This window comes from Phyllobacterium calauticae (assembly GCF_019991125.1).
GTDB lineage: Bacteria > Pseudomonadota > Alphaproteobacteria > Rhizobiales > Rhizobiaceae > Phyllobacterium > Phyllobacterium calauticae.
Window position 1 is genome coordinate 285,872 of record NZ_JAGENB010000005.1, and the last position, 57,108, is coordinate 342,979.

The window sequence follows — 57,108 nt, forward strand, 5'->3', positions numbered from 1 at the left end:
CGAGGGTCTGCTTGACGCCGTTGAAGGGCGAGGTGATCCAGAAACCGCGTATGATCGCTTCGTAGCTGTCGTAGTAGTTGGATAACTCATGGCGGATGCGCGTGCCGACCACGTGGTCGATGATGAGCAGCGGGATCACCAGCCCCAGAATGATCTGCAGCGCTTCACCCACCGGCATGTAGAACGTCCGTCGCAGGTAGAGTGCCCGCATCGCGAGCATGACATGCGTGACCGCAGCGCCGTAGAAAAGGGTGGTGCCGACGGGATTGCGCCAAATGGCGAGAAACCATCGGCGTCCTTCCTCGGCGGCGGCAAGCGAGATGAGGTTGAGCGCGTGATTGGTCAGATGCAAGGTCAGGAATGTGAGCATGATCAAGCCCGATGCCAGCCGCGCCCTGCGCAGGGACCGCTCGGAAAGCATGGGTGCTATCGTTGTTATCGTCATGAATACCGCATCAATTCCCGTATCTTGTCAGCCATATGGTTTCCCCTGTCCTCCGTCGCCGTGCAAAGCTTATGCGAGCCCATCTGATTTGGCGAGCGGGAGGCGAGCGATCAAGCGCAATGATGGCTTTTTGACAAACAATCATGGCGGTGCAGATCAAAAGATTGTTAGTGTCAGACGCCCCGAACCGGCTATAGATTTGCCGGAATCGGCAAGCGTTCGCCGAAATGGTTGAAACGATTGTGAAATACTGGATTGCGTGCGCATGCAGGTTGCCTTTTACGCGCCCTTGAAATCACCCAATCACGCGACGCCGTCGGGCGATCGTGAGATGGCTCGGCTGCTCATGTCAGCGCTGCGCAGAGCCGGACACCAGGTCGAAGTCGTGTCGGAGCTGCGCAGCTTCAGCGCATCGCCGGCAATCGAAGAGCGCGAACCCATCGCCGCGGCGGCGCGCGCCGAGGTCGAGCGCCTCACAGGCCTCTGGCAGACCGGACGAAAACCTGATCTCTGGTTCTGTTATCACCCCTATTACAAGGCGCCGGACCTGATCGGCCCCGTCATGGCAGCGGCGATGGATATTCCCTACATCACCGCGGAAGCATCCTATTCGCCGCGCCGCAATGCGCTTGGCTGGGCCGGGACGCAGATTCTCGTGGCCGAAGCGGTGCGCGCAGCAGCAGTCAACCTGTGTTTTACGCAACGCGACATGGATGGGCTCGCAAGCAGTATTCCCGGCGCGCGCCTTGCCCGGTTGCAACCGTTTATCGATACCGCGCCTTTTCGTGAAAGCAGCGTCGGGCATAATCCGCATCGGCTGGTCACCGTGGCGATGATGCGGCCGGGTGACAAGTTTCGCAGCTATGAAATGCTGGCCAAGGCTCTGTCACGGATTGTCGAACGGCCCTGGACCCTGGTGATTGTCGGCGACGGTCCGGCCCGCAATGACGTGCAGGCGCTGTTTGCCGCTTTCGGTGATCGCATCCAGTGGCTCGGACAGCGGAACGCCGGTGACATTGCCGCGTTATTGCGTCAGGGTGGTGCCTATGTCTGGCCCGGTTGCGGCGAAGCCTACGGTATCGCCTATCTTGAGGCACAGGCAGCGGGTTTGCCGGTTGTTGCGCAGGCAACGGCTGGCGTTCCCGAAGTAGTCGAGGATGGTGTGACCGGTTTCCTGACGCGGGACGATGATGTGCCGGCTTACGCCGCCGCCATCGCCAGCCTTTTGGATGACAATGATCTGCGGCAGTCCATGGGCGCGCGGGCGCGGCGGTTTGTTCTGGAGGAGCGATCGCTGGAGAATGCGGTACGACAACTGGATGCTGTGCTGACACAATTCATGGGACGGAGCCGATGACGGAAGACCCAATCTGGCAGCTTCTGCAGGCGGAACTCGCGCGCTGGATCCATGCCAGCCGCAGTGCAAAATTCTGGTTGCGCGATGACGATGCGGTCGAGCCGACCGCCGCGCTGGACCGCCTCATCGGCCTGGCCAACGATTTTGACGTGCCGGTGACGCTCGCGGTGATACCAGCCCATACGGGCGAGGCGCTGGCGGAACGCCTCGCGGCGGAGCGCCGGATCTGCGTGGCGGTTCACGGTTGGTCGCATGAAAACCATGCGCCGAAGGACCGGAAGAAGCAGGAGCTCGGCCCTGACCGGCCTCACGAGTTGGTGCTGCGGCAATTGCGCGAGGGGTGCGTGCTGCTCGCCAGGCTGTATCCTGATCGGTTTGTGCCCGTTCTTGTGCCGCCCTGGAACCGGATTGATGCGGCACTCCTGCCCTATCTCAAAGCTTGCGGGTTCAAGGCGCTCTCCGTGTTTGGCCCGGCCAAGCCGGTGGAAACCTCGGTGCCGCAGATCAACACCCATGTCGATCTGATGGACTGGCACGGCACGCGCGGCTGCCGCGACCACGCGGAACTGGTCGGCGCCATCGTGGAGCAGCTGCGGCTGCGGTTTGACGGAAGCGGTGAGCCAATCGGGATTCTGACCCATCATCTTGTTCACGACGAGTCGGCATGGGTATTCCTGACCAAACTCTTTCAGGTCGTTGCGCTAACTTCGGGCGGGCGCTGGCTCTCTATTGCTGATCTGATGAAGAGCCAGAAGCCAGCGGGTTAAAGATCGATGACCTGGCCGTCGCGGGCGGCAAATGTCCCGCTGAAGCGCTCTCGGGCCAATGTCTCGAATGCGTCGATCTCGTCATCGGTGCGCGAGGGCGCGTGATGGAAGAGCGCCAGTTTGCCGATCTTGCCGGCCGCCGCCAGCTTGACACCGTGCTGCCATGTGGAATGGCCATAGCCGAAGCGCCGCGGCATCTCGTCTTCCGTGTAAGTACAGTCGTAGACGACGAGATCGGCACCATCGATCAGGCGCAGCACGGCCGGGTCGAGGATACCGGCTTCGTGTTCCGTGTCGTAAATGAGCGCGAGCACCTTGCCCGCCCATTCGATGCGGTAGCCGATACAGCCGCCGGGATGGTTCAGGCTGTCGGTCCGGATGGTGACGCCCTCGCGCGGTGTCAACACATCGCCGGAGCGGAAATCGCGAAAGCCGAGGCTTGCCTTGCAAATATCCGGCTCGACGGGAAACCAGGGCGGCCGCATGAACTGGCGGACCATTTCCCGGGTGGTCATGATCCCCGCGAGGTGGCCGGACCAGAGCCGTACATTCATCATCGGATTGTAGAGGGGGGCAAAATACGGCAGGCCGATAATGTGATCATAATGGCTGTGGGTGAAAATAATATCGATCTGGTCCACGCCTTCCACCGACAGGGCATCACCCGCCTGACGCAGGCCGGAGCCCCCGTCAAAGATCATTCTATGTTCACCGCAACGCACTTCGATACATGACGTGTTTCCGCCATAGCGTTCAAATTCGGGGCCGGAAACTGGTACGCTGCCACGCGTTCCCCAGAATTTCACCCGAAATATCTCTTCACTCATACGTTTCTCACACCCAATTCCCCGTTTTTTTGGTCATCGTAACCAAACTGCAGACGTTATGCGAGGCTTGGATTTTGTTTTATTGGCTAAGTGCGCAATAAAAGTCTGCCATTCAGCATATGTAGGCGATAGCGATTTGTTTTTTAAGCTTTATGACAATCGCTGATACAAATGTATAAAATCATCGGAACATCTGATTCATGTCCTCATCCGCATTTCCGCCTGTCGCCATCATCGCAGATGCCCATTTTCACGATCTTTACGGCGATTATGATTTTGCCGGGGTAGAGGCCGGCGGCCGGCGCATGACAGCGCGGCGCCTGACGGATACGGTGCGCTCCACCCGGGTTTTCAACGAAAGCTATTTTGCCCTGCGCACGGCCCTGGACGAGGTCGTGCAACGGGGAATCAAGCAGGTCGTCCTGCTCGGGGACTATTCCGATGACGGGCAGGTTGCGACGCTGAACGCACTTCGGCTTTTGCTGGATGGCTACACCAAAGCGCATGGGCTGGTCTTTACCGCCACTCCGGGAAACCACGACATATTCGGCCCCGAAGGGCGGCATCATGCCAAGCGCCTGCTCAACCCCGACGGCACATACACCATCGTTGCCAGTGACAGCGCATTCATTGACGAGGATGCGGACGGGATGGTCGTAACGGACAAGATGTTCTGCGCAGGCTATCCCGAGGGATTGCGGGCTCTGCCGGATCTCGGGTTCTTTCGCCGCGCGGGCGATCTGCACTGGGAAACGCCCTTCGGGCCGGACGATGCGCCGGAACAGCGGCTCTATCCGGTGCGCTCAGCCGACGGCACAAATGAGTACCGCCTGATGGATGCATCCTATCTTGTCGAGCCGGTGGCGGGCCTCTGGCTGTTGATGATCGACGCCAATGTTTTCGAACCGCGTGACGGCGATTTCGAGCGCGGCAGTTCCGGCGCATTCATCGACAGCACCAATGCCGGCTGGAATGCCATGCTGCGGCACAAGCGGTTTGTCATCGAATGGATCAAGGACGTCACGAGGCGGGCGGAGCTTGAAGGTAAGAAGCTGCTTACATTCTCGCACTACCCGATGCTGGATATCCTCGATGGCACGCATGACGATGAAAGGCAGGTCATCGGCAACACGGGCTCGGTCAAGCGCATGCCGCTGCCGGATGTTGCCGCCGCGATGATGGATGCCGGGATGAGGATACATTTTAGCGGCCATCTGCATGTCAATGATACCGCGAGGGTTGCGCAGGATGCGTCCTGGCTGATCAATATCGGTGTGCCGTCACTGGTGGCATTTCCGCCCGCGTTCAAGGTCGTCACCTTCGAGGCGCAGACCCTTAAAGTTGAAACCGTCGGGATTGACCGACAGGCGATCGATCCGCGCCTGAACGCCCTGTACCGGACCGAAATCGATCTGACCGGCAAGAAGATCGGAAAGATGCTCGATGCCGCGGATTACGGAGCCTTCATCTCCGAGCACGTCGATCAGCTGGTCGTGCACCGGTACCTGCGGCGCGAATGGCCCAGGGACATGGCGCGGGCTCTACCGTTGCTCACCCTCGGTGACCTGCTCACACTCAGCCTGTTCGATCAGCCCGTGGATATGGATGCGACCATCATCCTTGTCCATGCCGAGCGCGGGCGTGCCGAGACCAAAGCCAGGCTGGATGCCTTGCTGGCGGGCAGGGAGGTTGCCCTCGAGTCTTTCGACGGGATCACGGTGCAGGAATTTCTGGGCGACTGGTACCGCCTCAGAATGGGCAGCGAAATGGCGCTCGATCGCATACCAGCGGGAAGACTGGCCATCTATCACATCCTGATCGATGTTTTTGCCGTGTCCGATGCATTGGAAACGGGCGGCGCGCAGGAGCGGTTTGCCCGGATTGTGCGTATGATGGGCTGCTATCTCTCAGGATTGCCGTCGCGCCATTTCAGGATCGATCTTGCCACCGGCAGCGTCGAAAAAGTCTGATAATTTGAAAAATGCCGGTCAGTGCTTGCTGCGCTCTTCCGAGAGCTCCGCTGTCGTATGGCTCAGCCGGCTGGCGAGAACCCGCATGATTTCGATGGTCATCTCGGGATAGTCGCTCAGCAGCTTGAGAAAATGCTCCTTGCTGATGCGCAGGGCCTCAAGCGGGGTTGAGGCCGTAACCGTGGCCGTGCGCAGGACATCGCAAAGGATCGCGATCTCGCCGACGATGGAATCGTGCTCGACTTCAGCGACCTTGATCTGTCCGTTGGGCGTATCGACGCTGACCTCGGCCGTACCCGACAGAATAACGTAGGCGGCATCGCCCATATCGCCTTGACGGAACAAAGCCTGATCGGCGCGATAGCTGACACGATCCGACGTAAAGGCCAGAAGCTTGAGCTTCGCTGGCGCCACACCAGAAAACAGCGGAATCCGCCGCAACATTTCGACTTCGTCTTTCAGAAGCATGAACGTCCAATACCCCCAAGTGCCACTCTACCCAGACATAGAGTATTACGATACCAGTTCTTTGAATATACCGTTTTTCTCCAAAAGAGTCGCGTGTGTTCCATCTTCGACCAAAGTCCCGCGATCGAATACAAGGACGCGATCGAACAGGTTTGCCAGTGAAGAATTAGCCAGCACCCAGATAATCGCGGGTGCGTGACCTTCCTCATGCAGATCCTGCATGATATTGCGCGTGATCTGATCCTGAACACGCTGGTCGAGTGCAGGCAGCGGCCGATTGAAAATCACATAATCGGACCGCTTGAGCAGAGCCCTGGCGACATTCAGCTTCTGTCTTTGCACATTGGTGATGCGTTTGCCGCCCGATCCGACGTCGAAATCAAGGCCGATAGACAAGACGCTGTCATAAAGCCCGAGTTCGTCAAAGAGATTGCGCAGGATGACGCGAATCCGATCCGGCCCATCGGCCTGCGCGTATCCGATCCTTCCGAACAGAACATTGTCCATCAGGTTAGCCGAAGTAATGAATTTCTTGGGATCGTAGCGTTCAATGACGGCCTTGAGATCATCCGGCAAATTCTTGTGGAAGCGAAGCCGTGCCTCGACAATTTTTGCCATGAGTTCATCGGTCAACAGACCGAAGCGGTGCCGCGGCTCGATGTAAGCAAAACTCAGGCGGATGATATTCGATCGTTCGTCGGGCGAGGCGGCGTCAAAATCGCGTCCCTGCAGCTTCTGCAACAGCAATTGATAGGCCGGAATATCGTCCGCCGTCATGAAGGTGAGCTGCTGGAAGAACGGATGGTCCGGCGGCAGGTCCTCGAACAGTTCGATGGCGTTGGCCGCAATTTCCAGACCCATCTTGTAAAGATCGACATTGAGGCCGCTCTCGCGCAGGATCGAGCGGAAATAGGGATGGGCGGCAAGTCGAAGATTGGTCATCATCGGCCGCTTCACCGTGCCGAAGAGGAGATTTTCACCGATGGTTGCCTGCGGATTATAGACCTTCGGTTCAAACGGGACGACGAGCCCGTCAAGGTTTTCATCCTGGAGGGTTTTGCGAAGCGCCTGCCGCAGTTCGACGATGCGGCCCGTCAGGTCGGAATGGGTTGCGGTGTCCACCTGCGAGCGAAGCGCCAGATCGACGATGTCCTGCGAGATCATGACCGCTTCGAGCACCGGCCGCACGACGCTGAAAAGATCCTGGGGTCCCGTGACGCCGGCAGATTGGTAGTCGACCCAATCACTGTTGAGATCAAGGTCCGGATTGCCGGCAAGCCGCGCTTCGTTGATGTTCCATTTGTATTTGGCGGCCTTGGTCCCGTCATATTCGACCTTGGTCAGGGGCGCATGCTTGAGGCCATAGAGAAGGTTGTCGCGCAGCGTTCCGTGGAAGAAATAGGCATCGGAGGCGGCATAGGCGATGCGCCGCCCGGTGATCGATTCCGGCAGCTCGAGAATATCCGTGCCGTCAATGGTGATGCGGCCGGAATCAGGCCAGATCAGGCGGCCGAAGGCTTCCGCCATCGCCTCGCCGCCGCCGCCGCTTGCGCCGACGATGGCCACCGTCTCGCCCAGTTTGATCTCGAGCGAGACGTGCTCGACAAGGCGCGCACCGCTATCGTCTGAGAGGGTAAGGTTCACCGCATTCAGCGAATGTTCCAGTTTTCCCACCGGTTCGCGCACAACCGCCTGGATATGCGGATCGACCAGCATATCGACATTGAACTGCTCGACGACCTGCGCATATTTCACCTGCACATCCTGGCGCGACTGATCCCAGTCGATCAGTTCCTTCAGCGGTCCGGGCAAATCCTTGTAGGCATTGATGACCGCAACCAGCTGGCCGATATCCAGCCGGCCCTGCAGGGCGAGAACGCCGCCAATGGAATAGAAGAGGAAGGGCGTGATCTGTGCGAGGAAGTTGTTGATGAATTTGACCAGGAATTTCCACTGGTAAAGATCGTAGCGGATGGAGAAGATCAGCCCCAGACGCGCCGCAATATCCGCGCGTTCATAATTGGACGTGTCGTTGCCGTGAATGGTGCCGATACCATCGACGATCTCACCGACGCGGCCCGAAAGCTCGCGTGCCGTCAACTGACGCTGCCGCCCGAGCTCCAGCAATCGTTTGCGCATGCGCGGAATGACGACGCCCTGCACGGCAACAATCCCGGCGGCAATCATGCCAAGCCAGAAATTCTGCAGAATGATGAAGACAAGCGCCGTGATGGCCTGTCCGCCGAGGAGGGCTGGCTGAACGAACGCATCGCCGGTGAAACCGCCCATCGGCTCCACCTCATCCTTGATCATCGTTGCAATTTCGGCCGATTTTACCCTTTTGAACTGGCTCGGGGGAAACCGCAGAACGCGATCGATCAATTCAAAGCGGATGCGGCGCAACATGCGCTCGCCCAGCCGGCCCTTATAGGTGTTGATGTAGAGCTTGAAGAGGCCGTTGATCACCACAAGCAGCAGAAACACAAGGCTCAGCGCCATCAGCATTTCGAAGCGCGTCAGCTGGAGCCCTTTGAAGAACATCACCTTGCCGAAATAGGGCAGCGTATACTGGATGCGCATGAAGGTCTGCGTTGCGCCTTCCACTTCGAATCCCGTGCCCTGTATGGGGCCGTTGACAATCTGTTTCGGCAAATCGAACGACAGGAAATACGGGATCATCGAGGCCGCAACGACCATCAATATCCATATTTGCTGGAACCGCGTGTTCGACCAGATATAGCGCGTTAAACTTTTTTCCATGGGTAACCGTAAGCTGTCAAATAAGCTGAATTCTGAACAATTCGAATAGGTTGTATTCCGGTGAGAGCCTCCTTTTGAAACCGTTCGGTGCAATGACGTGGAGGGCAAAAATGGATGGTAATGTCTATATCTTCCAGGATTGGCAGGAATCCCCCGAACCTTTCAACTGTTCAGTTTACAACACAGGGTAGCCGAACGCTATATGGTCACACCCAATTGTATGGATATCCGGGGGCTGGGGCACGGACGTTTTTCAGTCCCCGCTCAGCACGCGGAAATGTCTTCGTTTACGGCTCGTCCCGCGATGCCCGATAAGCGGCCATGAAACGCGGAGCCGCTTCGGCAACGGCGCTCAGCGAATAGCCGCCCTCCTGCACGATAACCGCAGGCAGATTGACAGCCCCCCACAGAGCGCCGATTTCCGCATAGGCGTCCGTGGTCACCTTCAGGCGTGAGAGCGGGTCGTCGTGGTGGGCGTCCCAACCCGCCGATATCACCAGCGCCGTCGATCCATGCGCGGCCACGGCGGCGGCAAGCCGACGGTTGGCGTCGATAAATGCGGCATCGCCGCTGCCTTCGGACAGAGGCAGGTTGAGATTGGTACCCTGGCCTGCGCCTGCTCCCGTTTCGTCGGCATAGCCGCTGTAGTGCGGATAGTAGTTGGATGGGTCGGTGTGGGTGGAGCCGAAGAACACGTCGTCACGGGTGTAGAAAATGGCCTGGGTGCCATCGCCGTGATGGGTGTCGAAATCGATGATGGCAACGCGATCATGGCGCTTGCGCAGATGCTGGGCGACAATGGCTGCATTGTTGAAATAGCAGAAACCCGCGGCGCGGTCCGCATAGGCGTGATGGCCGGGCGGGCGGCAAAGGGCGAATGACTGGCGCGCGCCATTCAGGACGGCATCGGCAGCGGCAATGGCCGTCTGGGCCGAGGCATAGGCAGCCGCGTAGGTGTGCTCCATCATCGCGCAGGACAGGCCGTTGATGTACCAGCCCGCCTGACCCAGAATGCCTGTCGGGCGCGGACGTGCGCGCACGCCGAAATCCCGGCCGGCGCCCTGATAGGAATTCACATTGGGCAAAACCTCCGGCCCGTGGTTGGGCAGTTGCATGAACCTGTCATAGGCGGTTTGCAGGAATGCGACGTAGTGATCGGCATGCACGGCAAGGATGGGATCGAGCCCGGCATCGCCCGGCTCTTCCTGCGCCAATCCAAGTTCGGCGAGAGCATCGATCAGGGTATGGGCGCGTGCCGGGTTCTCAAGCGGGTCGGTGATCCTGCCATTGATCATGTATTGCTTGGGTTGATGGGCCATCTGCCGGCTGTCAAAGAACAGTTTCATGCGTTCCGTCGCTTTGTCACGGTGAGTCGTAGCGAAAGCTTATTCGCTGCCGCAGGCAATGCAATCCGGGAAGTCTTGCTGCAACCGAACCAGCCCGCCCTGATTGGTATTTCACGGGGCTTTGCTTTTACTGATCATGCTTAACCGGAACTTAACGGGCTCATCCTAATGTAGAGATAAGGGGCGGGGTCCCCAGAGTTAATCACCTTGGGGATTGATAATGCGTTATACGAAAACGTTCCTTTCTGCTGCCTCCTTCTTCTCTCTGCTTGGCAGCCATGTTCTTGCGGCTGATCTTGGTCCGGCGACTTTTCCGGAACGGGCGCCGTATATGCCGGTTGAGACAGCATCGGGCTGGTATCTGCGCGGCGACGTTGCCTACAATTTTTCGTCAACGGTCAAGGCTCATGTTGATTATCCCGGCGGCAGTACGCCAAGCGAATATGAGTTGAAGCGGGGCTTCTCGCCCTTCATCGGCGTGGGCTATCAGTTCAATAACTACCTGCGTGCGGACGCAACCGTCGGTTACAGTCAGCGCGACAGCAACTACTATGAAACGACGACGGATCTGTGGGAAGCCATGGCGAACGCCTATGTTGACCTTGGCAATTACTACGGAATTACACCCTATGTGGGCGGCGGCATCGGCTTTGCCAATGTCAATTACGACTATCAGGGTCCCGTCGATGCACGGCTTAAATCCGGCGGCACAAACCGCTTTGAATGGGCGCTCATGGCCGGTATTGCGGTTGATATAACCCCGCGCCTCAAGCTGGATCTGGGCTATCGCTATGCGGATATCGGCGGCAAGGACCTGTATCAGAATGGCGATGTGACCATCCGCGACGATGGCATCAAAACCCATCAGATCCGGGCGGGTGTTCGCTTCAACACCTGGTGATCCGCACTGGCATGCCGGTTTGCCACCGCTTTCCGGGACAGCAGATAGGAAACCAATGTTCTCGCGCTTTCATCACGTTGCCGTCATTTGCAGTGACTACGACCGCTCGAAGCAGTTTTATACCGAGAAGCTCGGCTACGGGATCATTGCTGAAAACTGGCGCCCGGACAGCCAGTCATGGAAGTGCGATCTGAGATCCGGCGATACCCAGATCGAACTGTTTCACTTTCCGCATTCTCCCGCACGTCCGTCGCGCCCCGAAGCCTGCGGGCTGCGGCACCTGGCTTTTGCCGTCGCGTCCGTAGAGGACACGCTGGCCTGGCTGCACGCGCGGGGCGTTGCAACCGAACCGGTGCGGATTGATCCCTATACCAAGCGCGCATTCGCCTTCTTCGCCGATCCGGATGGACTTCCCATAGAAGTTTATGAGGTTGGTCAGGGGCAGGACCCGGAAGTCAAGGAAGGTGCGTAAACCTCTGTGATATCCAGTCAATGAACACGCGCACCCTTGGCGAAAGCTGGCGGTTGCGCGGATAGAGCAGGGAAACCGGGGTCGGTGAGATCGGGAAATCAGGCAGAACGTGGACAAGCGTGCCTGCGGCCAGGTCGGCTTCGGCGTGATAGCGCGGGATCTGGATCAGTCCGAGCCCCAGTCTTGCGGTCGTCACGTAGCTCTCAGCCGCATTGACCCAGACAGGTGCCGGCAGGGTGATGGTGCGAATGGTGCCTTCCACGAGGAACTCGAGTGGCAGGATCGTGCCTGTCGCGGTTGAACGAAAGCCAACCATCTGATGCCCTGCAAGGTTGTCCGGATGCTGCGGCATGCCGAACCGCTCGATGTAGCCGGGTGAGGCCAGCGTGATCTCGTCGAGCATGCCCACGCGCTTGGCGATCATATCGCTGTCGGCGAGATCGCCGACGCGCAGCACGCAATCGACACCCTCACGCACGAGATCAACGAGACGATCCCCTTCACTCATATAAAACTGTATCCCGGGATAGGTCTGCAGGAATGCCGGCAGTCCGGGCAGAAGGAAGTGCCGGGCCAGCGTTCCATGCACATCCACCCGCAGCGGCCCTTTCGGTTTTGCCCCGGCAAACGCACCTTCGGCGTCCTCGATGTCAGCCAGAATGGCAAGACACCGCTGGTAATAGGCCTCGCCATCCAGCGTCGGGCTGACATGCCGGGTGGTCCGTTGCAACAGGCCGGTGCCCAGCCGCGCTTCCAGCTGTTGCACCGCATTGGTCACGGTCGAACGCGGCAAGCCGATATCTTCCGCCGCCAGCGTGAAACTGCGGCGCTCGACGACGCGGGCAAAAACCCGCATGGCATCCAATGTGTCCATTGTTCTCAAATCTCGAATAGTGATGCCAGTTATCGCATGATTATCCCGAAAAAGAAATGATGCATGGTGCCTTCATCAACAGCGCTGCGGCGCAGACATGAAGGAGAAAGACCATGACACAAGCCAAAAAGAAGATCGCAATCGTCACTGGCGCATCGCGCGGTATCGGTGCAGCCATCGCCCGGCGCCTGGCGTCGGATGATTTCACAGTCGTCATCAATTATTCCGGCGATGCTGCGCCAGCTGAAGAACTGGCTCGCCGGATCGAAGCGAGCGGCGGCAGGGCTTTGACCGCCAAGGCCGACGTCAGTGATGCGCAGGCGGTTGCGCGCATGTTCGATGCGGCCGAAGCCGCGTTCGGCGGTGTCGATGTGCTCGTCAACAATGCCGGTATTCTCAAGACGCTTCCCCTCGCCGAAACCAGCGATGCGGAGTTTGACCGCCATTTCGGCATCAACGTCAAGGGAACGTTCAATACCCTGCGCGAAGCCGCCAGGCGGTTGAATGATGGCGGCCGGATCGTCAATTTCTCCAGCACCACCCTCGCGCTGAACATGCCAGGTTATGCCGTTTACAACGGCACCAAGGCTGCCGTCGAAGCGTTCACCCGCGTCTTTGCCAAGGAACTGCGCGGCCGCAACATCACTGTCAATGCCGTGGCTCCCGGACCGATCGCCACCGACCTGTTCCTGAACGGCAAGAGCGACGAGCTTGTCGCGCAGTTTGCCAAGATGCCGCCGCTCGAGCGGTTGGGCCAGCCGGACGATATCGCCAGCGTCGTTGCCTTCCTTGCTGGCCCCGATGCCGGCTGGATCAATGGCCAGATCCTGCGTGCCAATGGCGGCGTCGCCTGACCTGTATCTCCTGCAGACAACCATCACGAAACAGGAAGGACTATGATCATGAACAAGCAAGTTATCGTCGTCACCGGCGCGTCCAGCGGTTTTGGTGCGCTCACGGCCCGTGCCCTGGCAAAGGCAGGCCATACGGTTTACGCCGGAATGCGGGCGACTGAGGGGCGCAACGCGCCGCAGGTCGCCGAGGCAGCCGCCTTCGCCGCTGAACATGGCGTTGATCTGCGTTCGGTGGAACTCGACGTTGCTTCCGACGTATCCGTGGAAGCCGGTATAGCCAAAATCATCGCCGAGGCGGGCCGTCTCGATGTGGTCATGCACAATGCCGGTCATATGTCTTTCGGTCCCGCTGAGGCATTCACACCGGAACAGTTCGCCGAACTCTATGACATCAACGTGCTGTCGACGCAGCGGGTCAACCGCGCGGCACTCCCGCATCTGCGCAGGCAGGAAAAGGGGTTGGTTGTCTGGGTTTCCTCCTCCAGCACCCGCGGCGGCACGCCGCCATACCTGTCGCCCTATTTCGCTGCCAAGGCGGCAATGGATTCGCTCGCCGTATCCTATGCAGCGGAACTCACCCGCTGGGGTATTGAAACTGCAATCATCGTTCCCGGCGCCTTCACCAAGGGCACCAATCACTTTGCCCATTCCGGTTCGCCCGCCGACAAGGAACGGGCGGCGGAGTACAATGAAGGGCCCTATGCTGGTGTTTCGGAACAGGCCCTGAAAGGCCTCGCTGCGCTGGAGCCAGCCGACGCGGATGCCGGTGCCGTCGCCACGGCGATTGTCGATGTGATTGGCATGCCGTTCGGAACCCGCCCGTTCCGCACGCATATCGATCCGTCGCAGGATGGCGCCGAGATCGTCAACGGCGTCGCGGACCGCGTCCGCGCCGAGATGTTCCGGCGCATTGGTCTTGAAGATCTGCTGAAGCCGAAGGGCGCGCAGGGCCGTCCGCCCCGGTCGATCCGGTAGGCATCCTTTCGCCGCGGCCCGGCCGGACACCTCGCGGATGTTACCAGACGATTCCAGCTTGCCCGAACCGCCGATCTTTGGTTTGTCCAGCGCGAAATTGGGCTATGTTCGGAGCAATCTAGCTTGTATGGGTTGGAGCCGGGCCAGCGGTGCCTGGACGGAGCGGGAATTCATAAAAACCGAAGGGCGGACGTGCATCATGAAGTTTCCTTAATTGCCACTGTGGCGGTCAGTTTTGTTTTTGCGGCGGTGTGCGGCTATCTCGCGGATCGTCTGCGTCTGCCGCCACTGGTCGGTTATCTCGTCGCCGGGATTCTGATGGGGCCCTTTACCCCGGGCTTCATCGCCGACGCTGCGCTTGCATCGCAGCTTGCCGAGATGGGTGTCATCCTTCTGATGTTCGGTGTCGGCCTGCATTTCTCCGCCTCCGAATTGCTGGCTGTCCGCGGTATTGCCGTGCCCGGTGCGGTTGCGCAGATCGTGCTGGCGACCGTACTTGGTGTCGGCCTGGCCTCGCTGTGGGGATGGGGGATCGGTGCCGGACTGGTGTTGGGCCTGAGCCTTTCGGTCGCCAGCACGGTCGTGCTCCTGAAGGCGCTGGAAGAGCGCAATCTCGTCAACTCCGCCAACGGGCGCGTTGCCGTCGGCTGGCTCATCGTGGAAGATCTGGCGATGGTGCTGGCGCTGGTGCTCCTGCCGGCCCTCGCAGAAATTCTGGGTGCGCATGCCGGCGGTGCGGCCGGACAGGCCGCTGCGGGCGGAATGCCGCTGGTGCTGACCATTGCGATCACCCTGCTCAAGGTCGGGGCCTTCGCCGTCATGGCGATCTTCCTGGGCCCGAAGGTTGTGCCGTGGCTGCTGACCCTGGTGGCGCGGACGGGATCGCAGGAGTTGTTCACCCTCTCGGTTCTTGCCATTGCCCTCGGTATCGCGTTCGGAGCGACGGAGATCTTTGGCGTGTCCTTTGCGCTTGGAGCATTCTTCGCCGGCGTCGTGATGAGTGAATCGAACCTCAGTCACAGGGCGGCGGCCGACTCGCTGCCGCTGCAGAATGCATTCTCGGTGCTGTTTTTCATTTCCGTGGGCATGCTGTTCGACCCGTCCATCCTGCTGCGCGAACCCATGGCCGTGCTGGGCGCGCTCGCGCTGATTATTTTCGGCAAGTCGCTGATTGCCTTCTGCATCGTGCTTTTGCTGCGTTTCCCTGTGGGCATGGGCCTGACGGTCGCGGCCAGCCTGGCGCAGATCGGCGAATTCTCGTTCATTCTCGCCGGTCTCGGTGTGACGCTCGGCCTGCTGCCACGGGAAGGCCAGGACATTATCCTGGCCGGGGCAATCCTCTCGATCACCATCAATCCGCTGGTGTTTCTGGCCGCCGAGGGGGTGGAGAACAGCATCCATCGCCGGTGGCCGGTGTTTTTTGCCGGCTACGGCAAAAGGCGGGAGGAAGCGCTGGCGCGTGAACTCGGCGATATCCGGGCGATCAATGAGGAGCGCAACCGGCAGCACCAGCTCAAGATGCAGCAGCTGATCGACACTTTCCCGTTGTTTGCGCAAGTGGATGAGCACGCGCAGGAGGAACTCCTGCTGCTGTTCAAACCCAAATCCGCATCGCCCGGCGAACGGATCATCCGGATCGGCGATCGCGGTGATGGGATGTATTTCATTGCTTCGGGCGCGGTGGAGGTCCAGCTCGACAGCGAACCGGTGCGGCTTGAGCCCGGAGCATTCTTCGGGGAAATGGCGCTGCTGAGCGGCGGACGGCGCACGGCGGATGTCGTCGCCATCGATTTCTGCGAGTTTCTTGTGCTTGATCGCCGTGATTTCAACGTCTTCATGTCGCGGCATCCGACCCTGCGGGCGGCGGTCAGCAACATGGCGCGGGAAAGAGCGGAAATGAACACCTTGCGGCGCAATCCGGACCGGACCTCCGGCGCTGCCTGAGCTGGGTTTCCGTTCGCGCTATTGCTTCATCAGGCCGGCGCGCCAGGCGAGGGCGACCGCCTGGGTGCGGTCGGTCAGGTCCAGCTTTGACATGATGCTTCCCAGATGGGCTTTCACTGTCTTTTCCGTAATGTTGAGTTCGGCGGCGATCTTCGCATTGCTGCCGCCTTCGGCCAGGCAGCGCAGAACTTCAAGCTCGCGGGCCGTGAGATCCTCGAACTGGCGCGGCTGCGGGTTGCGGATGGAATTGAGAAGGCGCTGCGCCACGAGGGGGTGCAGTGTCGGCGTCCCCTTGCTGGCCGCATGAATCGCATTCATCAAATGTTCGCCGCGCATGGATTTCAGCAGGAACGAATGGGCCCCGGCCTCAATGGCCTTGAAAGCCAGCCGGTCGTCGTCACTGGATGTCAAAATCATGATATGGGTTTCGGGGCTCGCCTTGCGGATGAGGCCGATCATGGCTTCCGCAGCATCGCCCATTCCCGGCATCATCAGATCCAGCAGGAGAACGTCGGGGCGGTGTTCGCGCACCATCGATATGGCGGTCTCGCCGTTTTCGGCCTCCGCAAGGACAGTGAAACCGGGATCGATGCGCAGCAGCCCGCGAATGCCTTCGCGTACCACGGCATGATCATCGGCAATGACTATTGTTGTGCTCATGATTGCCCTGCCACGGGTAGCTTGAACGACACATCGACGGATGTGCCGGTTGCTTCCGATTGGATTGTTATGATGCCGCCGGGCAATGTGTTCGCACGCCAGCGCATGTTCGACAATCCCATGCCAAAGGGAGCCTTGCCGATATCGAAACCCTGGCCGTCATCGGTAATGCTCCAGTGCCAGCGGGCGCCGGGCTTGCAGTCGATGCGAATGTTGCGGCACTGCGCATGGCGCAGGGCGTTTGCCAGGGCTTCGTGGGTGACCATGAGCAATTCCTGGGCTATTTCCGGGACGCCGTCAAAAGCGGAGCGGGCATTTTCAGGCCAATTGATCGACCATTGCACGCCTGATCCCGCCAGCAGATCGCGGACACTGCGCAGCAATGTTTCATACAGGCCGTAATCGGCAATCGCGGGCAGGTTGAAGCCGGAAACCACGTTCTCCAGGTCCTGCTGCAAATGATCGGCCAGGCGCCGGGCCGATTCCACCGTCGGCAGCAGCGGCGCGTGCCCCTGCGCCTCATATTCCAGTTCGGTGAGCTTCAGACCAAGCACAAAACTGCGCTGTTTGGCGGTATCATGCAGGTCGCGCGCGATGCGGTTGCGTTCCACCGATATGGCCAGCGCCTTCTGCGTATCGAAGCTCTTGGATATTGCATCCGCCATGCTGTTGAAGCGTTGCATCAGCCGCCCGAATTCATCCCTTGAACCGTCCATGATGCGGGCCCGCAGATCGCCTGCGGCCCATTGGTCCGCGGCGTTTGTCGCCCGTTTTATTCGCCGGAACAGCCGCCAGACAAACAACGCCGCAACACTCGCCCCCATCGAATTGATCAGGATGAATGTGCGGATATAGTCATAAACGGTGGCATCGAGCACTTCGTCGTAAAGCTCCCATTGCGACCAGTAATGAAGCCCGATCAATGCCTGGGTGTTGTTGGCCAGCGGCAGTGCTACCCGCTTGACCATGGCCCAGTCGTCATTGTCCCTTTGAATGAAATTCGGCTGTTCGTCATGCGCCGCCTCGCTCAGCGCCTTGCCGAGCAGGGGCGTCGCGTCCGGCTGGGTGGCACACACCATGCCGTTATCATCAATGATCCGGACCTGCATCCGGCCGCTGTGAAAAAACGAAAACATGATGCCGAAATCGGATACCCGCGTGACGCCGGATCGAACCACATTCCAGAATATCTTGCTGGCCAGTACGGTGCAGGCTTCCTTGTCGCGCGGATCGGTGCCCGATGCCAGAGCGGTCAGTTGTTGCTGATCGAGGCCATTGAAGAAGTTCCGGATGCTGCTCTCGTAGCGGCCGGAGGAAAACTGGCTCATGAGGATACTGACGAGGAAAAGCGCGCCAAAGCCGACGATCATGAACATCAGCACCAGTTTGACGAACAGACCACGCAAACGAAGAGCATGCAAAAAACTCACGTTTTCATTCCTCGCCGGTTATTTAAGCCGACGTCTCACTGGCCGGTTCCTTGTTCCATACCACTCGGCGGAGCGAATGCCACCCTTGCTCTTGTAACGGGGCTTCGGCGTTGTGCGATGGCCCTCAGGCAATCGATAGGACGGATGGGTGCGCATTGACGCCGATTCCGTCAGATTGGCGGATTCATCCTGTCGCGCGGTTGTCCCTTTTCTCCATCCGCCTGCAAAATTCAACAGGATCATCACTTTATCGCGCAAGGCGTTCCAGAAATCAGACGAGAGAAGGGGTATCAGCACAAGGCCAAGCAGAAGCGAAAGGGCAAAATATTCAATGGAAAGCAACTGTATCTGATAACGCATGATCATGCGGCCGTCGTGGATGCGTGGCCAGGAACAGCGGGTTTAACCTGCGGTGCGAGCCACGTCTGGTTTGGTCTGAACATAGCTGTCTCTTCCAGTTATCACGCTTTCGTGAAGCGTTGGACCGGAAAGTAACCCTGTTCCGTCGTTCGTGCATCGGGCGAAGGTCAGGCTCGCACGTACGACCAAAGTCGTAGATGGTTAACCCGCCATGCGCGAAGAACACGCATGGCGGGCATTGTCGGGGAAATGGCCGGCGCAGATGCTATCAGGCGCCGCCGAGACCCAAGGCAGCGCGCAGCTCTGCCTTCGCAGGCTCGTATTCGGCCTTGAAGTCGTCATGCTTCATAATTGTCGCGGCAATGACGCTGCCGGAAATGCGGCCCATTTCCACGTCCGAACGGTAGTGAATGCCGCCAACGATGCGGTTGTTGCCGTATTCCCAGGCGCGGGCCATGATTTCCGCCTTCTTTTCCGGAACCATGTTGGACAGAACAATGCCCATCAGCGTGCCAACGGTCGTGTGACCGGAGGGCCATGCACCGGAATTGGAAGGCTTGACGGCAGGCTTCACGAGATCGTTCAGCTGATGCGGACGCGGACGCTTGAACACATCCTTTGCCGGATCAACGACGGCGCCTTCGGTTTCAACAACCCGGTCGAAAAAAGCAGCAAGCTTCGGCAATTTGTCCTTGTTGAAATCCGGCCCCAGAACGTCGGCGAAACGCCAGACATTTTCCTCGGCATCGGCCTGGGCGCGGGCAACCATTTCCGGTGTCCGCGTCACTTGCAAGGTAAGAACTTCGCCGATTTCTGCCTTGGTCTGTGCCGAATCATTGGCGGGAGGCGGGGGCAAAATGGTCAGGAGGTCGATTTCCTTACTATCGCTGAAAGGTTTGACCTCGCCGGCATAGGCGGCGGTAAGGCCAACAAAAGCAAACGCTGTCAGCAGACTGAGCAATCTACGCATAAAATGGTCCTCGTTAGGGTGATGGTCGCCATGCAATCATGCGCCCGTTGGATGTCACGTTTGTGACACAATGGGACCATTGAAGGCGTTGTTGCCCGGCAAGAGTTGGGATGAAGCCGAGGTGGCAAGAAGACGCACGGCCATGCAGCGTCTTTCCGTTGTGCCGCCTGTCTGTGAAATATATTGAGGGCGGGGAGCTGCCAGATCGGACGCCATGTTTCAATCCATCCACACCATCATGCAACATCCCGCATGGCCCGGCCGGACGGCCTGGGTATTTGCGCTGAGAACGAATGTCGCGGCGCTTTTTGCCCTCACGGCAGCCTTTGCGTTGAACCTGCAGCAGCCGCAATGGGCAATGATGACTGTCTTTATCGTGTCGCAACCGATAGCCGGCATGGTCATCAGCAAGGGATTGTTTCGTCTGGCTGGAACACTGATCGGGGCTTTGGCGGCGATGGCCATCACCGCCGCGACAGGTGATATGCGATGGCTGTTTGTGGCATCGATCGCCCTTTGGGTGGCATTGTGCACCTACGCGGCCTCGATGTTGCGGAACCCGGAATCCTACGGTGCGGCTCTTGCGGGCTATACCGCCGTCATTATCGCACTCCCGGCGTTTGGCCATCCGCACCTCTTGACCGAATTTGCCTATGCGCGCTGCACCGAGATTATGCTCGGCATCGTCTGTGCCGGTGTCGCCAGCCGTTTTTTTCAACCGCAGCTTGCGCGAACGGCGCTGGTGGAAGGCCTGGAAAACTGCATCGCCGATCTGGCGCGCTATACCAGCGATGCGATTGCTGGGCGCGATGCCGGGCACCTGAAGGTGGCGCACAGGAAGCTGATAGCGGACACGCAGGCGCTGGCCGCCATGCGGGCTCACGCACGGCTGGAAGCCCCCAGCCTTGTCACGCATGGCCGCCATTCCCGCCATACGGTGGGGCATCTCATGTCATGCCTGTCGATTGTGAACATCCTTGTCGCGCATCGGGCCTCGTCCGACGGGACATGGAGCAGCCTGCGTGACAAACTCGGGGTATTGCTGGATGACATGGCGCGTGACTTCAAGGTTGACGCCGTTGAGCCGTGGCTCAGCCGGCTGGATATCATCGCAGCCGAAATTGCGGAGCTGAAAGGCAGACCGTGGGGCGATGACAGCATCGGCATGATGGCCCGTTTGACGCTGCTGGGTGAGTTTCTCGACGGGCTCAAGGCGACGTTGAACGGTCTTTCGGCGCTGCGCAGCCGCTCGCAATATATGGCTGGCAGCAGGAAGCCGCCGGCATTGCCGGTCTACCGGGATCACAGCACGGCCCTGGTGAATGCGGTTCGCGCTGTTGTCGCGACAGCCCTGATGACGGCCTACTGGATGGAAAGCCGGCATGCGGATGCGGCGGCGGCGGCGATTATCGTCGCAGTGGTGTGCAGCCTGTTCGCGTCCATGCCCAACCCGCTGCAGACGAGCTGGGGATTTTTCAAGGGCACGTTGTACGCCGTTCCGTTTGCCTTTGTTCTGGGACAGTTGATCCTGCCGTCTTTCCCTGGTCTGTTCTGGTTTGCCCTATTCATCGTTCCCATCCTCGTACCGGCGGCGCTGCTGATGGCAGATCCGCGCCATGTCGGGCCGGCAACCGCTTTCGCCATCAATTTCATCGTCTTCCTCAAGCCGCATGAGGCGATGGTGTTTGAACCGCAGGTTTTCATGGAAACCTCACTGTCGGTTCTGGTCGGCATCCTCATCGGACTTCTCGTCTTCATTGTTGTTCTGCCGAAGCGGCCGCAGGTGACGGTGAACCGGATGATGGGCGCGTTGCGAACGGATATTGTCCGGCTCTGTCTGCGTGACCGGGTTCCGAGCCCGTCCGCATTCAACAGCCTTGCCTATGACCGCATCAACCAGTTGATGCCGATTCTCAGGACCATGCGGGAGGCGGGGGAAACCCTGCTGGACGACGCCCTGTCATCGGTCACCCTCGGGGCGGAAATCATCCGGTTGCGGCGGCTGTTGTCATGGGGGCGACTGGAGCACGATATTGCCGATCGCGTTTCGGAAAACCTGGCGCAATTGGCGAGAATGATAAGCCTGCAGACGCAGGACACCGGAGCCGTCGCAGGCTATGTCGCATCCGCCCGGTCAATGGCAGCGGACATTCCCGGGATGTCGGCGCGCCCGCTGGCCCTGCAGGCCGCAGCGTCGCTGCGGCTCATCGCCGTCATGATCGAGGACCATCCCTCTCTGGTTCTCGGCGCCCGCGCCCGGTCGAGCGGGGATAAAAAGGGCGCCTTCCGCTTCGGCATTCTTTGATATCCGGATGGATGGACGCCGTTTTCCATCTTGGGCAATAGCTTCACTTTCACTATTCCCCTATCATGATTTCAATGGCTTATGATTCTGCGAACTATTCCCTGAAAGACCTGCTTCGCCCGGTTGTCGCCGCGGAAGATGCACTTGCACGGCTGGATGAACGGGTGGCGCGCAAGGGCGATTTCGGTGCGCTGGGCAGCCGCCAGTCCAAAGACGGCTTGTTGCGCGAAAACGAAGGCTGGATTGCCCGGTCGCATTTCATGGAAGCCTGCAACGCGCTGTGGCTGGCGGGTGAACTTGTTCATGTGGAGGACCTTGTCCTGCACGACGCCCGCATGGATATCAGGACGCCAACCCATGAATTGACCCGGGCGCACGCAATTTTGCGAACCCGGCGTCAGATCGCCTCCAGTCCCGCACAATGGGCACTGAGCCCGAAGGGCATTGCCAGCCTGCGCGGGCGCTGGGGTAGCGATGCGCTTCTCGCGCCGATTATCAGCGAACCGGTGCGCGGGCTCGACATCGAGGCTGCCTCCGAGCCGGGGTCAGAAGCGGAAAGCGCTTTCGAGGAAGAACTGGCAAGGCTGGATGCGCTGCTCGACCGTTCGGAACGCCTGCTGAAGCAGCCCAAGGAAACGCGTGACACTGCACCGGCCAGAGCGGAAGCAATCTCTCCCGGTCATCTGACGCCGGATGGAGATTCTCTGATTTACGATCCGGACTGGGATGAAGACGGCAGGATGGAGGAATGGTTCGCGGTCATGGATCGCACCCGCGATCTGCCGCCCATGCTGGCCGCGGCTCTGCTCTGGGATGCGTGGGAGGAAATCGAGCCACTGCAGCACCAGCACTGGCTTGGCCCGATGCTGGTCGCCTCCATGTTGCGCGAGCGCATGAAGACGCGGGCGCATCTGGCGGTCTTCAATGCGGGGTTGCGCGCGATACCGCGCGATCGCCGCCGCGCCCGTGACCGCAACACGCGGCTCACGGCCTTTCTGGAAGCCGCGCAATCATCGGCCATTGCCAGTCTGAAAGAGATCGACCGGTTGAGCCTCGCCCGCGTCCAGATGGAACGCAAGCTGAAGGACCGCCGCTCGACATCCAGCCTGCCCGGCATGATCGATCTCATTCTGTCACGGCCGATGGTTTCAACGGCGCTGATTGCCAAGGAGCTGAAAGTGACGCCGCGGGGCGCGCTCAATCTCATTGCCGAATTGGGTGTGCGGGAGATGACCGGGCGGGGCCGCTACCGCGCCTGGGGTATCGTCTGACGATTCCTGAAGGGGGCTGGCAGGCTTGCCTTCATGCAGGCGGAAATTTTTGCTTTAATACTTGACTCAATTATTCATATTTTAATATGGTCCCGGCGGCCCCGCATGGTCATCCGCAATGGATAGACGGCGGAAGCGCAATGCCAGGAGAATACCCATGTCTGCCATGCCGACCGTTCTGAGCAGCTCCGCCACGGTTAAACTTCAGGCGCCGCAGGACATGCTGGACAAGCTCTGCAACGTCTTTTCCGAGCATGCACGCGTCGAACGTGATGATGCGGAGGGGCGCATTGAGACGCCCTATGGCAAGGCGCATCTGACGATTGCCGGCGATATCCTGTCTCTCGATGTCGAGGCCGATGATGAAACATCGCTGGCCTACGTCCGCATGGTGCTGGCCGATAGTCTTCTGGGCTTCGCGGGCGATGAAAAGCTGCAACTGTCATGGGTGGGCGATGGTCTGGCCAGTGCCGAACTGCCTTACTTCCGCGAAATGCGGGTGGTGAGCGCCCGCGATCTCACGCCCCATATGCGGCGCATCCGCTTGCGCGGTGCCAATCTTGCCCGGTTTGCGATTGGCGGCCTGCATATCCGGCTGCTGTTCGCGCCGGAAGGCCGAAAGCCGGTTTGGCCGACCATGGGGCGCGATGGCCGTCCGGTCTGGCCGGAGGGGGACGATGCGCTGATCGCCCGCGTCTATACTATCCGTACCATCGACATTGAGCGTGGCGAAGTCGACATCGACATGGTCGTTCATCCCGGCAACGATACGCCGGGATCGACTTGGGCATTGAATGCCAAACCGGGCGGCATTGTCGGAATGACAGGCCCCGGCGGCGGCGGCGTGGAAGACGCGCGGCGATATCTCCTTGTCGGCGACGAAACGGCCTTGCCTGCAATCGGCCGGATTCTGGAAACGCTGCCTACGGAGGCCGAGGTGACCGTCGTTCTTGAGATCGACAGCCCCGCTGACAGGCAACCCCTGCAATCCGCAGCAACAGTCGATGTTCGCTGGGTGTATCGCGGTGGCGCACCCGCCGGGACGACCGGCAGGCTTGCCGGGATCGTTGAAGGCCTCGACTCCTCCATCATTTCCCCCGACACCTTTGTCTGGGCCGGCTGTGAGTTCGCCGATTTCAAGCAAATCCGGGCGCATCTGCGCAAGGAGCGAAAACATGAGCGCTCCAAGCATCTTGTTGTGGCCTACTGGCGGCGCGGTTTTGACGGCGACAGCGCCAGGCGGGACGATTGAGACGCGCAAAATGCCCCAAATGCCCTTGCCTTAAAACTTGGGGTTGCAGAAGTTAATTGTTGATTATTATACTCAACAATATTACAGCCGCTCCACCAGATCAAACGCCACGCATCGGACCCGCTGAGAGCTGACAGAGTTTTCCGGCCCGATGGCTGAGACGGCGGAAGAAGCGAAAGATAAGAGTCATGCGCAAAAGCACAGGCGGATTTCCAGTGAAGCGGAATGTTTCAGGGCGTATCAGGGCAGGGACGGTCGTCCTTCCGGTCCTGTTGTTGCTGGCTTCTCCAGTGATGGCGCAAGAAGGCGCGCCGCAGGCGGCGCAGCCTCAGACCATCCAGCAAAGCCCGGTTGAAGCCGCCCCGGCACCTCAAGCGGCGCCTGCGCCTGTTCTCCAGGCCGCTCCGGCGCCGTCCGCACCGGCCGCCGTCACCAAGGCAACCCTCCCGCACAATTTGTCTCCCTGGGGCATGTTCATGGCGGCGGACTGGGTGGTGAAGGGGGTGATGATCGGACTGGCCTTCGCGTCGCTCGTGACGTGGACTGTCTGGCTGGCCAAGACGCTGGAACTGGCGGGGGCGAGGGTTCGCGCCCATCGCGCGCTGAACGCCATCGGCAGTGCGCGCACCCTGCGCGATGCCGAAAAGGCACTGGAGGGCCGCGGCGGACCGGGGGCCCAACTGGTCAATGCCGCACGCGAGGAAGTGCGCCTGTCGCAGGAAGCGCAGAGTTATGCGGGTGCTGACGGCTTGAAGGAGCGCGTTTCCTCCCGCCTGTCGCGCATCGAGGCGCAGGCCGGCCGCCGCATGAGCCGGGGCACGGGCGTGCTCGCGACCATCGGCTCAACGGCGCCCTTCGTCGGTCTCTTCGGCACGGTATGGGGCATCATGAATTCCTTCATCGGCATTTCGGAATCGCAGACGACCAATCTTGCCATTGTCGCGCCGGGCATCGCCGAAGCCTTGCTTGCGACCGCCATCGGTCTTGTCGCCGCGATCCCCGCAGTCGTCATCTACAACGTGTTTGCCCGATCCATCACCGGCTATCGCCAGTTGCTGGCCGACGCCTCGGCGAGTGTTGAACGGCTTGTCAGCCGCGACGTGGATTTTGCGCTGGTGCCGCCGGTGCATCAGTCCCGTGCCGCTGCGGCGGAGTAAAGGTAGAGATCATGGCCGGCGGTATCAGGCACAACGTTTCCGATGACGAATTGCAGGAAAACCACGAAATCAACGTGACGCCGTTCATCGACGTCATGCTGGTTCTGCTGATTATTTTCATGGTGGCGGCACCGCTCGCCACCGTCGATATCAATGTCGACCTGCCGGCGTCGACGGCGGCGCCAGCCACCCGGCCCGACCAGCCCCTCTATCTCACGCTGAAGGACGATCATACCATTGCGATCGTCAATGACACGGTGACGAAGGAAACTCTGGGCGCCTTCCTTGATCAGAAGACGCAGGGCGACAAGGAAACGCGCGTGTTCCTGCGTGCCGACCGGGCCGTGGACTATGGCGCGCTGATGGATTTGATGAACACGTTGCGTGACAATGGCTATCTCAAGATCGCCCTCGTCGGGCTCGAAAGTGCCCCGTCGGTGCCCGCTGGAAGTGCGCAGTGATGTCAGGCGAGCCGACAGCACGCGGGGCGGGACGGTTTCAGCTTAACTGGCGCGAAATAGGCCTGTGGTCCGCCGCCGGCATTATGATGGCCGGCTTGCATGCCGGTGCGGGATGGTACGGATACAGGTATCAGCCGGAAGCGGAGGCGGGAGATATTGCCGCCGCTGTGATGATCGATATGGAGCCGCTGCCGGCTCCCGTGATCCCGGAAGCCGTTGCCGAGCTGCCGCCGGTCGAGCCGGAGAAGATCACACCGGAGCCTGTCCAGCAGGAAGCCAAGGCGCCTGACATGCCGCCGGAAAAGCCGGTCGAACCCGAACCTGAGCCGCAGCCCGTCGAACAGCCAGTGCCGGAAGAGCAGGTGGTCCCGGAGGAGCCGCAGCCGGAAAAAACGGTTGAGCTGCCGAAGGCGGAAGTGCCGTTGCCCATTGTGCGTCCCGAGCAGAAAAAGCCGGATGTGCCCAAAAAGGATATTCCCAAGAAGGTCGTGCGCAAGCCGGTGAAGACACAGGTCACGGACGTGAAAAGCGATACCGTTGTGGAAGCCAGGCAGCAGCCAAGCGTGTCTCGGGCAAGCGCTGCGCGTGCTGCACAGACGTGGAGTGAAAAAGTTAATTCCTATCTGGCACGCTACGCCCGACGTGCAGGCGCGCGCAACCGGGGAGCAGGTAATGTGCGTATAACGTTCACCTTAACCCGAGACGGCAACATTGTATCGTCCAGCATAACGGGCAGTTCCGGTAATCCAGAGGTTGACAGATATGCACTTGAAACAGTGCGCAAAGCGTCACCTGCTCCCTCCGCACCAGACGACTATATTGGTTCGCGTGCTTCCATGAGTGTTCCTATTACCATCCGGTGATCAGGCGCGGGCGATCATTTCCGCCGCTTTTTCCGCAATCATGATCGTCGGCGCGTTGGTATTGCCCGACGTGATGGTCGGCATGACGGATGCATCAGCGATGCGCAATCCCTTTATACCCCGCACGCGCAGCTGGGGATCGACCACGGATTGCTGATCGGCGCCCATGCGGCAGGTGCCGACGGGATGAAAGATCGTCGTACCGATGGCGCCTGCCGCCTCGATCAGCTCCGCCTCGCTCTGATAGCGCGGCCCCGGCTTGAATTCTTCCGGCCTGTAGCGCTGCAGCGGCTTTTGCGCCACGATGTTGCGGGTGATGCGGATTGAATCCGCCGCGACACGGCGGTCGCTGTCCGTCGTCAGGTAATTCGGCCGGATGGCCGGATGGGCCCGGTAATCCGGTGATTTGATGTGAACGGAACCACGGCTTTCCGGCCGCAGATTGCAGACGCTGGCGGTAAAGGCGGGGAAGGAATGGACGTTCTCGCCGAACTTTTCCAGGGATAGCGGCTGCACGTGATATTGCAGGTTCGCCGTCGCAAAAGACGGGTCGGAGCGGGTGAAGACCCCCAGCTGGCTTGGGGCCATCGACATCGGGCCGGACTGGTTGATGAGGTATTCCAGGGCAATCGATGCCTTGCCCAAAAGGCGGTTGGCCTTTTCATTGAGTGTCGCAATGCCCGTCACCTTATAGGCGCAGCGCAGTTGCAGATGATCCTGCAGGTTTTCACCGACCGAGCGCCGTTCAAGAACCGGAGCGATTCCGGCGTTCTGCATGACATCGCCGCGGCCAATGCCGGACAATTCAAGAATCTGCGGCGAGCCGACGGAACCCGCTGCAAGGATCACCTCGCGGCGGCAGTGGATCGTGCGGATGGTTCCCGCCTGTTCGATCTCCACGCCCCCGGCTGTCAGATTGTCGATAACGAGCTTGCGGACATGGGCTCCGGTTTCGACTGTCAGGTTCGCACGCTTCATTGCCGGGCGAAGAAACGCCTTTGCCGTGTTCCAGCGGATGCCGCGTTTCTGGTTGACCTTGAAATAGGAACTGCCTTCATTGTCGCCGCGATTGAAATCGTCGGTGCGCGGGATCCCCGCCGCTTCGGCAGCATCCCTGAACGCATCGAGAATATCCCAGTGCAGGCGCGCCTCTTCCACGCGCCATTCGCCGCCCGATCCGTGAAATTCATCGCTGCCGAGATAGTAATCTTCCGACTTGCGGAAATAGGGCAGGACGTCATCCCAGCCCCATCCGGCACAGCCATCCTGCCGCCACAGATCGTAATCACGCGCCTGCCCGCGCATATAAATCATGCCGTTGATCGACGAGCAGCCGCCAAGCACCTTGCCGCGCGGGTAGTTGAGGATGCGGCCGTTGAGGCCAGGTTCAGCCTCGGTCGAAAAGCACCAGTCCGTCCGCGGATTGGAGATGCAGTAGAGATAGCCCACCGGAATGTGAATCCAGGGGTAATTGTCCTTGCCGCCGGCCTCAAGCAGGAGGACGGACACGTTCCGATCTTCCGACAGCCTGTTGGCCAATGTACAGCCTGCCGTGCCTGCCCCGACGATGATGTAGTCATAGCTGGCTGTCATGTCAGTGCCCGGAGCTGCTCTCGAGTTTCTTGCCGAACCGCGAGGCGTAGAGCTCGCCGATAATGCCGCGGCGGAAGACGAGGACGCAGACCATGAAAATGATGCCGGTGATCACCGTGACCGGGAATTCCGACGTGGCGAGATAATTTTCCAGCGCCGTGATGAATCCGGCCCCGACGATCGGGCCGACCAGTGTGCCGATGCCGCCAAGCAGGGTCATGAGCACGACCTCGCCGGACATCTGCCAGCTGACGTCGGTCAGCGTTGCAAACTGAAAGACAATCGCCTTCAAGCCGCCGGCAAGGCCGGTGAGCGCTGCCGACATGACGAAGGCCGCAAGCTTGTAGCGGGCAACGGAATAACCGAGCGAAATGGCGCGGTTTTCATTTTCCCGGACGGATTTGAGGATCATGCCGAAGGGCGAATTGATGATGCGCCAGATGATGAAGACACCGATGAGGAACACGGCCAGCACGAAGAAATACATGTTGAGCGGATCGTTCAGATCGATAAAGCCGAGGAGCTTGCCGCGCGGCACACCCTGAATGCCGTCTTCGCCCTTGGTGAAGGATGCCTGCAGGCAGAAGAAGAAGAACATCTGCGACAGGGCGAGGGTGATCATCGTCGAATAGATACCCTGACGCCGGATGGCAAAGAAACCGATGATCAGTCCGAGTATCGTTGCGCCGAAGACGCCGAGCAGGATGCCGAGCTCCGGCGGAAAGCCCCATTCCTTGACGGAATGGGCGGTAAAATAGGCGGCTCCACCAAAGAATGCCGCATGGCCGAACGAGAGTATGCCGGTATAGCCGAGAAGCAGATTGAAGGCGCAGGCGAACAGCCCGAAACACAGGACTTTCATCAGGAAGACCGGGTAGAAATGGAAGGGCGCGAGAATGAGCGCCGCGACGCCGACGAGGATCAGCAGCATTTCAAGATTGAGAAACCTGTTTTTCTGGCCTGGGGAAACTGTCGTATCGGTCATGTCAGACCTCCTTTCCGAACAGGCCTGCCGGACGGACAAGCAGAACGATCGCCATGATGACGAAGATCACGATATTGGAAGCCTCGGGGTAAAACACCTTGGTCAGGCCCTCGAAAATACCGAGCATGTAACCGGTGACGATGGCGCCGAGAATGGAACCCATGCCGCCGACAACCACCACGGCGAACACGACAATGATCAGGTTGGTGCCCATGAGCGGGCTCACCTGATAGATCGGTGCCGCCATGATGCCCGCAAGCCCGGCAAGCGCGGCGCCGAGGCCATAGGTAAAGGTCAGCAATATCGGCACGTTGATGCCGAAGGCCCTAACAAGCGTCGGATTTTCCGTCGCCGCGCGCAGATAGGACCCCAACCGGGTTTTCTCGATCAGAAGCCAGGTGGCAAGACAGATGGCAAGGGATGCCAGCACCACCCAGGCACGGTATTTCGGCAGGACCATGAAGCCGAGATTATAGCTGCCGGTGAGAGCGGCGGGCACCGCATAGGGTTGTCCCGCCGCACCGTAGTAATAGCGGAAGGTCCCTTCGATCACCAGCGCGAGCCCGAAGGTGAAAAGCAGGCCATAGAGATGATCGAGATTATAGAGACGCGACAGTGCGACGCGTTCGACGATCGCACCGGCGACGCCGACGATGACGGGTGCAAGGATCAAGGCGGGCCAATAGCCGATGCCGAGCTGGGCAAGCAGCAGATAACCGACAAAGGCGCCCAGCATATACTGCGCGCCATGGGCGAAATTGATCACGCGCAGCAGGCCGAAGATGATCGCGAGGCCAAGGCTGAGCATGGCGTAGAAGGAACCGTTGATGAGGCCGATCAGCAATTGTCCGAGGAAGGCCTGCAGGGGAACGCCGAAGATCATGGTCATGGGTCAGACTCCCAGCGCTTCGTTGAGCATGGACATGCGTTCCGGCAGTTCCCGGACATGGAAATTGTCGATGATCTTGCCGTGATCCACCACATAGAAGCGATCCGCGACCTTGCTGGCGAAACGGAAATTCTGCTCGACCAGCAGAATGGTCATGCCGCGCTGCTTCAGCGTCACCAGCACTTCGCCGATGCGCTGCACGATGACCGGGGCAAGTCCTTCGGTCGGCTCGTCAAGCAGCAGCAGTTTGACCCCCGTGCGCAGGATGCGGGCAATGGCCAGCATCTGTTGCTCGCCGCCGGAAAGTTTGGTTCCGGGACTGTTGCGCCGCTCTTTCAGATTGGGAAAAAGATCATAAATCTCCGGTATCGACATGCCGCCCTTGGCAACGATGGGCGGCAGGTTGAGATTTTCATCGACGGAGAGTGTCGCGAAGATACCGCGCTCTTCCGGCACGAAACCGATGCCGGCATGGGCCGTGCGGTGCAGGGGCACGCGCATCATATCCCTGCCGTCAAAGGCGATGCTGCCGGTGCGCTTGCGGATAATGCCCATGATCGAACGCAGGGTCGTGGTCTTGCCGACGCCGTTGCGGCCAAGCAGGGTGACGGTTTCGCCCTCATGAATATCGAGATTGACGCCATGCAGCGCGTGGCCTTCGCCATACCAGGCATGGAGATCGCGGACGGCGAGGAGGGGTTTGGCATCACTCATGTTCGGTCCCCATATAGGCCACGCGCACCCGTTCATCCTGGCTGACCGTCTGGTAGTCGCCGGAGATGAGAATTTCGCCGCGCTGCAGGACGGTGACCTGATCGCAAAGATCGGCAACGACCTTCAGATTGTGTTCGACCATCAGGATTGCCCTGTCGCGGGCCACCTCGCGAATGATCTCGGCAACGATGTGCACGTCCTCGTGGCCCATGCCCGCCATGGGTTCATCCAGAAGCAGGACCTTGGGATCGAGCGCCAGCGTCGTTGCGATCTCCAGCACGCGCTTGCGGCCATAGGAGAGGTCAGCGGCCAGTTTGTTGTGGGCGTCGTGCAATCCGACGGCTGTAATCAGTTCCATGGCCCGATCATTCAGCCGGTTGAGCGCGCTGGTCGGCAGCCAGAACTGCGTCGACAGTCCGGCCGGGCGTTGCAGGGCCACGCGCACATTGTCGAGAACGGTCAGATGCGGGAAAACCGCAGAAATCTGGAACGAGCGAACCAGCCCCATACGGGCGACTTTCGCCGGGTCGGTTCTGGTGATGTCCTGATCGAGCAGGGTGATCGTGCCGCTCGACGGCTGCAGAAACTTGGTCAGGAGATTGAAAACCGTGGTTTTTCCGGCGCCGTTGGGGCCGATCAGTGCGTGGACCTTCGCATGATGGATATCCAGATCCACATTGTTGACGGCGATGAAACCGCCAAAATCCCGGCGCAGGCCGCGGGCGGAGAGAACCACCCGGGATCCGGCGTTGCCGGCGCTGCCGGGAGAGGCATGACCTCCCCCGAATGCCGTACTGCTCAACGAAGCTGTCATCCGGACTACTTGGCCAGATCGCAGCCGCTTTCGGCTGGCTTTATATAGGCCTCAGCGCCTGGAACCGTGGCCAGAACCTTGTAATAGTCCCATGGCTCCTTGCTTTCCGATGGTTTCTTGACTTCCATCAGATAGACATCGCTGATCAGGCGGCCATTGGCACCGACCTTGGCGCCGCGCCCGAAGACGTCATCGACAGGCATTTCATGCATGGCAGCGGCAACTTTTTCCGTGTCATCGGTGCCTGCCTTCTGAATAGCTTTCAGATATTGCATGACCCCGGAATAGGTCGCGGCCTGGATCATGTTCGGCATACGGCCGGTGCGCTTGAAGAATTTGCGGCCGAACTCGCGGGACTGGTCGTCGCGATCCCAGTAGAAGCTTTCCGTCAGGGTGAGGCCCTGGGCTGCTTCAAGGCCGAGGCCGTGCACTTCCGCCAGAGTGAAGAGCAGGGCTGCCAGACGCTGGCCGCCCGATACGATGCCAAATTCAGCGGCCTGCTTGATGGCATTGGCGGTGTCGAGACCGGCATTGGCCAGACCGATCACCTTGGCACCGGATGACTGCGCCTGCAGCAGGAACGAGGAATAGTCGGCTGTTGCCAGCGGATGACGCACGGAGCCGACCACTTTACCGCCCTTCGACGTCACATATTTGGTCGTCTGCTCTTCCAGGGAGTAGCCGAAGGCATAATCGGCGGTGAGGAAGAACCAGGTATCGCCGCCCTGCTTGACGAGCGCACCGCCGGTGCCGACGGCGAGAGCGTGGGTGTCATAGGCCCAATGGAAACCATAGGGCGAGCACTGCTTGCCGGTCAGTTCGGCCGTGGCCGCACCGGTCACAAGATCGATCTTCTTCTTTTCCTTGGAGATGCCCTGCACGGCGAGCGCGACGGACGAGGTGGTCAATTCCATGATCGCATCGACCTGCTCCGTGTCATACCACTGGCGGGCGATATTGGAGGCAATGTCCGGCTTGTTCTGATGGTCGGCGGTGATGACCTCGATCGGCGCGTCGAGAACCTTGCCGCCAAAGTCTTCGGCGGCCATCTTCGCCGCTTCGAACGACCACTTTCCGCCGAAATCCGCATAGACACCGGATTGATCGTTCAGGATGCCGATCTTGACTTTGCCGTCCGAAATGCCTGCACTCGCAGCGGGCATAACGGTTGCAGCCATCAGGGCAGCGGTTGCAATTGCCAATAATTTCATTCTGTTCTCCTCCCAAAGAAATGCCGCTCACAGGATCATCGCATGATGGACCGTCGCGGACTTGATCGTCTCGGCTGAAAATGACCCAAAGCCATGACGCAGAGATGTCTGCGCCCAATCGGTTCGGTTTCCTCCTCAATCCGGTCAGCCATTCCTCTCTGCCGGATATTTCTTGCCCCTATGATTGTCCCGTTTCTTGCGGCGGGCAACCATCCTGTTGAAAAAACTGTAGCATTGACAAATAAGTACACAAACACCTATTTTCGCACAGAATAAGTACAAATACGTACATATGGGTGCGCCTTGCGGCAATACACATGGGACGATCTGCAATATTTCCTGGCGGTGGCGCGGACCGGTCAGCTCACGACGGCAGCGCGTCGCCTGCGCACCAATCACGTCACTGTCTCCCGGCGGATCGACAGGCTGGAGGAGGCACTTTCCGCGCGTCTTTTCGAGCGGAATCCGCGTGGATATATCCTGACGGCACTCGGCGAGAAGCTGATTGAATCGGCTGAAATCATGGAGCGCGAAGCCGAGCGTTTTCAGAATGAAGCCTCCGGCGGAACGGTCTCGCTCAGCGGTGTCGTGCGCTTGAGCATTCTGGAGGGGATAGCCAATTTCTTCCTGGCGAACCGCCTGCCCATCATGGCGCAGTCCTACCCCAGTCTTTCCGTGGAAATGGTGACGATCCAGCAGATTGTCTCGCTGTCGCGCCGCGAGGCGGATTTGTCGATCACACTGAATCCGACACGCACGGGTCCCTATCATCAGGAAAAACTGATGCCCTACCGCTTGTTCATCTATGGGGCGAAAGACTATCTCGCCCGGCATCCGGCGATCCGGCAACGCGCCGATCTCTCCGCTCACCGCTTCATCGGCTATATCGAGGATATGATTTTCACGCCCGGGCTCGACTATATGCGCGAGATTCTTCCCGGTCTGCGGCCGGCCTACCAGAGCTCAAGCATTTTTGCCCAGTTGAGCGCCGCCCGCTCGGGTTTCGGGCTTTGCATCCTGCCCTACTTCATTGCCTACAATTATCCGGAACTGGTGCCGGTGCTGCCAAAGGAAATGCACCTCAATCGCGATTACTGGCTGATCTGCCATGAGGATATTGTCAACACGCCGCGCATCCGCGTGCTCAGCGATTTCATCCGCTCGGAGGTTGGCAGCCAGACGGCGATTTTTGGCGGCTATCCCCTGCTTGATTGAAAGCGGGCAGCAGACAGGCGCGGGGCGATGTTTGCCAGACCATCCGGCAAGGATTGCTGGCGGATGAGCTTGGCAGCAAGCTGCGATAGCGCCGGAGCAGTCTGGATACCATATCCTCCCTGTCCGGCGAGCCAGAAGAACCCGTCGAGTTCCGTGTCAAATCCCGCAACGGGTGTACGGTCCGGCGCGAAGGTGCGCAGCCCGGCCCAACTCCGTTCGACACGGTTGACCGGTATCGTGACCGCCTGTTCATAGCGGTAGAGGCCTTCGGCGAGGATCATGTCGTCCACATAGGCGTCATGCGGTTCCACCGGGGTTTCATCGCCGGGCGAGACGAACAATCGTCCGCCGTCAGGCTTGAGGTACCAGCTCTCATTGGCATCGTCGACCACTGGCCAGCTGCGGGTGTCGTATCCCTCCGGCGCGGGCAGCACGGCGACCGAACGGCGCAAGGGGGTAAACCCAAGCGGCTTGCCGCCGAAAATGCCTGCGATGACATCGGCCCATGCGCCGGAAGCGTTGATGACCGTAGGGGCGCGGAATGTCTGTCCCGGTGTCTCGACCAGCCAAAAGCCGTTCACCCGGTTCGCACGGATGACTTCGCATGACGTGCGAAGTTCGGCGCCAAGGCCCGTCGCCTTGCGCAGCCAGCCCTGATGCAGGGCATTCACGTCGATGTCCTGCGCTTCAGCCTGATAGCAGACCGCCTTGATATGATCGCGGTTGAGGATAGGCACCATTTCCACGGCCCGGTCTACGCTGATCTCCTCGACATTGACGCCGTTTTTGATCATGTCCTCGCAGCTTGCAATGCCGGTTTCATCGGCGATCGTGAGGGCACCACGGGGTGTCAGCAGCGGTTCGGGAAACAGGTTTGTGTCGCGCTGTTCAAACATCGGCGCGCTGAAATGATTGAGCGCACGAATGACATCGTTGCCGTAATTGGGGAGGAATATGGCGACGGAACGTCCCGTCGAATGGTAGGCCGGCTGGCTCTCCCGTTCGAGTATGATGACCTTGTGCGTATGGGCTAGCTCGGCGGCTACGCCAACGCCGGCAATGCCGGCGCCGATGATGAGAATGTCGGTGTCGATGATGTCGGTCATGTCCGCGTCAGGTCTTTCAGATAGGGATTGCTGTCAATCGACGCTGCAAAGGCGTGCCGGTCGATGTCGGCAAAAACCAGGTGTTCATTGGCGTCCGTGCAGGCAGCGACGAGGCTGCCATCCGGCGCGGCTATACGGGAGAGGCCGGCAAAAGTGAAGCGTTCGTCGCTGCCGGCGTGATTGACATAGGCGACAAATATCTGGTTTTCGAACGCGCGTACCTGAATCATGTGCGCGGCGATGAATTCCCCGGATGGGCCCGCGGGAAGCGCCGTCGGCACGAGGATCATCTGTGCTCCCGCCTGCGCCAGGCGGCGGACATTCTCCGGAAATTCCACATCGTAGCAGATCAGCATGCCCAGCTTCAGCCCGGCAAGCGGCACAATGCAGCTGGCCGGTTTTGCCGGGGTAAACAGGGCCCGCTCATAATCGCCATAGAGATGCGATTTCCTGTAGATGGCAGGCTGGGTATCACCACAGACAAAGGCCGCACTGTTGTAGATGTGGTCGCCGTCCCGTTCGGCAAAGCCCGCGATGATGGCTATGGCGTTGGCCTTGGATATGGCCTGCAACCGATCGATCTGTCTGCCATTGGCCGGCTCTGCCAATCCCGTGATCGTCTCTCCCGCACCGTAACCGGTCAGGGCGAGTTCCGGGGCGACAAGCAGGTCGGCACCTGCTTTGGCGGCAGCTTTTGCGGCTTGCTCGATGCGTGCCAGATTGGCGCTGACATCGCCGCAAACCGCCTGCATCTGGAGTGCTGCCATCCGCATCATTTGTCGTCCGTGGCCATGGCACCAAGCAGCTTGGGCAGGTCGCCGAATTTTGCAACCAGCGAGAAGATCACGGCGGCGGTGGCGACGAAGAGAATGGTCACCGAGGCCATGGTCGGCGTATAGCCGTAGCGCAGCGCATTGAAAATCTTGATGGGGAGCGTTTCCAGCGTAAAGCCGACGGTCATGTAGGCAACGATATACTCGTTGAGCGACAAGACGAAAGCGAAGGCATAGCCGGAAACCAGATAGGGCAGGATCAGCGGCAGGATGACCGTGCGGAAAATGGTGCGGTCACTCGCGCCCATGGTGGCCGCAGCCTCGACGAAGGAGCGGTCGATGGATGAAAAGCCGAGCGACAGCGTCACCAGCGGCAGGGTGACGAAGAAGATCGCGTGACCGATGACAGCGGTCCAAGGCTGACCATAGAAGCCGGTGGTGGCCCAGAATGTCAGAAGGCCGAGCGCGGTGATGACCGGCGGCAGCGTGAACGGCGCAATGCCGAGGACCTGAAAGATGTTGGCCCACGGTGCAATGCGCCGCCACAGGAACCATGCAAGCGGCAGCGCAATCAGCACGGCCAAAGCCGCCGACGTGGTGGCGAGGATGACCGAGGCAACGAGAGCACTGCGCCATTCCGGATTGAGGAAGATTTCGCCGTACCAGGCCAGCGAAAAGCCCTGCGGCGGAAAGGCAAGCGTCTGCTTCGCGTTGACCGACACGCCGGCAACCACGATGAGCGGAAGCGCCAGAAACAGGCCGATGACAAGGAAGTAGAAGCGTCGGAGTGCGGTCATCATGCCTTTTCTCCCTTGCGTCCGATCAGCAATGTCAGGGCCACCAGACCAAGCGTCACAAGCACCAGAAACACGGCCATGGCCGCCGCAAACGGCATATTGGACTGGTAGATCGCCTGATCGGTGATGAGGACGGAGAGCGTCCAGTGCTGCGGCCTGCCAAGAATCTGCGGCAGCAGATACGAGCCCAGCGCGAAGATGAACACCATGATCAGCGTCGCCATGATCGTGTTGCGCAGCGCCGGCACAAGCACGTTGAAGAAGGCGCGCACCGGCGACGAGCCCAATGTCCGCGCCGCCTCCATCAGGGTGGGATCGAGCCGGACAAGGGCGGGATAAAGGACAAGGACCGTATAGGGAAGCGCCTGATAGACCATACCCGTCAGCACCGCGCCGAAGCTCGGTGACAGGGCGACGGCCTGTTTCATCAACCCCAGTTGGACAAGAATGTTGGTGATCCCCGCCGTGCGGGAAAACAGGGTGGACCAGGCAAAGCCGATGATGACTTCCGACAGCGACAGTACGGAAAGCAACGCCACGAGCCAGATCACCTGCAACCGGCGCGGCAGCTTGGACAGGAGATAGGTGAAGGGCAGGGCAAGCACGACGCAGCAGATGGCGACAGTGACAGCCAGCATCAGCGAGAAGCCGAGAACGCCGCCGAAGAAGACGCTGAGAAAGCGCTCGTAATTGGAGAAGACGAAGGCAGGCGTATAGAAGCCGCCCTGCTGGCGCTGGAAGAAACTCACGACGATCATGGTGCCGAACGGCACCACGAAAAACACCAGCAGCATGCCGGCGGGGAAAAACAGCGGCCCGTAATCGGCTATGGATTGGGGGGCTTCGCGCTTCATTGTTTCAGCACCACGCAGACATCGGGGGCAAGCACGATGCCGACCTGTTGTCCGGCTGTCACCTCAGGCCGGGCACGCGGCGTCGAGACGGCGACGATCTGCTTGCCGCCCGCTTCGACGAAAGTCTCTATGGTGCCGCCGAGATCGCGCACGAAGGTCACGGTGCCGTTGATGGCGCCATTGCCCGGCGCTGTCAGGTGCACATCTTCCGGCCGCACGGAAATCGTTGCTTTCTGCAGGCCTGCAGGCAGGAGAAGACCGGGCACGCTGTGCCCGAAGATGGTGGCGGCGCCCGAACTGTCGGCCGTTGTTTCTATGAGATTTGTCGAGCCGATGAAGTCGGCGACAAACGTATCGGCGGGTTTGCGGTAGATTTCGATCGGCGAGGCGGCCTGGCGGATATGGCCGCCATTCATGACCACCACCGTATCGGCCATGGTCATGGCCTCGCGCTGGTCGTGGGTCACCACGATGGTGGTGATGCCGAGCTTCTGCTGCAGCTGCCGCAGTTCCACCTGCATCGCTTCACGCAGCTTTGCATCGAGCGCCGAGAGCGGCTCGTCCAGCAGGAACAGTTTGGGCGAAAGCGCCAAAGCGCGGGCGATGGCCACGCGCTGGCGCTGGCCGCCGGACAGTTTCGAAACGGGCCGGTCGCCGTAGCCGGGCAGGTGGATCAGGGCCAGCAGTTCATCGACGCGCTTTTTCTGGTCTTCGCGGCCTTTGCCGCGAATGCGCAGGGGATAGGCGATGTTCTCGCCCACGCTCAAATGCGGGAACAGGGCCAGCGACTGGAACACCATGCCCAGATTGCGCTTGTGGGTCGGCACCTTGGTGATGTCTTCGCCGTCGAGCAGGATTGAGCCGCCGGTCGGATCGTCGAGCCCGGCAATCATCCGCAGGAGCGTGGTCTTGCCGCAGCCCGATGGCCCGAGCATGCACACAAACGTGCCGTGCGGCACGGAAAGCTGCACATTCTCCACGGCGGTAAATGTACCAAATTGCTTGGTTACACCGTTCAATACCAGTCCGGACATCGAGCCCTCGTTTCATTCGTCATCGTTAAAAAGAAACCCGGTTCGGAATAGGCCGGGTTTCACCTTTGTACAATCCGGCAGGCTGCCGCCGGTTCCGGAAAGCGTATCCGCAACCGGCGGCAAACGCGATCAGCCAACGATCAGCTCGGTCCATTTCTGGTTGAGGAAGTCGGCCTTGGTCGTCAAAAGGTCGTAGCGCGGCAGGATCGGTTCGATGTCCGACGATACAGCCGCGAACTCCTTTTCATTCAGGTCGAGCAGTTCGCGCTTGACCGTCGGAGCCGTCCCCACCTTGCGGGACAGGGTCGCCTGAATGGCTGGCTGGCTCATGTAATCGATGAAGATATGCGCTTCGTCGATCTTCTTTGATGCGCGCGACACCGCCCAGCAGCCTGAATCCTGGACGCCGCCTTCCTTCGGGAAGGTGGAGCGGACAGGATGCCCCTCAGACGCTGCCAGGCCGGTAACGTCATGATAATACTGGCCCATCGGGATTTCACCTGATTTCAGCGCCTGTTCGAACTGCGCTTCGTCGCGGTACCACAGCCGGACATTCGGCTTCACTTCGGCCAGCTTGTCGAAGACCTTGAGGATGCCTTCCTCCGTATCGAGGGCATTGGTGCCGCCGAAGAAGGTTTTTGCCGTCACTTCCAGAAGGAACGAGTTGGAAACGAGGGCAAGCAGGCCGAGTTTGTCGGCGTTTGCCGGATCCCAGAAGGCCTGCCAGGATGTCGGCGCTTCCTTGTAGACATCGGTGTTGGTCACGAGCGTGATATACCATGCGACCGCGCCGATACCGGCGATGCGTCCATCGGGATATTTGTTGATGAAACGGTCGAGCAGGTTCTTCGCGTTCGGCAGTTTTGCCGTGTCAAGCGGCGTCCAGAGTTCGGTCGACTGGCCCTTGATCATGGCAACCTGCGACATCATCGAAATATCGGCGGGGGCAGCACCGGCCTTGGCAGCCTGTTCAAGCTGAACCAGCCAGGCTTCGCCCGTCGGTTCTGCGACGGATTCAACTGCAATGCCGGTTGCCTTGGTGAATTCCGGGAAAATGTTCTTGTCGAACGAATTCTTGAAGTAGCCGCCATAGACGCCGATTTTCAGGGACTTGTCCTGCGCGCGCAGCACGGACGGCATGGCAAGCATTGCGGTGCCCAAAGCCCCGGCAGCCAGCACGGTACGCCGGTTGACGGCTGTTTTGATAATTGTATCCATAGTCCGATCTCCTTCTTGTTGGCCAGTTTCTGGCTGATTCCCACTCTTTTACCAACACTGCGCGCGCTCTAGCGCTGTGCGGTACGAAGTTCCAGTTTCTTAGTGTAGCGCGTCAGCGGATAGCACAGAACAAAATAGATCAATGCCACCAGCCCGTAGACGGTGAAAGGTTCGAAAGTTGCATTGTTGATGGCGTTCGAAGTCCTGACCAGTTCCTCAAATCCGATGATCGACGTCAAAGCCGTGCTCTTGATCAACTGCACGAGAAAACCGACTGTCGGTGCCCGTGTTATGGCAAAGGCCTGCGGCAGGATGACCAGCCGCAACTGTGCGAAATAATGCAGGCCAAGACTGCTGCCGGCGTCCCACTGTCCGTCCGGCAGCGATTGCACGCCGCCCCGCCAGATTTCGGCAAGGAATGCACTGGCGCAGAGCGTGAGGCCCAGCACCGCGGCCGTCCAGGCTTCGATGCGGAAGCCGAGCAGCGGCAGGCCGAAGAACAGCAGAAACAGCTGCATCAGCAGCGGCGTTCCCTGAAACAGGCCGATGTAATATTGGGCGCCGCGCCGCAGCCAGTTGCGTTTCGAGATGCGTGCCAGGAGGATAGCCACGCCGACGATGGCACCACCGGTGAAAGCAACGATGGAAAGCAATACTGTCCAGCGGGCTGCCAGCAGCAGATTACGTGCTATGTCCCAGAAGGTGAATTCGATCATGCCATGCCTCCGGCAATCGATCGGCGTCCGGCCGCATAGAGCAGCCTGCGCAGGGCGATACTGAGCCCGAGATAGACCAGGGTCACGATGAAATAGGTTTCGAAAGCGCGGAAGGTGCGCGCCTGAAGCATGTCGGCCTCGTAGGTCAACTCCCGCACGGCGATCTGCGAAACCACGGCGGATTCCAGCATCATGATAACGATCTGGCTGGTCAGGGCAGGGAAGATAACCTTCAACGCCTGAGGCAGTATGATCTTGATGAAGATGATCCTCGGGCGAAGGCCAAGCGCCTTCGCCGCTTCGGTCTGTCCCTTGTGAACGGCATCCAGTCCGGCGCCAACGATTTCCGTGCTGTAGGCCGCCATGTTCAGGGTCATGGCAAGGATCGCTGCCGCCACGGGATCAAGGCGGATGCCGAGGCGCGGCAGGCCGAAAAAGATGAAGAACAGCTGCACCAGAAACGGTGTGTTTCGGATGAGCTCGACGTATCCGGCAACCAGCTTGCGCAGGATTGCATGGCGGCTGCGGCGCCCGATGGCGCCGAAGATGCTGAGCAATGTGCCAGCGACTGAGGTCACGACGATCAGAAAGACCGTCATGGCCGCACCGCTGGCAATCATGCCGAGCGCATCGTTCAACCAGCCGAAATCGAGCGCATAACCCACAGGTCAATCCTTGAGATTGGCAGGATTGAGCGGTGTCTTCAGCCAGGCCTCGGAACTCTTGTTGAGCGAGCCATCCGCCAGCATCTTCGCGACGGCATCGTTGACAGCCTGCTTGAGACGGTCTTCTTTCTTGTTCAGGGCAATATGCGAGGGAGACGTCAGAAGCTGGAATTTCTGTTCCGGTGCAAGGGCTTCCTGCCGCGCGAGCACCTGTGCGCCCACGTCGTTGCCCACCACCATGAGCTGTGTCTGGCCGGAGATGAAGGCCTGGATGACGGCGTTGTAATTGTCGAAGCGCTTCACATCGGCCGAAGCCGGTGCCGCCGCAGTCAGGGATGTGTCTTCCAGCGTGCCGCGATTGACGGCAATGCTCTTTCCGGCAAGATCGTCCTTGTTCTTGATCTCAAGCGCCTTCGGCCCGATCACCGCGATGTAGTACGGCGCATAAGGCGCGGCGAAATCGAGAACCTGTTCGCGTTCCTTGCTGTAGCCGACGCTCATCAGCAGGTCGACGCGATGTTCCGTAAGGTAGGGAATGCGGTTCTGGCCGGTAACGCTGACAGTCTTGAGCTTGACCTTCAATGCGTCGGCAAGAGCCTGGGCCACGTCGATATCATAACCCTTCAGGGTCATGTCGGCGCTTGCCGACGAGAAAGGCGGGAAGTCGGCAAAGACACCGACATTGATAACGCCGGCTTTGGTGATGTCGTCGATGGCATCGGCGCGCGCCGCCGTTGCCGACATGGCGATGGTTGCACCACCCAGCAGCAGAAGCGCGGCAAAGGATGATTTGAGCGTGGTTTTGAATGTCATGGCAGTCCCCTTCTTGTTATTATGTGACGGTGCGGAATGGTATCGCCGCACCGTTTGTTGGTCTGTTGATGCGTGTCAGCCGCGATTTCCTGCAACGAACGGGCTGAACACCATCAGGCTCAGGATTTCGAACAGCACCTGTGCGCCCGCATGGGCGGTGTTGGTGGTCGCGTCATATTGCGGTGCCACTTCCACCACGTCGCCGCCCACCAGGTTGATGCCCTTGAGGCCGCGGATCAGTTCGAGCACTTCGCGGGTGGTCAGGCCGCCCACCTCGGGCGTACCGGTGCCCGGCGCAAAGCTCGGATCGACGCTGTCGATGTCGAACGACAGGTAGGTCGGACCGTCGCCGACGATCTTGCGGGCCTTCTCGATGATGGCGGGCATGCCAAGGCCGGTTACCTCTTCCGCATGGATGACGGTCATGCCGGATTCGTACGAGAATTCCCACAGATATTCCGCCGAGCCGCGAATGCCGATCTGGACCGTGCGGGTCGGATCGAGGACCCCGTCGAGCACCGCATTGCGGAATGGCCCGCCATGATGGAACTTCGTCTGGTCGAAGGCGCCGCCGGTATCGCAATGGGCATCGATGTGGATCATGCCGACCGGACGCTTCTTGCCGACGGCCTTGAGAATCGGATGGCTGATCGAATGATCGCCACCGACGGCAAGCGGCACCACGCCGGCGTCGACGATCTGGTTGAACCGGCGCTCGATATCGTCATGGCTCTGTTCCAGCCGGTAGCGGCTGGCAAAGGGAACGTCGCCGATATCGGCAACGCGCAGGTCAAAAACGGGCGCGCAGCCGAGTACATGATTATAGGGTCCGATGCGTTCGATGGTGCGCACGGCGCGCGGACCGAAGCGGGAGCCGGGACGGTTGGTTACGCCAAGGTCCATCGGGACGCCGACAATGGCCACCTGCAGATTGCCGAAATCCGGTTCGGCGGCGTCGACCGGCATATAGGGCGCGGTGAGGAATGTCGGAATGCCCGCATAGGGTGCAAGCCGCGTGCCGCTCTTGGAGAAAATCTTGTCCGCAACCTTGCGGAAGGTTGGATCAAACAGCTCGCCGCCATGGCTTTCGCCATATTTGGCCCGAAGATCGCTCAGCTTCTTCTCATCCCATGATGTCATGACACTATCCCGTTCTCTGAAAGCTCGGGGGAAACGCGGGAGGGATTGCCCTTGCGAGGGTTGTCCGATGTGATCCGCTTCTGTCAGTTCCCCTGGGCTTTTCGCCTTCGTTGGCCACATTATCGATGCAAAGGCGATGGAAAAGCAATTGACATTGTTGTAGGGATTAGTGTGAGAAAATCTCACATGACAAATCCGAATTTGATGTCTATTGGAGTCTCTCATGACGCTTGGCCGGTTGCCTCCATTGAATCCCCTGCGCGCCTTCGAAGCGACGGCGCGGCACGGTTCCGTGACCGCCGCTGCCCGCGAACTCAACGTGACCCACGGTGCCATCAGCCACCAGATCAAGGCATTGGAAGCAACGCTCGATGTGCAACTGTTCGAGCGCGGTGCCCAGCGGCTGAAACTGACGGCGCAGGGCGCGCTGCTGCTGCCGACCATTTCCAAGGCATTCGAGGATATTGCGACGGCGACGGCCCTGATGAAACGCCCTACGACCAAAGGCGAATTGACGGTGACCTGCGTGCCGGCACTACTGTCGCTCTGGCTCATTCCACGCATGAACCAGTTCACCGAACAATATCCCGATATCCGGCTGACACTGATTGCCACCAATGAGGCGCATCATCTCCAGTCGCCGGATGTGGATGTCTGCGTGCTCTACGGCGATGGCAAATGGTCGGACTGCTGGTCGCGTTTGTGGAGCACGCTGAAGCTTTTTCCGGTGGCCAGCCCGACGCTGCTCAACAGCCGCCCGCTGCGCTCGGTCCGCGACCTGCGCAACCATGTGCTTCTGCATGGCGATGACGGGCGCGAATGGAACACCTGGCTGGCAGCAGCCGATGCCACGGATCTTGCGCGCGGTGCCCAGCATTTCATGAGCGATGCGCGGCTCTCGACGGAGGCTGCGCTTTACGGGCAGGGCGTTTCGCTTGGCGATACGATCACGGCAAGCAACCTGATCGCCAAGGGTGAACTCATCGTTCCTTTCGACCTGACCGTGCCCGCCAATGACGCATTCCATGTCGCCTGCCGCAACGAGGTGCGCAATGCGCCCATCGTCAAGGTTTTCATCGACTGGTTCTTCGCGTCGCTGGAAACCGATACCATCACGGAACCGCAGACCTCGGCCCGCCGGATCATCCGGCGGCGCAATGGCAAGATCAGTGCGCCCGAGCGCGTGGCGGCACCGCCATCCATTCCCACAACACGAGCCAAAAGGCCTGAACGCACGCAGAAACGGCGTGCCAAGGCCGATACCCGATAGGACGATCATCCATGACTGCTGCTGTGCTGAACCCGCTCGTCACCCGCCTGTCTCCCCCGCCTATTCCGGCCGTGCAGGCCTGGGGCCGGGCCTATGCCGGCGGACATGGCCCCTTGATCGACCTGTCGCAGGCGGTTCCCGGCTATCCGCCACATCCGGACATGCTGCGCTGGTTGGGCGAAGCGGCGTCGTCGGTCGCTTATGCGAATTACGGACCGATCGAGGGCGAGACCATCTTGCGCGATGCCTACGCCACGCATGTGTCGGAACTCTATGGCGCTGCAATAAGCGGACATAACATTCACATTACTTCAGGCTGCAATCAGGCCTTCATCTGCGCTGCTATGGTCGTGGCGGCGGCGGGCGAGACAGTGCTCGTGAGTGATCCGTTCTATTTCAATCACGAAACCACGCTGTCGATGCTCGGTATCAGGACAGGTTTTGTTGCCTGCGATGCGGAGAATGGTTTCGTGCCGACGGTGGAGGCGGTGGAAAAGGCGCTGGTGCCGGGTGTGCGTGCCCTGGCGCTGGTCACTCCAAACAATCCCACCGGCGCCGTGTACTCACCCGAACGGCTCAAGGCAATTTTCGCGGTCTGCAGGAAACATGGCATCTGGCTGATTCTGGATGAAACCTATCGCGACTTTCTCGCCGACGGATCTGGCGCGCCGCATGGTCTTTTCAATGAAAGCGGCTGGGAAGACAATCTGATCCAGCTCTACAGCTTTTCCAAATCCTTCTGCATTCCAGGGCACCGGCTGGGAGCAGTGGCAGCGGGGGAAGCGGTTGTCACGGAAATTGCCAAGATCATGGACAATCTGCAGATTTGCGCCCCCCGCGCACCACAGATTGCCGTAGCCCGCGCGCTTCCCGCATTGAGCGACTGGCGCTCCGCCAACCGGCTGGAAATCGAGACCCGCGCCCAGGCCCTGCGTGAGACCATGTCCGGTCTTGGCGGCTGGAAGCTCGAAGCCGTCGGTGCCTACTTCGCGTTTGTCCGCCAGCCCTTCCCGGACAAGACCTCGGTCGAAGTGGCCGAGCAATTGGCCAGACAGGCGGGCATACTGGCCATTCCTGGTGAATATTTCGGCGGCGGACACACGCAGTTCCTGCGCTTTGCCTTTGCCAATGCAGATGCCGCAACTATTCGGCAGCTGCGCGGCCGCATGGTCGATTTCAGCATCTGACAGCAGGGGCTGGCAACATCGTTGCCAGCCCCTGGGGTTCAGTAGCCCTTTGCTTCGCCTGAGCTGGCGCGGCTGTCGATGGCGCCGTTATAACGCGCGCCGTCACCCTTTTCGATGTCGGAAAGGCTCGCGCCGCCGACGAGGATGCCTGCGGCCTGGCCCCAGATCGACCAATCCTTGTCGATCTGAACAGTGTGGCCCATATCGCTCAATACCTTGCGCGTATCTGCCGAGAGGGCATAGGGCTCCATGTAGACCTTGTCCGGCAGCCACTGATGATGGACGCGCGGCGCATCAATGGCTTCCTGGATGTTCATGCCATGATCGATGACGTTGAGGATCGCTTCCAGCGTGATGGTGATGATGCGCGAACCGCCGGGGCTGCCGATCACCATGAACGGCTTGCCGTCCTTGGAAATGATCGTCGGGCTCATCGAGGAGAGCGGCGTCTTCTTCGGCGCGATGGCGTTGGCTTCGCCCTGTACCAGCCCATACAGATTGGGAACGCCGGGCTTGGAGGTGAAGTCGTCCATTTCATTGTTGAGAAGCACGCCGGTTCCAGGCGCAACGACACCCGCGCCGAAGGAGCCGTTCAACGTATAGGTGACGGCAACCGCATTGCCTTCATCGTCGATGATGGAATAGTGCGTGGTTTCATGGCTCTCACCGAGGCCTTTCGGCATCAGCTCTTTCGACACACCGGCCTTAAACGGGCTGATCTTCTCGCGAATTTCCTTGGCATAGGCCTTGTCGAGCAATTTTGAGACTGGATTGTTGACGAAATCCGGGTCACCAAGCGCTGAGTTGCGGTCGATATAGGCGTAGCGCATGGCCTCGACCATGGCATGCACGGTTTCGGCGGAGCCGTAGCCGAGATAGGACAGCGGATAGCCTTCGAGCACGTTGAGGATTTCGCAGATGATGACGCCGCCGGAGCTGGGTGGTGGTGACGACACGATGTCATATCCGCGATAATTGCACTTCACCGGTTCCAGCTCGCGCACCGAATACTGCTCGAAATCCTGCTTGGTCAGAATGCCGCCCTTGTCCTGGCTGGCTTTCGCAATGGCGTCGGCAGTGGCGCCCTTGTAGAAAGAATCAGGCCCCTTGTCGGAAATGCCGGACAGCGTCGCGGCAAGATCGGTCTGGACGAGTGTTTCACCAATCGCGTAGGGCTTGCCATCGGGCTTCAGAAAAATTGCTGCAGCAGCCGGATCCTTGGCAAGCCTCTTATTGCCGGCTTTGAACGAATTGATATCGCCCTGAACCAACTGGAAACCATCCCGCGCAAGACGGATCGCCGGTCCCAGCAGTTCCTCGCGTTTTTTGGTGCCGTATTTCTCACGCGCCAGTTCAAATCCCGCAACGGTTCCCGGCACGCCAACCGCCAGATACCCGTCGAGGCTCAAACCTTTGACGATATTGCTCTTGTCATCGAGATACATGGTTTTGGTGGATGCCAGCGGAGCGCGCTCGCGAAAATCGAGGAAGGTGGTCTTGCCATCCTTGAGGCGGACGGTCATGAATCCGCCACCGCCAATATTGCCTGCCGTAGGATAAAGCACGGCAAGTGCATAACCGACCGCTACCGCGGCGTCCACGGCATTGCCGCCATTTTTCAGAACGTCAACGCCGACTTCCGTTGCCAGATGCTGGGCTGACACGACCATGCCATGCTCGGCCTTTGCCGGTTCAGGCGATGCCGCAAAGGCCATGCCGAGAGGGATCGTGCTCAAGGCGAGGGAAACGGTGAAAGAAACCACCGTTGTGAAACGGGTCTGCATACTTTTCCTCCTGCTGGCAATATTGCGAACGGCTAGAGGAACCTCTCCCGCATGTGATGTCCAGTATGAAAGCGACTTGTACGCAAGTTTTACAAAGTTTGCGGAGGCCGCTATAAACCTGAAGTAATGTTAAGGTATGGGTTGAGCGGATGACAATCAAACCGGGTGAGCGGCACAGGCAGTTGACGGTTGGGGAAGTGGCGGCACGCAGCGGCGTGGCGGTTTCGACGCTGCATTTCTACGAGAGCAAGGGCCTAATCCACAGCGAACGCAACCGTGGCAACCAGCGCCGCTACTCGCGCGAGGTTCTGCGGCGTGTTGCCATCATCAAGGTGGCGCAACGGACGGGAATACCACTGGCATCGATTGCCGAAGCCCTGTCGACCCTGCCACAGGGACGAGCACCGACGCCCGCGGACTGGCGGCGGCTCTCGGCAGGCTGGAAGGCGGATCTGGATGATCGGATCAACAAACTGATCGGCCTGCGCGATCAGTTGAACTGCTGTATTGGGTGTGGTTGCCTGTCAATGCAGGAATGCCCCTTGCGCAACCCCTGGGATGAGCTGTCGGAGCAGGGACCGGGGCCGAGATTGCTCGATCCAGCACCAAGCGCCGATTAAAGCACGGGCCAGGCCCCTCTGCCGCACGGGGCAGAGGGGGTGAACAGCCTTGGGAGGCTTATTTCTTCCTCAGCAGGGATTTGGCTTCCTTGATCCCAAGTGCTTCGGGGCGGGTACAGCTGGTCTTGATGTCGATGAACTTCCTTTCTTCGCCGGAGCGCAGGATCGAAACCATGACATCGACACCGTGCAGCGCCCGGTCGATGGAGCAGCGGATATCGCGGCCCTCGAGAATCGCTGCCGCCATGTCTGCCAGCCCGGCCGTACGGTAATTGGCCATCATGCCGACGGAATGCTTCTGGTTGGGAATGCCGAACGGATGCGCCCAGCTTTTCAGTGATTTCGCCTTCTTGCCCGGCTTGGCCAGTTTGACATCGCCGCCGAAGAAATTCGGATCGGGCAGGAACAGCGAGCCATCCGTGCCGTAGAGCTCCATGTTCGGATGATGATGCGCCCAGACATCCCAGCTTGCCGACAGGGTGATGGACGCGCCGCTGGCAAATTCAAGCAGGGCCTGAATGGTGGTCGGTGTCGTCACCGCGATGGTTTCACCCCGGCGCGGTTCGCTGGTGATGGTGCGGGTCGGTGTAGCCATCGATGTCAGGGCTGCCACCCGCTTCACCGGCCCGATCAGGTTGACCAGATTGGCGATGTAGTATGGGCCAAGGTCAAGGATCGGGCCGCCGCCCGGACGGAAGAAGAAGTCCGGATTGGGATGCCAGTGCTCCATGCCGTGGCTCATGACGTGGGCGGTTCCCGATGTGATCGTGCCGATCTGGCCGTCATCCACCGCTTTGCGTGCCATCTGGTGCGCGCCGCCCAGATAGGTGTCCGGCGCGCAGCCGGCTTTCAACCCCTTCTTGTTGGCGAGTTTCTGCAACTCAAGGCCATCCTTGAGCGACAGGGTCAGCGGCTTTTCCGAATAGAGATGCTTGCCGGCCGACAGGATCTGGTGCGAGACGGCAAAATGCGCGTCCGGCACCGTCAGGTTGACGATAAGGTCGATGTCATCGCTTGCAAGCAGCTTGTCGATGCTGCGTGCCTCGATGCCGAATTCCTTGGCGCGCGCTTCCGCCGCCTTCTTGTTGAGGTCAGCGACGGCCCGGATTTCGATGCCCTTGAACAGGGGCCCGAGCCTCAGATAGGTGGCGGAAATGTTGCCGGCACCGATGATGCCAATACCAAGTGTTTTTGCCATGATGCTGTCTTTCTTCAGAATGCCTTGACCGTGGCGATGGAACGGCGGGCAAACCGTTCGTCATCCGACGGGTTGTCGTGTTCCATGACGAAATAGCGGGCCGGTGTGCCCTTCAGCGCTGTAAAGAGTGCTTTCCAGTCGACCGTGCCGTAACCGACATCCGCCCAGCCGTCTTCATTGGTGTTTTCGCCAGCCGGTGCGATGTCCTTGACGTGAACGGCGCTGATGCGGGAGCCGTAATCCCCGATCCACTGGAACGGGTCCGCGCCGCCGCGGATGATCCAGGCGATGTCCGCCTCCCAGGAAATGCTCGGCGCGGCATCGAGGATAAGCTTCTGCGGGATCGAGCCGTCAGGCAGTGCCTTGAACTCGAAATCATGGTTGTGCCAGCCGAAAATATATCCGGCCTTGCTGTAGGTGGCGTGCGCCGCTTCGAGCCGCTTGCCGAAATCCGACCAGCCGGACGCATCCGAAGGGCGTTGCTCGACTGCCAGATGCGGGCAATAGATTGCCTTCATGCCCAGCGTACCGGCAATGTCGAGCACCTTGTTCGGCTCTTTCTCCAGAAGGTCGATGCTGAAATGGCCTGATGCCATGGTGAGGCCATGGGCATCGAGCGCGGAGCGGGTTGCTGCCGCATCCGCGTAAAGCCCGCCATAGCCTTCCACCTGCGCATAACCATTCTTCTGCAAGATCGGAAGAATTCTATCGAGCGGGGGAAAGTTGCGGGAACTGTAGAGCTGGTAGGAAAAGTCGGTCACGGTCAGTACTCCATAAGGTTTGTCAGATGCGGTCTTCAGTCTGGGAGTCAAAAAGCGAGGCGAGGGCTGGATCGAAGGTGAGGTGCACGGTTTCGCCGTTCTGGTAACGGCGGCCGGAATCCACGCGCACCGACACGGCTTTGCCGGCGACTTTCAGCCAGACAAGGCTGTCGGCGCCCATGGGCTCGTCGAGATCGACGATCGCCTTGCATGAGCGGCCTGCCGGGCCGGGCTGATCGCCGAGTGTGATGTGCTCGGGACGGAAGCCGAAAATGACGGACCGCCCGATCTGCAAGGATTTCTGTGCCGCGTAGTTTTCCAGGGAGATATCGAGGTCGGCGATGCGGAAGACGGGTTTGCCATCTTTCTCTGCAATCTCGCCCTTGAGGAAATTCATCGACGGCGAGCCGATGAAACTGGCGACGAACAGGTTGCGCGGCTTGTTGTAGATGGTGAGCGGTTCGTCCAGCTGCTGGATCAATCCGCCCTTCATGACGGCGATGCGGTCCGCAAGCGTCAGGGCCTCGATCTGGTCGTGGGTCACGTAAATCATGGTATTGGCGAGCTTCTGGTGCAGGCGCTTGATCTCGACACGCAGCTCCGAGCGCAGCTTGGCATCCAGATTGGACAGGGGCTCGTCGAACAGGAATACGTCGACGTCGCGCACCAGGGCGCGGCCGATGGCGACGCGCTGGCGCTGGCCGCCGGAAAGCGCGCCGGGCTTGCGTTGCAGGAGCGGCCCGATCTGCAGAATATCAGCCGCGTTGGCGATCCGCTTGTCGATCTCCGCCTTGGGCAGGCCCGCCACGCGCAAGCCGAAGGAAAGGTTTTTCTCAACCGTCATCTGCGGATAGAGCGCATAGGACTGGAACACCATGCCGATGCCGCGATCTTTCGGCTCCTTCCACGTGACGTTCTTGTCCTTGATGAAAATCTGCCCGTCCGAGATCTCAAGCAATCCAGCGATGCAGTTGAGCAAGGTCGATTTTCCGCAGCCGGATGGTCCGAGCAGCACGAGAAACTCGCCATCGGCCACGTCGATGTTGAGCTCCTTGAGCACGCTCACCGAACCGTAGTTGAGCGAAAGCTCCTTGATCGAAACGCTGGGGCTTTGCTGGGTCATACCGATCCGCTCCCGTGAAACTGTTGTAGAAAGATTGGCTGCATCCGCGATCATCCTTTGACGGCGCCAGCGGCAATGCCCCTGACGAAATATTTGCCTGAGAAGAAGTAGACGAGCAGCGGCACCAGGCCGGTGAGGATGGTGGCTGCCATGTTGACGTTGTATTCCTTGACGCCCTGCGTCGAGTTGACGATGTTGTTGAGCTGCACCGTCATCGGCACGTTTTTCGTGCCGGCAAAGACGACACCGAAGAGGAAGTCATTCCAGATGCCGGTGACCTGCAGGATGATCGCGACGACGAAGATCGGCGCGGACATCGGCACCATGATCTGGAAGAAGATGCGCCAGAAACCCGCCCCGTCGACGCGGGCCGCCTTGAAGAGTTCCGCCGGCAGCGAAGCGAAGTAGTTGCGGAACAGCAGGGTCAGGATCGGCATGCCGAAGATGGTATGGATCACGATGACGCCGGTCAGCGTTCCGAAGATGCCGAGATTGCGGGTGATGATCACGAGCGGATACAGCATCACCTGATAGGGAATGAAGGCGCCGAACAGGAGGACGCTGAAAAACACCTCCGAACCCTTGAAGCGCCAGTTGGCCAGGGCATAGCCATTGACCGATGCGATGAGGATCGAAGCGATGACGCTCGGTATGGTGATCTTCACCGAGTTCATGAATCCGACCTTCAGGCCCTCGCAGTAGAGGCCGGTACAGGCGCTGTCCCAGGCCGTGCTCCACGACTGGAAGGTGATTTCCACGGGCGGCGAGAAGATATTGCCGAGACGGATTTCCGGCATGCCCTTCAGCGAGGTGACGATCATCACGTAGAGCGGCAGCAGGTAGTAGATCGCGGCCACCAGCAGGACGCCATAGATCATGATTGTCGACGGCGCGAAGGTCGTCGTGGGACGTTTGCCGCGCGGTTCGGCGGCGGTCTGGCTTGCCATGGTCATTTGCGTTTGCCCTCGCGGAATTCCATCAAAGCCCAGGGAATGAGGACGATGAGAACGGTGGTCAGCATGATGGTGGACGCGGCAAGGCCCTGTCCGAGATTGGCGCGGCGGAACATGAATTCGTAGACATATTTGGCCGGTACTTCGCTGGCATTGCCGGGGCCGCCATCGGTCAGGGCGACGACGAGGTCGTAGACGCGGACAATACCGGCGGCGATCAGGACAATGGTGGTGATGAAGACGGGGCGCATCATCGGAATGATGATGAAGAGATAGGTCTTCCAGATCGGGATGCCGTCAACCCGCGCGGCCTTCCAGATTTCCTCGTCGATGTTGCGCAGGCCTGCCAGCATCAGCGCCATGACAAGGCCCGTACCATGCCAGAGGCCGGCAATGACGATGGCATAGATGGCATAACGCTGGTCGTTGAGGATCGAGAAGGTGAAGTTTTCAAAGCCGAGATCCCGTACCACCTTCTGGATGCCGTAGGTCGGCGTGAGTATCCATTGCCAGACCAGCCCCGTGACAATGAACGAGAGGGCATAGGGATAGAGAAAAATGGTGCGGAACGTGTTCTCGAAACGGATTTTCTGGTCCATCAGCGCCGCGAGAATGAAGCCGATGACTGATGAAAAGAACAGCAGGAAGACGCCGAAGATCGCAAGGTTGACAGCGGAGATATTCCAGCGCGGCGTGTTGAAGAGGCGGGTATACTGGTCGAAACCGACGAATGTCAGTTCCGGCAATGCCCGCGACGCGGTGAAGGAATAAACGACAGTCCACAGCGTGCAGCCGATGAAGACCACCAGAACGGTTGCAATCATCGGCAGGGCCGCAACCTTGGCGTTCAGGTTCTTGAACAATGTGTTGGGACGCGCGGTGGAACTCATGGCGTTCTCCGTCAGCTCTCCGCACGGCCGCCAATCGCTTGCGCGACCGGCGGGGTGCCTGGAGGAAAGTCGGTTCTACTGGGCTTGCTTGATGATAGCGACGAAGCGCGCCTGCGCATCATCGACGGACATGTGGGCGTCGGCGAAGAACTCCTTCGTCAAATCCTCGATCTGCCCCTTGGTGTCCGCGGTCAGGTTCTGGTTCAGCGACGGCAGGATGTTTTCCGGCTTTTTCAGAATCTCGATGCCTTTTTTCATGCAGGCATTGGCGGCTTCCAGATCGACATCGCCGCGCACCGGCAGCGAGCCTTTGGCCAGATTGAAGGCAACCTGCGTTTCCTTGGAAAGAAGCAGGCTCGCCAGCTTCAGCTGCGCCTTGGTCACCTCGGGGTTCTGGTTCTTGGGGAAGTAGAAGGCATCGCCGCCCGTGTCGAGAATGGCGTTGCCGCCCAGCCCGGGCAGGCAGTCATAATCGGTTCCGGCAACTTTCTTGGCTACACCAAATTCTCCCTGCGCCCAGTCGCCCATCACCTGTGCCCCGGCCTTGCCGGTCATGACGAGCGTGGTTGCCTCGTTCCAGGAGCGGCCGACATAGCCGGGATCGACCAGGCTGCGGGCCTGTGCGAAAGCTTCCCACACCGCCTTCATTTCCGGGCTGGCGGCGGCTTCGGCATTCTTGTCCTGATAGACCTTCAGGAACAGGTCCTTGCCGCCGAGCGAGGGTAGCATGACGTTGAAAATGCCGGTCACCTGCCAGGCATCGCCGGTGGCAAGCGGGATGATACCCTTTTCCTTCAGCTTGGGCGCCGCCGCGACAAATTCCTGCCAGTTCGCCGGAGCGGGCAGGCCCGCATCCTTGAAGGTGTTGGGATTGATCCACATCCACTGCCAGGAATGGATGTTGACCGGCACGCAATAAATCTTCCCGTCATGTTTGCAGGCATCGAGCAGTTTTGCCGGGCGGATGAAATCGGCCCAGCCTTCCTTGGCTGCAAGTTCCGAGAGGTCGGTCATCATTCCGGCCTTGACCAGGTCTTCCGCATCACGGCCCGTATTGAGCTGGGTTGCGCCCATCGGGTTGCCGCCCAGGATGCGGCTGACGATGATCGGGGTTGCCGTCGAGCCGCTGCCGGCAATGGCGCCGTCAACCCATTTGTCGCCGCCCTGTTTGTCAAAGGATTCCGCAAGGACCCTGGCCGCAGCCGCTTCGCCACCCGAAGTCCACCAATGGGTGACCTCAAGGTCCACGGCGCCGGCCATGCCGGTCGTCCATAACAATGTGGATGCAGCCAAAATGGCCGGGAATTTCCGGTAACGCATCGTATCCTCCCAAATCTGAAACGTTACAGGTACGGTAATTGAAAACTTTGAATGAGGCAATCAGGCGCATCCGATTTTTTTCGATCATCGACATAATCCACAGGGCTGATAAATATATGCAATAAAAACAAATCATTATGTTGCTTTTGATCAAATACCCAGCCTCGGGATTTTCGAAGTTTTCTCGAAATATGGGAGATATCAATCTAATCACTTGATCTAATAGGCATGGATGTTCCTTGAATTTGCATGGAATCTGAAACGATACAGAAAGTTGCAGAAGGTATCTTGAAGATCGCTCTTCGCGGGTCCATACAGGAGGCGGGTTTCGGTTAACCGGTTGAATTGACATGAACGACAAGCAGCATCACCCTGACGACGGGGAAAAAGTGGCGGCTCTCGCGGACGGCGAGAGGCCGACGCTGAAAACCATCGCGTTCATGGCCGGGCTCGGGGTGACGACCGTTTCGCGCGCGCTCAAGGATGCGCCGGAAATCGGGCAGGCAACCAAGACCCGCGTGCAGCTGATCGCCAAGCAGATCGGCTACAGGCCCAACCGCGCGGGCGTGCGCTTGCGGACCGGCAAGACGAATGTGATCAGCCTGGTGCTCAATGCGCAGAGCGAGATCATGGGGCTGACCTCCAATCTCGTCTACGGTATTTCCGAAGTTCTGGCTGAAACGCCATATCATCTCATCGTGACGCCATACTCGCCCGAGAACGATCCGATGCAGCCCATCCGCTACATCATTGAAACCGGATCGGCTGACGGGATCATCATGTCCCAGACCCAGCCGTCCGATCCGCGCGTGCGTTATCTGACGGATCATCACTTTCCCTTCGCCACGCACGGGCGGACGCGAATGGGTATCGAGCATCCGTTCCACGATTTCGACAACGAAGCCTATGCCTATGCGGCAGTGAAAAGTCTGGTTGAGCGTGGCCGCCGCCGGATCGCCATGGTTGCCGGGCCGGGCCCGGCCCATACTTATTACTGGCATCTCGACGATGGTTTCAGGCGGGGCCTGCAGGAAAGCGGGGCAGTGCCCGTTATGCTCGACCATTGGAACGGCAGCATTTCATTGGACGATGTGCGCAACCGGACGGAAATGTTCATGCGCCAGCCCAATCCGCCGGATGGCATCATCTGCTGCACCGGCGGCCTGACCGTCGCTGTTGTCGCGGGTATCGAGGCAACGGGCATGAAACTTGGCCGGGACATCGATCTGGTGTCGAAGCAGACGACGCATTTCCTGCAATGGTTCCGCCCGGAAATCATCGTGTTCAACGAAGACGTGCGGCATGCCGGGCGCGAGCTTGCCCGGGCCGTGTTGCGGCGCATCGAAGGAGCGGACCCGACGCAGTTGCAAAGCCTGAGCTACCCGGAGGCCGAGTAAGCCAGCGGTTTGCTAGCCGATGAGGCCACCGGCCGTGAAGCCGCCGTCGACGGCAAGCGTTTGGCCCGTCACATAGCTTGAACGGTTTTCGTCGAGAAGAAAGGCGATCGCGCTGGCGATTTCCTCCGGCTGGCCGTAACGCCGTTGCGGCACCGTTTTGCTCCAGCCCTCGCGTATTTCAGGCGTATGCACGGCGGCGGCCAGGGGTGTTTCAACCGGGCCGGGCGCAATGGCATTGACGCGGATGTGGTAGGGCGCAAGTTCGACCGCCATCACTTGGGTCAGATTGATGATCGCCCCCTTTGACGCGCCATAGGCCGCCCGCCCGATATTGCCGCGCATGCCGGAGATCGAGGCGAGATTGACGATGGCGCCGCCGCCGCTTGCCGCCATGATGCGCGCACCGGCCTGCGTGACCAGAAATGCGCCGATGACGTTGATCTCATGAATCTGCCGGAACATGTCCGCCGTGGTATCGAAGAACGGCGTATCGCGACCGATCCCCGCCGAACAGACAATCCCCCTGATCGGACCGAACCCTGCTTCCGTCTCCGCCATGAGTGCCTCGACCGCGTGCTCGTCGGTGACATCGAGCTGGGCAAAGCGGATGCGGCCGGGATGGGCCTTGCCGAGGTCTGCCTTCACCGTTTCCTTCACGTCTCGATCAGCAACCACAATCTTCCAGCTGTCGCTGGCCAGGGCATGGACCGTCGCAAGGCCTATCCCCGATGCGCCGCCGGTGACAAGGGCGGTGCGCTCACCGGTATCGAATGTCGTCATGACGTGGTCCTCTCTGTTGCTGGAGAAGAGGTGGTCAGGCCTCTTCCAGACACAGTTCAAAGGTGATGCAGACGGGATTGTCGCCGCGCACGAGATTGCCGCGGGTGATGCCGCCTCCGGTATCGACCATGGTGATCTCTATGCGGGTCCTGCTCGTGTCTGCCGAAACAAACCCTCCGGTGATGAACACTTCCGTCGCGATATCCTCGACGCGGCCGCCATCGGCGTATCGGGCGCCGATCAGGCTGCCGACGCCGCCACGCAGATGTGCCCCGGCAAAGCCATGCTTGCGGCAGATCGCTTCAAGCGCACCGATGATATCTTCGTTCGGCCGGACACGGGCCATGATTGTTCGTGGGTCGCTGCCGGTTGCCGTGGAGTCAATGATGGGAACTGGATGGAAAATGGTGAATGCCGTTTCCGCATCCGGCTCCGACACCATGCGGATGGTCTCGACACCCCAGACCGTGGCGCGGATCGGCCGGCTGACGATTGTCTCGTGCGGCAGGATGTGGCCGGCGCAACGTCTGCCATCCGGCTCAATCCAGGTGGCGTGGCAATGGATGAAGGCTGCGCCGTCGCGCTCGCCGAACGTGACA

The 57,108-nt window shown here is 59.8% G+C and carries 54 protein-coding genes (2 of these 54 only partly in view); 19 read left to right on the forward strand and 35 right to left on the reverse strand.

Going from position 1 to position 57,108, the window contains the following annotated elements; genetic code table 11:
• Positions 1–445, reverse strand: partial view of an adenylate/guanylate cyclase domain-containing protein gene (locus J1W56_RS18805; protein ID WP_223614822.1) — the beginning only. 1,289 nt of this gene lie to the left of the window's left edge; only the first 445 of its 1,734 coding nucleotides appear in the window; it begins with the start codon at positions 443–445; the stop codon falls past the left edge of the window.
• 265 nt (positions 446–710) lie between these two features.
• Between J1W56_RS18805 and J1W56_RS18810 the strand changes: the two genes are divergently transcribed.
• Both J1W56_RS18810 and J1W56_RS18815 read left to right on the forward strand, forming a co-directional pair.
• The gene (locus tag J1W56_RS18810) at positions 711–1,802 is read left to right on the forward strand and encodes a glycosyltransferase family 4 protein (protein ID WP_223614823.1); all 1,092 of its coding nucleotides are present in this window, start codon (positions 711–713) and stop codon (positions 1,800–1,802) included.
• Positions 1,799–2,569, forward strand: a complete 771-nt coding sequence (locus J1W56_RS18815) for a polysaccharide deacetylase family protein (RefSeq protein WP_223614824.1) — start codon at positions 1,799–1,801, stop codon at positions 2,567–2,569. Before J1W56_RS18810 ends, J1W56_RS18815 begins: the two co-directional genes overlap by 4 nt.
• Here the strand turns inward: J1W56_RS18815 and J1W56_RS18820 are convergent.
• Positions 2,566–3,396, reverse strand: a complete 831-nt coding sequence (locus tag J1W56_RS18820; RefSeq protein ID WP_223614825.1) for an MBL fold metallo-hydrolase — start codon at positions 3,394–3,396, stop codon at positions 2,566–2,568. The two genes, J1W56_RS18815 and J1W56_RS18820, sit on opposite strands and share 4 nt — an antisense overlap.
• Positions 3,397–3,596: 200 nt before the next feature.
• On the opposite strand from J1W56_RS18820, the gene J1W56_RS18825 reads away from it, so the two are divergent.
• Positions 3,597–5,366: a metallophosphoesterase family protein gene (locus J1W56_RS18825; RefSeq protein WP_223614826.1), complete on the forward strand. Its 1,770-nt coding sequence runs from the start codon at positions 3,597–3,599 to the stop codon at positions 5,364–5,366.
• Between the two features lie 18 nt (positions 5,367–5,384).
• Here J1W56_RS18825 and J1W56_RS18830 read toward each other — a convergent pair whose 3' ends face one another.
• From J1W56_RS18830 to J1W56_RS18840, 3 genes are all read right to left on the reverse strand, one after another.
• Complete coding sequence (locus tag J1W56_RS18830) at positions 5,385–5,834, reverse strand: cyclic nucleotide-binding domain-containing protein (RefSeq protein ID WP_105733445.1); 450 nt, start codon at positions 5,832–5,834, stop codon at positions 5,385–5,387.
• Positions 5,835–5,879: 45 nt separating this feature from the next.
• Positions 5,880–8,594, reverse strand: coding sequence for an ABC transporter ATP-binding protein (locus tag J1W56_RS18835; protein ID WP_223614827.1), 2,715 nt, complete (start codon positions 8,592–8,594; stop codon positions 5,880–5,882).
• Between the two features lie 287 nt (positions 8,595–8,881).
• Positions 8,882–9,940, reverse strand: coding sequence for a histone deacetylase family protein (locus tag J1W56_RS18840; RefSeq protein WP_223614828.1), 1,059 nt, complete (start codon positions 9,938–9,940; stop codon positions 8,882–8,884).
• A 220-nt stretch (positions 9,941–10,160) separates the two neighbouring features.
• Between J1W56_RS18840 and J1W56_RS18845 the strand changes: the two genes are divergently transcribed.
• Positions 10,161–10,841 (forward strand): outer membrane protein, encoded by a 681-nt coding sequence (locus J1W56_RS18845; RefSeq protein ID WP_223614829.1) that lies wholly within the window; start codon positions 10,161–10,163, stop codon positions 10,839–10,841.
• A 55-nt stretch (positions 10,842–10,896) separates the two neighbouring features.
• Positions 10,897–11,313, forward strand: coding sequence for an SMU1112c/YaeR family gloxylase I-like metalloprotein (gene gloA2 / locus J1W56_RS18850; protein WP_223614830.1), 417 nt, complete (start codon positions 10,897–10,899; stop codon positions 11,311–11,313).
• On the opposite strand, the gene J1W56_RS18855 is transcribed toward gloA2, so the two are convergent.
• The gene (locus J1W56_RS18855; protein ID WP_223614831.1) at positions 11,297–12,187 is read right to left on the reverse strand and encodes a LysR family transcriptional regulator; all 891 of its coding nucleotides are present in this window, start codon (positions 12,185–12,187) and stop codon (positions 11,297–11,299) included. The two genes, gloA2 and J1W56_RS18855, sit on opposite strands and share 17 nt — an antisense overlap.
• A 113-nt stretch (positions 12,188–12,300) precedes the next feature.
• Here J1W56_RS18855 and J1W56_RS18860 point away from each other — a divergent pair, with 113 nt between their 5' ends.
• From J1W56_RS18860 to J1W56_RS18870, 3 genes are all read left to right on the forward strand, one after another.
• Positions 12,301–13,041, forward strand: a complete 741-nt coding sequence (locus tag J1W56_RS18860) for an SDR family oxidoreductase (protein WP_223614832.1) — start codon at positions 12,301–12,303, stop codon at positions 13,039–13,041.
• Between the two features lie 48 nt (positions 13,042–13,089).
• The gene (locus J1W56_RS18865) at positions 13,090–14,016 is read left to right on the forward strand and encodes an SDR family oxidoreductase (protein ID WP_223614833.1); all 927 of its coding nucleotides are present in this window, start codon (positions 13,090–13,092) and stop codon (positions 14,014–14,016) included.
• 192 nt (positions 14,017–14,208) lie between these two features.
• Entirely contained in the window at positions 14,209–15,960 is a 1,752-nt protein-coding gene (locus J1W56_RS18870) for a cation:proton antiporter domain-containing protein (RefSeq protein WP_223614834.1), read from the forward strand.
• A gap of 18 nt (positions 15,961–15,978) precedes the next feature.
• Here J1W56_RS18870 and J1W56_RS18875 read toward each other — a convergent pair whose 3' ends face one another.
• From J1W56_RS18875 to J1W56_RS18890, 4 genes are all read right to left on the reverse strand, one after another.
• Positions 15,979–16,620 (reverse strand): response regulator, encoded by a 642-nt coding sequence (locus J1W56_RS18875; RefSeq protein ID WP_223614835.1) that lies wholly within the window; start codon positions 16,618–16,620, stop codon positions 15,979–15,981.
• On the reverse strand, positions 16,617–18,050 hold the full coding sequence (locus J1W56_RS18880) for a sensor histidine kinase (protein WP_223614836.1): 1,434 nt from the start codon (positions 18,048–18,050) through the stop codon (positions 16,617–16,619). The genes J1W56_RS18875 and J1W56_RS18880 overlap by 4 nt, the downstream gene beginning before the upstream one ends.
• A gap of 18 nt (positions 18,051–18,068) precedes the next feature.
• Entirely contained in the window at positions 18,069–18,416 is a 348-nt protein-coding gene (locus tag J1W56_RS18885) for a hypothetical protein (protein WP_223614837.1), read from the reverse strand.
• Positions 18,417–18,678: 262 nt separating this feature from the next.
• The gene (locus J1W56_RS18890; protein ID WP_223614838.1) at positions 18,679–19,380 is read right to left on the reverse strand and encodes an acid phosphatase; all 702 of its coding nucleotides are present in this window, start codon (positions 19,378–19,380) and stop codon (positions 18,679–18,681) included.
• Between the two features lie 214 nt (positions 19,381–19,594).
• Here J1W56_RS18890 and J1W56_RS18895 point away from each other — a divergent pair, with 214 nt between their 5' ends.
• The 6 genes from J1W56_RS18895 to J1W56_RS18920 all read left to right on the forward strand — a co-directional run bounded on the left by J1W56_RS18895 (position 19,595) and on the right by J1W56_RS18920 (position 26,689).
• A complete protein-coding gene (locus tag J1W56_RS18895; RefSeq protein ID WP_223614839.1) occupies positions 19,595–21,685 on the forward strand; it encodes an FUSC family protein in 2,091 nt (696 codons plus the stop codon).
• Between the two features lie 74 nt (positions 21,686–21,759).
• Entirely contained in the window at positions 21,760–22,956 is a 1,197-nt protein-coding gene (locus J1W56_RS18900; RefSeq protein WP_223614840.1) for an RHE_PE00001 family protein, read from the forward strand.
• Between the two features lie 157 nt (positions 22,957–23,113).
• A complete protein-coding gene (locus J1W56_RS18905) occupies positions 23,114–24,208 on the forward strand; it encodes a siderophore-interacting protein (protein WP_223614841.1) in 1,095 nt (364 codons plus the stop codon).
• Positions 24,209–24,501: 293 nt separating this feature from the next.
• Positions 24,502–25,365, forward strand: a complete 864-nt coding sequence (exbB, locus tag J1W56_RS18910) for a tonB-system energizer ExbB (protein WP_404928454.1) — start codon at positions 24,502–24,504, stop codon at positions 25,363–25,365.
• 11 nt (positions 25,366–25,376) lie between these two features.
• Positions 25,377–25,826, forward strand: a complete 450-nt coding sequence (exbD, locus tag J1W56_RS18915; protein ID WP_223614843.1) for a TonB system transport protein ExbD — start codon at positions 25,377–25,379, stop codon at positions 25,824–25,826.
• 170 nt (positions 25,827–25,996) lie between these two features.
• The gene (locus tag J1W56_RS18920; RefSeq protein WP_223614941.1) at positions 25,997–26,689 is read left to right on the forward strand and encodes an energy transducer TonB family protein; all 693 of its coding nucleotides are present in this window, start codon (positions 25,997–25,999) and stop codon (positions 26,687–26,689) included.
• Here J1W56_RS18920 and J1W56_RS18925 read toward each other — a convergent pair whose 3' ends face one another.
• The 6 genes from J1W56_RS18925 to J1W56_RS18950 all read right to left on the reverse strand — a co-directional run bounded on the left by J1W56_RS18925 (position 26,690) and on the right by J1W56_RS18950 (position 32,895).
• On the reverse strand, positions 26,690–28,282 hold the full coding sequence (locus tag J1W56_RS18925; RefSeq protein WP_223614844.1) for a GMC family oxidoreductase: 1,593 nt from the start codon (positions 28,280–28,282) through the stop codon (positions 26,690–26,692).
• Position 28,283: 1 nt separating this feature from the next.
• Positions 28,284–29,213, reverse strand: coding sequence for a branched-chain amino acid ABC transporter permease (locus J1W56_RS18930; protein ID WP_404928457.1), 930 nt, complete (start codon positions 29,211–29,213; stop codon positions 28,284–28,286).
• Positions 29,214–29,268: 55 nt separating this feature from the next.
• A complete protein-coding gene (locus tag J1W56_RS18935) occupies positions 29,269–30,156 on the reverse strand; it encodes a branched-chain amino acid ABC transporter permease (RefSeq protein ID WP_223614846.1) in 888 nt (295 codons plus the stop codon).
• Positions 30,157–30,159: 3 nt separating this feature from the next.
• Positions 30,160–30,870, reverse strand: coding sequence for an ABC transporter ATP-binding protein (locus tag J1W56_RS18940; protein WP_223614847.1), 711 nt, complete (start codon positions 30,868–30,870; stop codon positions 30,160–30,162).
• Positions 30,863–31,606 (reverse strand): ABC transporter ATP-binding protein, encoded by a 744-nt coding sequence (locus J1W56_RS18945; protein ID WP_223614942.1) that lies wholly within the window; start codon positions 31,604–31,606, stop codon positions 30,863–30,865. Before J1W56_RS18945 ends, J1W56_RS18940 begins: the two co-directional genes overlap by 8 nt.
• Before the next feature lie 83 nt (positions 31,607–31,689).
• A complete protein-coding gene (locus J1W56_RS18950) occupies positions 31,690–32,895 on the reverse strand; it encodes an ABC transporter substrate-binding protein (RefSeq protein ID WP_223614848.1) in 1,206 nt (401 codons plus the stop codon).
• Positions 32,896–33,198: 303 nt separating this feature from the next.
• On the opposite strand from J1W56_RS18950, the gene J1W56_RS18955 reads away from it, so the two are divergent.
• On the forward strand, positions 33,199–34,110 hold the full coding sequence (locus J1W56_RS18955; protein ID WP_223614849.1) for a LysR family transcriptional regulator: 912 nt from the start codon (positions 33,199–33,201) through the stop codon (positions 34,108–34,110).
• Here J1W56_RS18955 and J1W56_RS18960 read toward each other — a convergent pair.
• From J1W56_RS18960 to speB, 10 genes are all read right to left on the reverse strand, one after another.
• On the reverse strand, positions 34,092–35,216 hold the full coding sequence (locus J1W56_RS18960; RefSeq protein ID WP_223614850.1) for an NAD(P)/FAD-dependent oxidoreductase: 1,125 nt from the start codon (positions 35,214–35,216) through the stop codon (positions 34,092–34,094). The two genes, J1W56_RS18955 and J1W56_RS18960, sit on opposite strands and share 19 nt — an antisense overlap.
• A complete protein-coding gene (locus J1W56_RS18965) occupies positions 35,213–35,992 on the reverse strand; it encodes a carbon-nitrogen hydrolase family protein (protein WP_223614851.1) in 780 nt (259 codons plus the stop codon). The genes J1W56_RS18960 and J1W56_RS18965 overlap by 4 nt, the downstream gene beginning before the upstream one ends.
• Positions 35,989–36,789, reverse strand: a complete 801-nt coding sequence (locus J1W56_RS18970; RefSeq protein WP_223614852.1) for an ABC transporter permease — start codon at positions 36,787–36,789, stop codon at positions 35,989–35,991. The genes J1W56_RS18965 and J1W56_RS18970 overlap by 4 nt, the downstream gene beginning before the upstream one ends.
• Positions 36,786–37,640 (reverse strand): ABC transporter permease, encoded by an 855-nt coding sequence (locus J1W56_RS18975; protein ID WP_223614853.1) that lies wholly within the window; start codon positions 37,638–37,640, stop codon positions 36,786–36,788. The genes J1W56_RS18970 and J1W56_RS18975 overlap by 4 nt, the downstream gene beginning before the upstream one ends.
• Positions 37,637–38,674, reverse strand: a complete 1,038-nt coding sequence (locus tag J1W56_RS18980; protein WP_223614854.1) for an ABC transporter ATP-binding protein — start codon at positions 38,672–38,674, stop codon at positions 37,637–37,639. The genes J1W56_RS18975 and J1W56_RS18980 overlap by 4 nt, the downstream gene beginning before the upstream one ends.
• A 129-nt stretch (positions 38,675–38,803) precedes the next feature.
• The gene (locus J1W56_RS18985) at positions 38,804–39,892 is read right to left on the reverse strand and encodes an ABC transporter substrate-binding protein (protein ID WP_226904731.1); all 1,089 of its coding nucleotides are present in this window, start codon (positions 39,890–39,892) and stop codon (positions 38,804–38,806) included.
• 68 nt (positions 39,893–39,960) lie between these two features.
• On the reverse strand, positions 39,961–40,608 hold the full coding sequence (locus J1W56_RS18990) for an amino acid ABC transporter permease (protein ID WP_223614855.1): 648 nt from the start codon (positions 40,606–40,608) through the stop codon (positions 39,961–39,963).
• Complete coding sequence (locus J1W56_RS18995) at positions 40,605–41,273, reverse strand: amino acid ABC transporter permease (RefSeq protein ID WP_223614856.1); 669 nt, start codon at positions 41,271–41,273, stop codon at positions 40,605–40,607. Before J1W56_RS18995 ends, J1W56_RS18990 begins: the two co-directional genes overlap by 4 nt.
• 3 nt (positions 41,274–41,276) lie before the next feature.
• On the reverse strand, positions 41,277–42,086 hold the full coding sequence (locus J1W56_RS19000) for a transporter substrate-binding domain-containing protein (RefSeq protein ID WP_223614857.1): 810 nt from the start codon (positions 42,084–42,086) through the stop codon (positions 41,277–41,279).
• 75 nt (positions 42,087–42,161) lie between these two features.
• Positions 42,162–43,226 (reverse strand): agmatinase, encoded by a 1,065-nt coding sequence (gene speB / locus J1W56_RS19005; protein ID WP_223614858.1) that lies wholly within the window; start codon positions 43,224–43,226, stop codon positions 42,162–42,164.
• 223 nt (positions 43,227–43,449) lie between these two features.
• Between speB and J1W56_RS19010 the strand changes: the two genes are divergently transcribed.
• Positions 43,450–44,496 (forward strand): LysR substrate-binding domain-containing protein, encoded by a 1,047-nt coding sequence (locus J1W56_RS19010; protein ID WP_223614859.1) that lies wholly within the window; start codon positions 43,450–43,452, stop codon positions 44,494–44,496.
• Positions 44,497–44,507: 11 nt separating this feature from the next.
• The gene (locus J1W56_RS19015) at positions 44,508–45,683 is read left to right on the forward strand and encodes an aminotransferase (RefSeq protein WP_223614860.1); all 1,176 of its coding nucleotides are present in this window, start codon (positions 44,508–44,510) and stop codon (positions 45,681–45,683) included.
• A 38-nt stretch (positions 45,684–45,721) separates the two neighbouring features.
• Here the strand turns inward: J1W56_RS19015 and ggt are convergent, their stop codons facing one another.
• Entirely contained in the window at positions 45,722–47,398 is a 1,677-nt protein-coding gene (gene ggt, locus J1W56_RS19020) for a gamma-glutamyltransferase (RefSeq protein ID WP_374042676.1), read from the reverse strand.
• 218 nt (positions 47,399–47,616) lie between these two features.
• On the opposite strand from ggt, the gene soxR reads away from it, so the two are divergent.
• The gene (gene soxR / locus J1W56_RS19025) at positions 47,617–48,087 is read left to right on the forward strand and encodes a redox-sensitive transcriptional activator SoxR (RefSeq protein ID WP_223614862.1); all 471 of its coding nucleotides are present in this window, start codon (positions 47,617–47,619) and stop codon (positions 48,085–48,087) included.
• Between the two features lie 58 nt (positions 48,088–48,145).
• Here the strand turns inward: soxR and J1W56_RS19030 are convergent, their stop codons facing one another.
• From J1W56_RS19030 to J1W56_RS19055, 6 genes are all read right to left on the reverse strand, one after another.
• Positions 48,146–49,285: a Gfo/Idh/MocA family protein gene (locus J1W56_RS19030; RefSeq protein ID WP_223614863.1), complete on the reverse strand. Its 1,140-nt coding sequence runs from the start codon at positions 49,283–49,285 to the stop codon at positions 48,146–48,148.
• A gap of 14 nt (positions 49,286–49,299) precedes the next feature.
• Complete coding sequence (locus J1W56_RS19035) at positions 49,300–50,046, reverse strand: sugar phosphate isomerase/epimerase family protein (protein WP_223614864.1); 747 nt, start codon at positions 50,044–50,046, stop codon at positions 49,300–49,302.
• 22 nt (positions 50,047–50,068) lie between these two features.
• Positions 50,069–51,169, reverse strand: a complete 1,101-nt coding sequence (locus J1W56_RS19040; RefSeq protein WP_223614865.1) for an ABC transporter ATP-binding protein — start codon at positions 51,167–51,169, stop codon at positions 50,069–50,071.
• A gap of 50 nt (positions 51,170–51,219) precedes the next feature.
• Complete coding sequence (locus tag J1W56_RS19045) at positions 51,220–52,116, reverse strand: carbohydrate ABC transporter permease (RefSeq protein WP_404928460.1); 897 nt, start codon at positions 52,114–52,116, stop codon at positions 51,220–51,222.
• 2 nt (positions 52,117–52,118) lie between these two features.
• Positions 52,119–53,012, reverse strand: a complete 894-nt coding sequence (locus J1W56_RS19050) for a carbohydrate ABC transporter permease (protein ID WP_223614867.1) — start codon at positions 53,010–53,012, stop codon at positions 52,119–52,121.
• Positions 53,013–53,087: 75 nt separating this feature from the next.
• A complete protein-coding gene (locus tag J1W56_RS19055) occupies positions 53,088–54,332 on the reverse strand; it encodes an ABC transporter substrate-binding protein (protein WP_223614868.1) in 1,245 nt (414 codons plus the stop codon).
• A 350-nt stretch (positions 54,333–54,682) separates the two neighbouring features.
• On the opposite strand from J1W56_RS19055, the gene J1W56_RS19060 reads away from it, so the two are divergent.
• On the forward strand, positions 54,683–55,729 hold the full coding sequence (locus tag J1W56_RS19060; RefSeq protein ID WP_223614869.1) for a LacI family transcriptional regulator: 1,047 nt from the start codon (positions 54,683–54,685) through the stop codon (positions 55,727–55,729).
• 12 nt (positions 55,730–55,741) lie between these two features.
• Here J1W56_RS19060 and J1W56_RS19065 read toward each other — a convergent pair whose 3' ends face one another.
• Positions 55,742–56,509, reverse strand: a complete 768-nt coding sequence (locus J1W56_RS19065; protein WP_223614870.1) for an SDR family NAD(P)-dependent oxidoreductase — start codon at positions 56,507–56,509, stop codon at positions 55,742–55,744.
• Positions 56,510–56,543: 34 nt separating this feature from the next.
• A protein-coding gene (locus J1W56_RS26090; protein ID WP_223614871.1) for a PCC domain-containing protein crosses the window boundary here: on the reverse strand, positions 56,544–57,108 show its 3' portion. The gene runs 293 nt beyond the window's last position; the window shows 565 of its 858 coding nt (coding positions 294–858); its start codon lies off the right edge, out of view; its stop codon occupies positions 56,544–56,546.

Bases quoted from the DNA above. Each gene is read 5' to 3' on its own strand.
- J1W56_RS18980 (WP_223614854.1), bottom strand. From the start codon at position 38,674: ATGTCCGGACTGGTATTGAACGGTGTAACCAAGCAATTTGGTACATTT.
- J1W56_RS18940 (WP_223614847.1), bottom strand. From the start codon at position 30,870: ATGAGTGATGCCAAACCCCTCCTCGCCGTCCGCGATCTCCATGCCTGG.
- J1W56_RS18990 (WP_223614855.1), bottom strand. From the start codon at position 40,608: ATGATCGAATTCACCTTCTGGGACATAGCACGTAATCTGCTGCTGGCA.
- gloA2 (WP_223614830.1), top strand. From the start codon at position 10,897: ATGTTCTCGCGCTTTCATCACGTTGCCGTCATTTGCAGTGACTACGAC.
- J1W56_RS19060 (WP_223614869.1), top strand. From the start codon at position 54,683: ATGAACGACAAGCAGCATCACCCTGACGACGGGGAAAAAGTGGCGGCT.
- J1W56_RS18890 (WP_223614838.1), bottom strand. From the start codon at position 19,380: ATGCGTAGATTGCTCAGTCTGCTGACAGCGTTTGCTTTTGTTGGCCTT.
- J1W56_RS19040 (WP_223614865.1), bottom strand. From the start codon at position 51,169: ATGACCCAGCAAAGCCCCAGCGTTTCGATCAAGGAGCTTTCGCTCAAC.
- J1W56_RS19010 (WP_223614859.1), top strand. From the start codon at position 43,450: ATGACGCTTGGCCGGTTGCCTCCATTGAATCCCCTGCGCGCCTTCGAA.
- J1W56_RS18885 (WP_223614837.1), bottom strand. From the start codon at position 18,416: ATGATCATGCGTTATCAGATACAGTTGCTTTCCATTGAATATTTTGCC.
- J1W56_RS18935 (WP_223614846.1), bottom strand. From the start codon at position 30,156: ATGACCATGATCTTCGGCGTTCCCCTGCAGGCCTTCCTCGGACAATTG.
- J1W56_RS18930 (WP_404928457.1), bottom strand. From the start codon at position 29,213: ATGCTGCTGATCCTCGTCGGCGTCGCGGCGCTCATTCTCGCGCCCTTC.
- speB (WP_223614858.1), bottom strand. From the start codon at position 43,226: ATGACATCATGGGATGAGAAGAAGCTGAGCGATCTTCGGGCCAAATAT.
- J1W56_RS18985 (WP_226904731.1), bottom strand. From the start codon at position 39,892: ATGGATACAATTATCAAAACAGCCGTCAACCGGCGTACCGTGCTGGCT.
- J1W56_RS19065 (WP_223614870.1), bottom strand. From the start codon at position 56,509: ATGACGACATTCGATACCGGTGAGCGCACCGCCCTTGTCACCGGCGGC.
- J1W56_RS18900 (WP_223614840.1), top strand. From the start codon at position 21,760: ATGGCTTATGATTCTGCGAACTATTCCCTGAAAGACCTGCTTCGCCCG.
- J1W56_RS18905 (WP_223614841.1), top strand. From the start codon at position 23,114: ATGTCTGCCATGCCGACCGTTCTGAGCAGCTCCGCCACGGTTAAACTT.
- J1W56_RS18845 (WP_223614829.1), top strand. From the start codon at position 10,161: ATGCGTTATACGAAAACGTTCCTTTCTGCTGCCTCCTTCTTCTCTCTG.
- J1W56_RS18975 (WP_223614853.1), bottom strand. From the start codon at position 37,640: ATGAAGCGCGAAGCCCCCCAATCCATAGCCGATTACGGGCCGCTGTTT.
- J1W56_RS18830 (WP_105733445.1), bottom strand. From the start codon at position 5,834: ATGCTTCTGAAAGACGAAGTCGAAATGTTGCGGCGGATTCCGCTGTTT.
- soxR (WP_223614862.1), top strand. From the start codon at position 47,617: ATGACAATCAAACCGGGTGAGCGGCACAGGCAGTTGACGGTTGGGGAA.
- J1W56_RS18950 (WP_223614848.1), bottom strand. From the start codon at position 32,895: ATGAAATTATTGGCAATTGCAACCGCTGCCCTGATGGCTGCAACCGTT.
- J1W56_RS18965 (WP_223614851.1), bottom strand. From the start codon at position 35,992: ATGATGCGGATGGCAGCACTCCAGATGCAGGCGGTTTGCGGCGATGTC.
- ggt (WP_374042676.1), bottom strand. From the start codon at position 47,398: ATGGCCTTTGCGGCATCGCCTGAACCGGCAAAGGCCGAGCATGGCATG.
- J1W56_RS18840 (WP_223614828.1), bottom strand. From the start codon at position 9,940: ATGAAACTGTTCTTTGACAGCCGGCAGATGGCCCATCAACCCAAGCAA.
- J1W56_RS18825 (WP_223614826.1), top strand. From the start codon at position 3,597: ATGTCCTCATCCGCATTTCCGCCTGTCGCCATCATCGCAGATGCCCAT.
- J1W56_RS19000 (WP_223614857.1), bottom strand. From the start codon at position 42,086: ATGACATTCAAAACCACGCTCAAATCATCCTTTGCCGCGCTTCTGCTG.
- J1W56_RS18865 (WP_223614833.1), top strand. From the start codon at position 13,090: ATGAACAAGCAAGTTATCGTCGTCACCGGCGCGTCCAGCGGTTTTGGT.
- J1W56_RS18875 (WP_223614835.1), bottom strand. From the start codon at position 16,620: ATGAGCACAACAATAGTCATTGCCGATGATCATGCCGTGGTACGCGAA.
- J1W56_RS18815 (WP_223614824.1), top strand. From the start codon at position 1,799: ATGACGGAAGACCCAATCTGGCAGCTTCTGCAGGCGGAACTCGCGCGC.
- J1W56_RS18925 (WP_223614844.1), bottom strand. From the start codon at position 28,282: ATGACAGCCAGCTATGACTACATCATCGTCGGGGCAGGCACGGCAGGC.
- J1W56_RS18920 (WP_223614941.1), top strand. From the start codon at position 25,997: ATGATCGATATGGAGCCGCTGCCGGCTCCCGTGATCCCGGAAGCCGTT.
- J1W56_RS18960 (WP_223614850.1), bottom strand. From the start codon at position 35,216: ATGACCGACATCATCGACACCGACATTCTCATCATCGGCGCCGGCATT.
- J1W56_RS18855 (WP_223614831.1), bottom strand. From the start codon at position 12,187: ATGGACACATTGGATGCCATGCGGGTTTTTGCCCGCGTCGTCGAGCGC.
- J1W56_RS19055 (WP_223614868.1), bottom strand. From the start codon at position 54,332: ATGCGTTACCGGAAATTCCCGGCCATTTTGGCTGCATCCACATTGTTA.
- J1W56_RS18810 (WP_223614823.1), top strand. From the start codon at position 711: ATGCAGGTTGCCTTTTACGCGCCCTTGAAATCACCCAATCACGCGACG.
- J1W56_RS18895 (WP_223614839.1), top strand. From the start codon at position 19,595: ATGTTTCAATCCATCCACACCATCATGCAACATCCCGCATGGCCCGGC.
- J1W56_RS18860 (WP_223614832.1), top strand. From the start codon at position 12,301: ATGACACAAGCCAAAAAGAAGATCGCAATCGTCACTGGCGCATCGCGC.
- J1W56_RS18970 (WP_223614852.1), bottom strand. From the start codon at position 36,789: ATGATGACCGCACTCCGACGCTTCTACTTCCTTGTCATCGGCCTGTTT.
- exbB (WP_404928454.1), top strand. From the start codon at position 24,502: ATGGCGCAAGAAGGCGCGCCGCAGGCGGCGCAGCCTCAGACCATCCAG.
- J1W56_RS19045 (WP_404928460.1), bottom strand. From the start codon at position 52,116: ATGGCAAGCCAGACCGCCGCCGAACCGCGCGGCAAACGTCCCACGACG.
- J1W56_RS18835 (WP_223614827.1), bottom strand. From the start codon at position 8,594: ATGGAAAAAAGTTTAACGCGCTATATCTGGTCGAACACGCGGTTCCAG.
- J1W56_RS19030 (WP_223614863.1), bottom strand. From the start codon at position 49,285: ATGGCAAAAACACTTGGTATTGGCATCATCGGTGCCGGCAACATTTCC.
- exbD (WP_223614843.1), top strand. From the start codon at position 25,377: ATGGCCGGCGGTATCAGGCACAACGTTTCCGATGACGAATTGCAGGAA.
- J1W56_RS19050 (WP_223614867.1), bottom strand. From the start codon at position 53,012: ATGAGTTCCACCGCGCGTCCCAACACATTGTTCAAGAACCTGAACGCC.
- J1W56_RS19015 (WP_223614860.1), top strand. From the start codon at position 44,508: ATGACTGCTGCTGTGCTGAACCCGCTCGTCACCCGCCTGTCTCCCCCG.
- J1W56_RS18820 (WP_223614825.1), bottom strand. From the start codon at position 3,396: ATGAGTGAAGAGATATTTCGGGTGAAATTCTGGGGAACGCGTGGCAGC.